General features: G+C 67.0%; 43 protein-coding genes. 26 read left to right on the plus strand and 17 right to left on the minus strand.

Going from position 1 to position 45,351, the window contains the following annotated elements; all coding sequences use genetic code 11:
• Positions 1 to 71, plus strand: a 71-nt coding sequence (locus DXK32_RS33725; protein ID WP_205215813.1) for a 4Fe-4S dicluster domain-containing protein, incomplete at its 5' end; no start/stop codon positions are given.
• A 33-nt stretch (positions 72 to 104) separates the two neighbouring features.
• Here DXK32_RS33725 and DXK32_RS23210 read toward each other — a convergent pair.
• Entirely contained in the window at positions 105 to 2,321 is a 2,217-nt protein-coding gene (locus tag DXK32_RS23210; RefSeq protein ID WP_114860670.1) for a helicase-related protein, read from the minus strand.
• A gap of 113 nt (positions 2,322 to 2,434) precedes the next feature.
• Here DXK32_RS23210 and DXK32_RS33215 point away from each other — a divergent pair, with 113 nt between their 5' ends.
• Positions 2,435 to 2,884 (plus strand): hypothetical protein, encoded by a 450-nt coding sequence (locus tag DXK32_RS33215; RefSeq protein WP_247877301.1) that lies wholly within the window; start codon positions 2,435 to 2,437, stop codon positions 2,882 to 2,884.
• Between the two features lie 13 nt (positions 2,885 to 2,897).
• Here DXK32_RS33215 and DXK32_RS33535 read toward each other — a convergent pair whose 3' ends face one another.
• A complete protein-coding gene (locus tag DXK32_RS33535; RefSeq protein WP_014197696.1) occupies positions 2,898 to 3,026 on the minus strand; it encodes a hypothetical protein in 129 nt (42 codons plus the stop codon).
• A gap of 149 nt (positions 3,027 to 3,175) precedes the next feature.
• Here DXK32_RS33535 and DXK32_RS23220 point away from each other — a divergent pair, with 149 nt between their 5' ends.
• Positions 3,176 to 3,676, plus strand: a complete 501-nt coding sequence (locus DXK32_RS23220; RefSeq protein WP_114860671.1) for a hypothetical protein — start codon at positions 3,176 to 3,178, stop codon at positions 3,674 to 3,676.
• 19 nt (positions 3,677 to 3,695) lie between these two features.
• On the opposite strand, the gene DXK32_RS23225 is transcribed toward DXK32_RS23220, so the two are convergent.
• From DXK32_RS23225 to DXK32_RS23240, 4 genes are all read right to left on the minus strand, one after another.
• Positions 3,696 to 4,457, minus strand: a complete 762-nt coding sequence (locus tag DXK32_RS23225) for a Crp/Fnr family transcriptional regulator (RefSeq protein ID WP_114860672.1) — start codon at positions 4,455 to 4,457, stop codon at positions 3,696 to 3,698.
• Positions 4,458 to 4,695: 238 nt separating this feature from the next.
• Positions 4,696 to 5,007, minus strand: coding sequence for a Gas vesicle protein V (locus DXK32_RS23230; protein WP_247877302.1), 312 nt, complete (start codon positions 5,005 to 5,007; stop codon positions 4,696 to 4,698).
• Between the two features lie 164 nt (positions 5,008 to 5,171).
• Complete coding sequence (locus DXK32_RS23235; RefSeq protein ID WP_205215811.1) at positions 5,172 to 5,669, minus strand: hypothetical protein; 498 nt, start codon at positions 5,667 to 5,669, stop codon at positions 5,172 to 5,174.
• A gap of 68 nt (positions 5,670 to 5,737) precedes the next feature.
• Complete coding sequence (locus tag DXK32_RS23240; protein ID WP_114860674.1) at positions 5,738 to 5,950, minus strand: hypothetical protein; 213 nt, start codon at positions 5,948 to 5,950, stop codon at positions 5,738 to 5,740.
• Between the two features lie 196 nt (positions 5,951 to 6,146).
• On the opposite strand from DXK32_RS23240, the gene DXK32_RS23245 reads away from it, so the two are divergent.
• From DXK32_RS23245 to DXK32_RS23265, 5 genes are all read left to right on the plus strand, one after another.
• Positions 6,147 to 6,662 (plus strand): OsmC family protein, encoded by a 516-nt coding sequence (locus DXK32_RS23245; protein ID WP_114860675.1) that lies wholly within the window; start codon positions 6,147 to 6,149, stop codon positions 6,660 to 6,662.
• Between the two features lie 106 nt (positions 6,663 to 6,768).
• Positions 6,769 to 8,712 (plus strand): M1 family metallopeptidase, encoded by a 1,944-nt coding sequence (locus tag DXK32_RS23250; RefSeq protein ID WP_114860676.1) that lies wholly within the window; start codon positions 6,769 to 6,771, stop codon positions 8,710 to 8,712.
• A 106-nt stretch (positions 8,713 to 8,818) separates the two neighbouring features.
• On the plus strand, positions 8,819 to 9,451 hold the full coding sequence (locus tag DXK32_RS23255; RefSeq protein WP_247877303.1) for an SH3 domain-containing protein: 633 nt from the start codon (positions 8,819 to 8,821) through the stop codon (positions 9,449 to 9,451).
• Positions 9,452 to 9,576: 125 nt separating this feature from the next.
• Complete coding sequence (gene hypD, locus DXK32_RS23260) at positions 9,577 to 10,716, plus strand: hydrogenase formation protein HypD (RefSeq protein WP_114860678.1); 1,140 nt, start codon at positions 9,577 to 9,579, stop codon at positions 10,714 to 10,716.
• Between the two features lie 144 nt (positions 10,717 to 10,860).
• Positions 10,861 to 11,949: a TRAP transporter substrate-binding protein gene (locus DXK32_RS23265; protein WP_114860679.1), complete on the plus strand. Its 1,089-nt coding sequence runs from the start codon at positions 10,861 to 10,863 to the stop codon at positions 11,947 to 11,949.
• 45 nt (positions 11,950 to 11,994) lie between these two features.
• Here DXK32_RS23265 and DXK32_RS23270 read toward each other — a convergent pair whose 3' ends face one another.
• Positions 11,995 to 12,207, minus strand: a complete 213-nt coding sequence (locus DXK32_RS23270; protein ID WP_114860680.1) for a hypothetical protein — start codon at positions 12,205 to 12,207, stop codon at positions 11,995 to 11,997.
• 238 nt (positions 12,208 to 12,445) lie between these two features.
• The gene (locus DXK32_RS23275; protein WP_114860681.1) at positions 12,446 to 14,065 is read right to left on the minus strand and encodes an ABC-F family ATP-binding cassette domain-containing protein; all 1,620 of its coding nucleotides are present in this window, start codon (positions 14,063 to 14,065) and stop codon (positions 12,446 to 12,448) included.
• Positions 14,066 to 14,205: 140 nt separating this feature from the next.
• On the opposite strand from DXK32_RS23275, the gene DXK32_RS23280 reads away from it, so the two are divergent.
• Positions 14,206 to 14,895, plus strand: a complete 690-nt coding sequence (locus tag DXK32_RS23280; RefSeq protein WP_247877304.1) for a helix-turn-helix domain-containing protein — start codon at positions 14,206 to 14,208, stop codon at positions 14,893 to 14,895.
• Positions 14,896 to 14,974: 79 nt separating this feature from the next.
• Positions 14,975 to 15,427 carry a DMT family transporter gene (locus DXK32_RS23285; protein WP_114860683.1) on the plus strand — a complete coding sequence of 151 codons (453 nt, stop codon included), beginning with the start codon at positions 14,975 to 14,977 and terminating at the stop codon, positions 15,425 to 15,427.
• A 6-nt stretch (positions 15,428 to 15,433) separates the two neighbouring features.
• On the opposite strand, the gene DXK32_RS23290 is transcribed toward DXK32_RS23285, so the two are convergent.
• Entirely contained in the window at positions 15,434 to 16,216 is a 783-nt protein-coding gene (locus DXK32_RS23290; RefSeq protein WP_114860684.1) for an NAD(P)H-dependent oxidoreductase, read from the minus strand.
• 96 nt (positions 16,217 to 16,312) lie between these two features.
• On the opposite strand from DXK32_RS23290, the gene DXK32_RS23295 reads away from it, so the two are divergent.
• On the plus strand, positions 16,313 to 17,242 hold the full coding sequence (locus DXK32_RS23295; RefSeq protein ID WP_114860685.1) for a LysR family transcriptional regulator: 930 nt from the start codon (positions 16,313 to 16,315) through the stop codon (positions 17,240 to 17,242).
• A gap of 22 nt (positions 17,243 to 17,264) precedes the next feature.
• Here DXK32_RS23295 and DXK32_RS23300 read toward each other — a convergent pair whose 3' ends face one another.
• Complete coding sequence (locus DXK32_RS23300; RefSeq protein WP_114860686.1) at positions 17,265 to 18,488, minus strand: benzoate/H(+) symporter BenE family transporter; 1,224 nt, start codon at positions 18,486 to 18,488, stop codon at positions 17,265 to 17,267.
• A 113-nt stretch (positions 18,489 to 18,601) separates the two neighbouring features.
• On the opposite strand from DXK32_RS23300, the gene DXK32_RS23305 reads away from it, so the two are divergent.
• The 4 genes from DXK32_RS23305 (at position 18,602) to DXK32_RS23320 (ending at position 22,793) form a co-directional block, all read left to right on the plus strand.
• Entirely contained in the window at positions 18,602 to 20,092 is a 1,491-nt protein-coding gene (locus tag DXK32_RS23305) for a PLP-dependent aminotransferase family protein (RefSeq protein WP_114860687.1), read from the plus strand.
• Positions 20,093 to 20,228: 136 nt separating this feature from the next.
• Positions 20,229 to 20,930 (plus strand): glutamine amidotransferase, encoded by a 702-nt coding sequence (locus DXK32_RS23310; RefSeq protein WP_114860688.1) that lies wholly within the window; start codon positions 20,229 to 20,231, stop codon positions 20,928 to 20,930.
• 101 nt (positions 20,931 to 21,031) lie between these two features.
• Positions 21,032 to 21,679 (plus strand): DedA family protein, encoded by a 648-nt coding sequence (locus DXK32_RS23315; protein WP_247877305.1) that lies wholly within the window; start codon positions 21,032 to 21,034, stop codon positions 21,677 to 21,679.
• A gap of 547 nt (positions 21,680 to 22,226) precedes the next feature.
• The gene (locus DXK32_RS23320) at positions 22,227 to 22,793 is read left to right on the plus strand and encodes a hypothetical protein (protein ID WP_114860690.1); all 567 of its coding nucleotides are present in this window, start codon (positions 22,227 to 22,229) and stop codon (positions 22,791 to 22,793) included.
• A gap of 596 nt (positions 22,794 to 23,389) precedes the next feature.
• On the opposite strand, the gene DXK32_RS23325 is transcribed toward DXK32_RS23320, so the two are convergent.
• Both DXK32_RS23325 and DXK32_RS23330 read right to left on the minus strand, forming a co-directional pair.
• Complete coding sequence (locus DXK32_RS23325; RefSeq protein ID WP_079285710.1) at positions 23,390 to 23,644, minus strand: hypothetical protein; 255 nt, start codon at positions 23,642 to 23,644, stop codon at positions 23,390 to 23,392.
• Positions 23,645 to 23,688: 44 nt separating this feature from the next.
• The gene (locus DXK32_RS23330) at positions 23,689 to 24,477 is read right to left on the minus strand and encodes a DNA/RNA non-specific endonuclease (RefSeq protein ID WP_114860691.1); all 789 of its coding nucleotides are present in this window, start codon (positions 24,475 to 24,477) and stop codon (positions 23,689 to 23,691) included.
• 671 nt (positions 24,478 to 25,148) lie between these two features.
• Here DXK32_RS23330 and DXK32_RS23335 point away from each other — a divergent pair.
• Positions 25,149 to 25,556, plus strand: a complete 408-nt coding sequence (locus DXK32_RS23335) for a ribbon-helix-helix domain-containing protein (RefSeq protein ID WP_107685985.1) — start codon at positions 25,149 to 25,151, stop codon at positions 25,554 to 25,556.
• 10 nt (positions 25,557 to 25,566) lie between these two features.
• Here the strand turns inward: DXK32_RS23335 and DXK32_RS23340 are convergent, their stop codons facing one another.
• Positions 25,567 to 25,995: an Lrp/AsnC family transcriptional regulator gene (locus DXK32_RS23340; RefSeq protein WP_051141069.1), complete on the minus strand. Its 429-nt coding sequence runs from the start codon at positions 25,993 to 25,995 to the stop codon at positions 25,567 to 25,569.
• Positions 25,996 to 26,150: 155 nt separating this feature from the next.
• On the opposite strand from DXK32_RS23340, the gene DXK32_RS23345 reads away from it, so the two are divergent.
• From DXK32_RS23345 to DXK32_RS23370, 6 genes are all read left to right on the plus strand, one after another.
• Positions 26,151 to 27,566, plus strand: a complete 1,416-nt coding sequence (locus DXK32_RS23345) for an iron-containing redox enzyme family protein (RefSeq protein WP_114860693.1) — start codon at positions 26,151 to 26,153, stop codon at positions 27,564 to 27,566.
• On the plus strand, positions 27,563 to 27,898 hold the full coding sequence (locus tag DXK32_RS23350) for a Rieske 2Fe-2S domain-containing protein (RefSeq protein WP_035683850.1): 336 nt from the start codon (positions 27,563 to 27,565) through the stop codon (positions 27,896 to 27,898). The genes DXK32_RS23345 and DXK32_RS23350 overlap by 4 nt, the downstream gene beginning before the upstream one ends.
• Positions 27,885 to 29,192 carry an APC family permease gene (locus DXK32_RS23355; RefSeq protein WP_162801319.1) on the plus strand — a complete coding sequence of 436 codons (1,308 nt, stop codon included), beginning with the start codon at positions 27,885 to 27,887 and terminating at the stop codon, positions 29,190 to 29,192. Before DXK32_RS23350 ends, DXK32_RS23355 begins: the two co-directional genes overlap by 14 nt.
• Positions 29,193 to 29,274: 82 nt before the next feature.
• On the plus strand, positions 29,275 to 29,724 hold the full coding sequence (locus DXK32_RS23360; protein WP_114860695.1) for a ribbon-helix-helix domain-containing protein: 450 nt from the start codon (positions 29,275 to 29,277) through the stop codon (positions 29,722 to 29,724).
• A gap of 181 nt (positions 29,725 to 29,905) precedes the next feature.
• Positions 29,906 to 30,331 carry a hypothetical protein gene (locus tag DXK32_RS23365; protein ID WP_114860696.1) on the plus strand — a complete coding sequence of 142 codons (426 nt, stop codon included), beginning with the start codon at positions 29,906 to 29,908 and terminating at the stop codon, positions 30,329 to 30,331.
• Positions 30,332 to 30,621: 290 nt separating this feature from the next.
• Complete coding sequence (locus DXK32_RS23370; protein WP_059398590.1) at positions 30,622 to 31,446, plus strand: 3'-5' exonuclease; 825 nt, start codon at positions 30,622 to 30,624, stop codon at positions 31,444 to 31,446.
• A gap of 69 nt (positions 31,447 to 31,515) precedes the next feature.
• Here the strand turns inward: DXK32_RS23370 and DXK32_RS23375 are convergent, their stop codons facing one another.
• Positions 31,516 to 32,166 (minus strand): protocatechuate 3,4-dioxygenase, encoded by a 651-nt coding sequence (locus DXK32_RS23375; RefSeq protein WP_114860697.1) that lies wholly within the window; start codon positions 32,164 to 32,166, stop codon positions 31,516 to 31,518.
• Between the two features lie 261 nt (positions 32,167 to 32,427).
• Between DXK32_RS23375 and DXK32_RS23380 the strand changes: the two genes are divergently transcribed.
• The 4 genes from DXK32_RS23380 to DXK32_RS23400 all read left to right on the plus strand — a co-directional run bounded on the left by DXK32_RS23380 (position 32,428) and on the right by DXK32_RS23400 (position 35,532).
• Positions 32,428 to 33,072, plus strand: a complete 645-nt coding sequence (locus tag DXK32_RS23380) for a hypothetical protein (protein WP_162801320.1) — start codon at positions 32,428 to 32,430, stop codon at positions 33,070 to 33,072.
• A 92-nt stretch (positions 33,073 to 33,164) separates the two neighbouring features.
• Positions 33,165 to 33,848, plus strand: coding sequence for a thiaminase II (gene tenA, locus DXK32_RS23385; protein WP_114860699.1), 684 nt, complete (start codon positions 33,165 to 33,167; stop codon positions 33,846 to 33,848).
• Positions 33,849 to 33,896: 48 nt separating this feature from the next.
• The gene (locus DXK32_RS23390; protein ID WP_205215812.1) at positions 33,897 to 34,265 is read left to right on the plus strand and encodes a DUF4186 domain-containing protein; all 369 of its coding nucleotides are present in this window, start codon (positions 33,897 to 33,899) and stop codon (positions 34,263 to 34,265) included.
• Between the two features lie 649 nt (positions 34,266 to 34,914).
• The gene (locus tag DXK32_RS23400; RefSeq protein ID WP_114860701.1) at positions 34,915 to 35,532 is read left to right on the plus strand and encodes a recombinase family protein; all 618 of its coding nucleotides are present in this window, start codon (positions 34,915 to 34,917) and stop codon (positions 35,530 to 35,532) included.
• 124 nt (positions 35,533 to 35,656) lie between these two features.
• On the opposite strand, the gene DXK32_RS23405 is transcribed toward DXK32_RS23400, so the two are convergent.
• From DXK32_RS23405 to DXK32_RS23415, 3 genes are all read right to left on the minus strand, one after another.
• Positions 35,657 to 40,078: a hypothetical protein gene (locus DXK32_RS23405; RefSeq protein ID WP_162801321.1), complete on the minus strand. Its 4,422-nt coding sequence runs from the start codon at positions 40,076 to 40,078 to the stop codon at positions 35,657 to 35,659.
• A gap of 368 nt (positions 40,079 to 40,446) precedes the next feature.
• Positions 40,447 to 44,028 carry a DEAD/DEAH box helicase gene (locus DXK32_RS23410; RefSeq protein WP_114860703.1) on the minus strand — a complete coding sequence of 1,194 codons (3,582 nt, stop codon included), beginning with the start codon at positions 44,026 to 44,028 and terminating at the stop codon, positions 40,447 to 40,449.
• On the minus strand, positions 44,028 to 44,945 hold the full coding sequence (locus DXK32_RS23415) for a hypothetical protein (protein WP_114860704.1): 918 nt from the start codon (positions 44,943 to 44,945) through the stop codon (positions 44,028 to 44,030). The genes DXK32_RS23410 and DXK32_RS23415 overlap by 1 nt, the downstream gene beginning before the upstream one ends.
• Between the last annotated feature and the right edge of the window lie 406 nt (positions 44,946 to 45,351).

Here is a 45,351-nt window from a genome sequence, read left to right on the forward strand (position 1 = left end):
ACCCCACCCAGAACATCAACTGGGTCGTCCCCGAGGGCGGCGGCGGCCCGAACTACCCGGGCGGGATGTAAGGCCCGCCGCTCCGCCGCCGCTTTACCGCCCCCCTACCGTCGTGGCCCGAAGCGCTTGCGCGGGGCGCCGCGGAAACCGGCCTTGGGCGGCGGCTCGCGCCGCTGCCCGGCGGACCGCGCCCCGCGTGTGGCGAGCAGGTCGGCCAGACGCCGGCTGATCTCGCTGCGGCGGCTGCGCACCGCCTCCCGTTCCGGGAACAGGGACGGAAACTTGCGCGCCGCCCAGTAATAGAGGTCGCAGGCCCGCGACAGCCCCTCCAGCGCCGCCCCGTCCAGCCCGTCGAGCCGCGCCGGGACGAAGCGCCCGAGCGGCGACGGCTCCCCAGACTCCACCGCGCCGAGGATGGCGGCGAGGATGCGCGCCTCCGCCTCGTCTTCCAGGTCGGCGGGGATCAGCAGCAGGTCGAGCTTGGCGGGCAGGGTCAGCCGCCGCTCGTCCAGCATCACCGCCAGCCGCCGCATCCCCGACAGGTCGCCCACCCGGTAGGGCGACCCCGCCGTGCGGGCGTCGGCGAAGCAGTCCAGAAGCAGGACCGTCTCCTCCGTCCCGATGTGATCGGCCAGACGGGCCAGCATGGCGCGGGTCGGCCGCACGCTCAGCGGGGCGTCGGCGCGCAGCCGCCCGTCCGTCTTCTCCAGCAGGCTGCGCAGGGCCTGCGGCGTGCCCCGGCCGACCACGCCGAACTCCCCCGACTCGAACTTGCCGAAGCGTCCGGCACGGCCGGCGATCTGCTTGACCTCCGTCGCGCTCAGCGAGCGGACGCTGGTCCCGTCGAACTTCTCCAGCGCGGTGAACAGCACGCGGCGGCAGGGCAGGTTCAGCCCCATGCCAATGGCGTCGGTCGCCACCACCACGTCGGCCTCGCCGGACAGGAAGCGCGCCGCCTCCCGCCGCCGCACCTCCGGGGCCAGCGCGCCGTAGACCGCGGCGACCGACAGGCCCTTGGCGCGCAGCGTGTCGCGCACCGTGTGGATCTCCCGCCGGGAGAAGGCGATCAGCGCGTCGCCCGGCTCCACCTCCTCCCAGTTCAGGCGGCGGTCGATCAGGGTCAGCGGCACCTTGCGCTCCAGCTCGATCACCTCCAGCCGCTCGCCGAGATGGGCCGCCACCCGCTCGACCAGCGGGCGGGCCTCCGGGGCGCCCAGGATGTAGACGGTCTCCGCCGGGGCGCCCATCAGCGCCGCCGTCCAGGCCCAGCCGCGGTCGGGATCGGCGAGCATCTGGATTTCGTCGATCACCGCCACCTCCACCGGGCGGTCGGGGTCCATCACCTCGATGGTCGAGGCGGTGTGGCGGGCGCCCGGTGTCGTGATCGCCTCCTCGCCGGTCAGCAGGGAGGCGGGCGTGCCCTCGGCGTTCAGCCGCTCCATCACCTCCAGAGCCAGCAGGCGCAGCGGTGCCAGATAGATGCCGTCCCAGGCGCCCTTCAGCGCCTCGATGGCGTGGTGGGTCTTGCCGGAGTTGGTCGGGCCAACCACCAGGACCAGCCGCCGCCCCAGCCCGCGGGCCACCGGGAACAGCTTCTCGAAGCGGGCGAGGTCGAAATGCCGGTCGACATAGGCGCGGCCGCGCGCCTCCGCCCGCTCGCGCCGCCACACGGCGAACTCGCGGTCCCAGCGCTCCAGAAGCTCGTCCACTCCGTGGCGGTTGCGGGCGGCGCGGGACAGCCGGTCGGCCAGCGACGCGAAGGTCCAGGCATCGTCCGCACCCTCCGCCTCCCCGGCGTAGCGGTGCAGCCGGACGGCGGTGCGCGACAGCGCGTCCTCCAGCGCGGCGGCCAGCGCCGGGTCGCCCTCCAGCCGCAGGGCCAGATCGTCGTCCGTCAGGTCGGCCAGTTCCATGGCGTCGAGCACGCGCGACACCTGGAGCCGCACGGGGGCGGGCAGGCCGGGCCAGGGCAAATCCTCGCCGCGCACCGCCCGGACCCGCGTGCGGTCGTCCGCCGGGTGCAGGCTGGTGGACCAGCCCTCCAGCGCGCGGCGTCCCTGGGCGAGCAGGGCGTTGCGCCGCCGCGCGCGGTCGAGCGTGCCCTGGATTTCCAGAAGCACCGCCTCCCGGCGTTCCGCCGGGACCAGCAGGTCGCGCTTGCCCTTGGGCAGCGGCAGACCGAGCGGCACCAGACCCAGCCCCTCGCCATGGGCAACCCGCGCCACGCCAGCGGCGGCGGCGGTCACCACGTCGGGGTGGGCGCTGGCCAGCTCGTGGACCAGATGCGGGTCGGCCGACTCATCAAGAGAGGTCATGTCCATAGGGCGTGGTCTCTGGAGAACTTTTCACAAATTCGCACTGGCGGTCCGCGGCCATCCATGTCATGAGCCACGTCCCGCAGGGGCAGTCCCGGCCCCGAGGCAGGCATCAAGCCATGACCAGACCGCTCCGCGCAAAGATTCTCCGACCCGACCTCGATCCGGCCCACCGCAAGGGCTCCAGCGGGGAGAACCGCTGCCGCTGCTGCGGGCGGCCCGGCGGCGCCGTCGTGCGCTGCCTGCCGGACGGGCGCTGGTACGACGCGGCCGACCAGACCTGGCGCGACGGGCGCGGGCGGCGGGCGGCATGGCCCGACGTGGTGGAGTATGCCGAGACCCGCGACGTGCAGGTCGTCGTTCGCCCGGTCCGCCCCTCCGGCAACCCGGAGGCCCGCCCGAAGAACCTCTGCCGCCGCTGCCACATGCAGGAGGAGGCGCTGCGCAACGCCATCCGCTCCCGCATCCGGGCGCGGATGCGCCGCGCGCTGGGCGACCTGTTTCTCGGCGATTATTCGTCGCCGGGCATCCTGGAGCGCGCCATGGCTCTCTACCGCCGCAAGCCCTGACCTCAAGGATTCGCTAGACGGGCTCCTGCGGCTCGCCGGGCATCGGCGGGGCCTCCACCGGCTCGTCCGGCGGGGCGTCGGGTGGCAGCGGCATGGGGATCGGCACGTCGGGTTCCTGCCGGGGCGGCGGGTAAGGGCTCATGTCCGGTTTCCGGTGATGGACGCTGTCCTGAGGAAACACCGCCTCCGCGCATTCGCTCCCTTGGTTCCTCCACCCGCGCGGCGCATGACCAAAATCAAAGCGGCGGACCGGGGCATCGCGGACAATGCCCGCGAAAGGATCGCCCGCCCATGCCCAGAAGCTTCATCCTCGCCCCGCTTGCCAAGACCCAGGCCGATCAGGCGCTGCCCGTCGTCCAGACCCTGCACCGTGACATGACCCTGGACGAGTGGCGGCAGGTGGCCGCCCTGTTCCTGCAGGACGGCGACGACGGCGGGGTGATGGCCTGCGAGATGAGCGACGGCCACATCCGCGGCCTGTTCTGCTACCGCGTCAGCGCGGAGGGGATGATCCGCGTGCTGACCGTGCCGATCTTCATCGCGGTTGGGCTGTTCGACGCGGCGGTGACCTCGGCGGCGCAGGCCGACGGCATCGACCTGCTGGCGCGCAAGCTGGGCTGTTCGACGGTGGTGGTGGACGAGCGCGGCTGCGTCGTCGCGGCGACCGCGCCGAAGCTCGACGCGGCGGGCCTGTTCGGCCGGCTGGGCTACCGCCGGGTCGGGCAGGCCTTCGTGAAGGATGTGGCGGCGGGGTTCGGCGGCGAAGGCTATCCGGTGGCGGGTCGGGCCTGAAACGGAGGGAAGCGGGCGATCAGGCGGCGGCTTCGAGCGCCGCCGGGTCCTCGATGCGGATGCGGTCGTTGGTCAGGCGGGTGATCGCCCCGGCGACTTCCAGCTTGCGCAGCACGCGCGACAGCGTTTCGGGGCGCAGGCCGAGATAGGCGCCGATGTCCACCTTCGGCATGGGAAGGAAGACGCTGGGCGTGCCGTCGGCCAGCGGCCGCGACCGCCGCGACAGGGCGAGGAGGAAGCTGGACACCCGCTCCACCGCCGTCTTGCAGCCGAGCAGAAGAATCTGGTCCTGCGCCGCCGACAGCTCGACCGAGGTCATGGCGAGCAGCCGGCCCTGGACCGCCGGGTGCCGCTCCATCAGGCGGCGCAGCGCCGTCCGCGACATGCGGCAGACGGTGGAGGCGGTGACCGTCTCGGCGGTGTAGGCGTAACCGCTGCCCACGGCCAGCCCGATCACGTCGCCCGCGGTGGCGAAGCCGGTGATCTGCTGCCGTCCGTCCGGGAGGGTCTTGTAGAGCTTCAGCATGCCCGACATGACGGTGAAGACGGCGTCGGCCTCCTCCCCCTCCATCACAACCGGGGTCGCCGACAAGAGGTCCAGCGGCCGCGACGCCGTCGACAGATCGGGCAGGTCCCCGGCGGTCAGGGCGCCGCACAGACCCTTGCTCCGCGCCGAGCAGCCGGCGCAGCGACCGGTCACCGTCTCCGCCGCCTGCGTCGGCGGGGCGGGCATCGGCGGCGGGGCGACGGCGGCGTCAATGGTGGCGACGGAGAAGGTCATGGCATGCACCCCTGGGCTGTCTCGCTTCGGCGTCGTGGGACGGCGCGCTCGCTCCGGACGTCCGGTCCGGACCAAAGCATCAGACTAAGGTCTTGGAACCGAGCCAAAGGTATGAGGTATGACCAGGGCCCGCCCTGATCTGGATCAACCGGACCCGGATCGGTTCGGCGGTGGGGCAACCGGACAGGGCAACGGCCCGGAGGGTGATCCGGGCCGCGAGGCATGATTTCGTTGCGGTTCAGAAGGTCCGGCCGGGCCGTCCGCGCGGCGGGAAGCGGCTGGAGGTGGCGCGCATGGTGCCGTCCGCCATCGGCATGTCGCCGGATTCCGCGTCCTCCTCGTCGCCGCGGGGGCGGCGGGAGTCGCCGTCCGTCACGCGTGCCGCCTCGGCGCGGGTAACCGAGGCTTCCAGTTCGCGGATGCGCGCCTGCAGGCTGCCGACGACCGCGGCCCCCGCCTGACGGGACTTGAACTGTTCGAGATCCTGCTTCAGGCGGAGCAGCTGACTCTTCTGTTCCTGGAGGCTCGGACCGTCCCGGCGCTTCGTCACGCGATAGACTTTTTCGTCAAATCGGTTCACTGCGTTTCTCCTGTCTGCTCTTAAGCAGATTGGGTCGACGCGCCGCTGCACCATCTCTCGAATGGGATAGGCCCTTCATTTCCACCGTTGGTGGCGGCGGAGGGAATGTCCTTTGCCGTGATTCTTTGGGACGATCAGGGCATCCGCTCGTTGACGCTCCGTTCCGCGGCGACCGCGGCGGCCAGCGCGTCGCGGTAACGGCGCAGCCGCGCATAGGTCGGCCATGCCATGCCGACCAGTGGGTCGCACCAGTGGACCAGAACCATCAGCCCCATTCCGGCGAAGCCGCCGATCAGCGTGCCGGTGAGCAGGCCGGGCAGGGCGCCCAGAATCCAGGGGTCGGACAGCCGACCGGCATCGTAAGCCTGCACCGCCGCCATCCCCACCGTCGCCGCCAGGGCCAGCGCGACCCCGACGCGCCCCGGCGCGTACCAGATCCGCAGATCCTCCCGGGTCAGCCCGTAATCCTCGGGGATCGGGCGCGCCGCGGCTTCCACGACCCCGTCCGGTGCGCCGTCCGGGCGCGGGTCGCCATCGCGCGGCGTGCCGGACACCGCGACGGGAGTCGCACCCCCGTCGATCACCCGCCAACGCCGCCGCGGATCGCCGCCATCGTCTTCCAGCCGTTCCATCGCGCGATATTGCGCGGGCGGACGGGTTTCGGCAACGACGCTCTTGCCCGCCGCCGCCGGCCGGAGGCTCAGCCCGGACGCCCCGCCGCCGTGCCGGCTCCGGCAGACGGCGGCGGGAAGCCGCCATCGGCGGGCATCGCCTCGCAGTCCGCCTCCAGGGCGTATTTCACGATGGTGCCGTCGATCAGCCTCAGATCGTAGGATGGATGCCCACCCAGGGTCCGCGCGATCACCATGGCGTCCCGTCCATGATGCCGGACCTTCGTGCTCAGCCGCAGCATGGTTCCAACCCCCGCATCCCGTGTTTCGTTAACGAAACCTTACGCCAGGGCGCCACCGCCGGACGAGCAACAAAAAGAGGCATGCGGATGGGGCGACGGGCCTTGCTTTGGGCATTGCCGGGATGGTGTTTGCGGTCCATCATCCGCGGGTCGCACAAATCAAGAAGCCGAACCCCACAGAGGAAACGCACGGGTCATGGATGCACAGGATCTGCGCGCGCGCCAGGCGCCGCTGAAGGACAAGTACAAGGACGCGCCGGAGTCGGCGGTGGTCACGCTGAAGGCCCGTGGCGCGCTGGACGATTCCGGCATCGCCTGCAAGGTGGATACGGGCCGCGCGCTGGTCGAGGCCGGCCTGCACCCGGCGACCGGCGGGCCGGGCACCCAGGCCTGCTCCGGCGACATGCTGCTGGAGGCGCTGGTGGCCTGCGCGGGCGTGACGCTGAAGGCGGTCGCCACGGCGCTGGAGTTCAAGCTGCGCGGTGGGACGGTGTCGGCCGAAGGCGACCTGGATTTCCGCGGCACGCTGGGCGTGGCGAAGGACGCGCCGGTCGGCTTCCGCGCCATCCGCCTGCGCTTCGAGCTGGACACCGACGAGCCGGCGGAGCGCATCGCCACCCTGACCAAGCTGACCGAGCGCTATTGCGTCGTCTATCAGACGCTGGCCAACCCGCTGCCGATGGCGCTGACCGTCGAGACGGGGCAGGGGTGACATGGTCGCGCGGGAGCCGGCGCAGCGTCGGTTGGGCCGGGGGCCGCATCGCCACCGCCACCGTCACCGCTGGCGTGGCGCCGTCCACGCCTTATAGTGCCGGGTTATGCGCACCCTTCTCCTCGCCCTTTGCGGCATCCTCGCCGCCGCGCCCGGCTGGGCCGCCGGCCTGCATCATGACCTGACCGTCACGCTGGACCCCGCCGCGCGGCGGCTGGAGGTGGAGGACCGGCTGCGCCTGCCCGCCGGGACGCACCGGCTGATGCTGGCGCCGGGGCTGGCGATCGGCGAGGCCCGGCTCGATGGCCAACCGGTCGCGGTGCGCGGCAATGCCCTGCCGGTCACCGTGCCGGAGGGCGGCGGCGAGCTTCGCCTGCGCTACGCCGGGAATCTGCCTCCCCTGACACCGGAGTCGCGGGGCGGGGGTGGCGGGGCGGAGGGCGCCTATCTCCCCGCCGGCACCGGCTGGATTCCGACGCCCGAGAGCGCGGAGTCCCCGCCCTCCTGGCGCCTGTCGGTCCGCGTGCCGGCGCCCTTCATCGCGGTGGCGACCGGCCGTCTGGTCGAGGAGGCGCGCGACGGCGCCGGCTACGCCGCGACCTTCGCGGAGGATCGCAGCGTCGAGGAGCCCTCGCTCTTCGCCGGGGCGTGGCAGGTGACGGAACGGATGCACAATGGTCTTCGTCTCCGCACCTACTTCCATCCGGAGCAGGCCCCGCTGGCCGAGGAGTATCTGGACCTCGGCGCCCGGACCATCGACGCGCAGGCGGCGCGAATCGGCGCCTATCCCTTCGCCGGTTTCGCCATCCTGTCGGCGCCGCTGCCGGTCGGTCTGGGCTTTCCGGGGCTGACCTACATCGGGCGTCAGGTGATGCCGCTGCCCTTCATCCGCGCCCAGTCGCTGCCCCACGAGATCCTGCACAACTGGTGGGGCAACGGGGTGCGCGTCGGTGACGGCGGCGTCTGGCCCGGCAACTGGTCGGAGGGGCTGACCACCGTCATGGCCGACTACGCGGCGGCGGAGGCGCGCGGGGAGGACGCGGCGCGGGCCATGCGGCTGGACTGGCTGCGCGACTACGCCGCCCTGCCGGCGGAACGCGATTCCGCCCTGACCGACTTCCGCGCCAAGGTCCACGACGCCGCCCAGATCGTCGGCTACGGCAAGGCGGCGATGCTGTTCCACATGCTGCGCGCCGAAATCGGGGGGGACGCCTTCGACGCGGGCATCCGCCGCTTCTGGGAGGACAAGCGCTTTCAGGACGCCGGGTGGGACGATCTGCGCCGTGCCTTCGCGGCGTCGTCGGGGCGTGACCTCGGCCCCTTCTTCGAGCAATGGCTGACCCGCGTGGGGGCGCCGACGCTGGAACTTGCGGAAGCCAAGGCGGAGGGCGACGGGGTGGCGCTGACCCTGCGCCAGGGCGAGCCGGCCTATGGCCTGACCGTGCCGGTGGAGGTGCGGACCGCGGCGGGGACGGAGCGCCACAGCCTCCGCCTCGACGGTCGCGAAACGACGGCGACGATTCGGACCGCCGCTGCGCCGCGGGCGCTCGCGGTCGATCCCGGCTTCGCCCTGTTCCGCCGTCTGGCGCCGGGGGAGGCGCCGCCAACCCTGCGCGACGTGACGCTGGACCACGCGGCCACCACCGTCATCGCCGCCGCCGGTCCCGCCGCCGAGGCCGCCCGCGCGCTGGCCGAGCGTCTGGCCGATGGCAAGCCGCGCATCGCCACGGCCGACCGCGCCGATCCCGCCGCCCCGCTCGCCGTGATCGGAACGGCGGGGGAGGTCGACCGGCTGCTGGCCCGGCTCGGCCTGCCGCCGGTTCCGGACGACCTCAAGGGGCGCGGCACGGCGCGGGTGTGGACCGCGCGAACCCCACAGGGCCGCCCGCTGCTGGCGGTGGCGGCGGAGGACGCGGCGGCGTTGCAGGCGCTGCTCCGCCCGCTGCCGCACTACGGCCGGCAGAGCTGGCTGGTCTTCGAGGGCGCCCGCGCCGTCGACCGCGGCGTCTGGCCCGCCGGCGACAGCCCCCTGCGTGTGTCTTTCGAGTAGTTCCGCCCGCCCGTCCTCTGTCCATGGAGCATACCCCGCCTTTGCCTGTTGTAGGGGGAAACGGCGCGCGACGCGCGCGTTCTGCGGGAGAATGCACATGTCTCGGATGACGACGAGTTTGCTTGGAACCCTGGCCGGCCTCGGCGTGGCGGCGGCGTTGGCCCTGCCTGCGGCGGCGGCCCCCGGCGACATCCACACGGTGACCGGCGAGAAGGTCAACCTGCGCGCCGCCCCGTCCGACAACGCCTCGGTCCGCTCCACGGTCACCCGTGGCGACGAGGTGATCGAGCTGAAGCAGGAAGGCAACTGGATCGGCGTGCGCTCCATGCGCACCGGCGAGGAGGGCTGGGTCTTCGGCGACCTCGTCAAGCGGCAGACCCCCAGCACGCTCGGCGGCGCGTCGTCGGCGGCGTCGGACGCCGGCTTCGGGCGGATCTCCTCGGGCTTCGACGGGCTGCTCGCCGGCATCAACAACCAGCTCGGCTACCGCTTCGCGGAGAAGGTGGAGCAGTCGGGCAACGGCGCGCTGCGCGTCACCCCGACCCAGGAATGGCTCTACAACACCAGCCGCGAGGCCAAGATCTACGCGGCGCTGGCGCTCTACGAGATGTGGAAGAACCACAACAACGGGCGTCCGGTGAGTGTGGCGCTGGGCTCCCCCGGCTCCTCGGCCATCGCCATCGAGGATTCGGGGCGGGGGCCGGAGCTGTCGCTGCCCATGATGGGCGCCTCCAAGTAAGAGTGTTTCGCGGTGGGGGCGTTGTGACGACGTCCCCCCGCGCGCCCCATTCTTGATCCGTATCAACGCCAGCCCTTCCCACCGCTGTCCAAATGCCGACACGGCAGGGCGAAGGGGCGGGTGCGATGAAGTATGTCGATGAATTCCGGGACGCGGCGCTGGCCCGCGGCATCGCTGCCGCCATCGCGCGGGAGGCGGCGACCGGGCGGACCTATCACCTGATGGAATTCTGCGGCGGCCACACCCACGCGGTGTCCCGCTATGGCATCCCCGACCTGCTGCCGGACAGCGTGCGGATGATCCACGGGCCGGGCTGCCCGGTCTGCGTCCTGCCGGTGGGGCGGATCGACGACGCCATCGCCATCGCGCGCCAGCCCGGCGTGATCCTGTGCACCTACGGCGACGTGCTGCGCGTGCCGGGATCGGGACGGGTCAGCCTTCTGAAGGCCAAGGCCGAGGGGGCGGATGTGCGGATGGTGCTGTCCACCATGGACGCCCTGCGCATCGCCGAGGAGAACCCGGACCGCGAGGTCGTCTTCCTCGCCATCGGCTTCGAGACGACCACGCCGCCGACCGCGGTGGCCGTCCACGCCGCCCACGCCAAGGGCTTGAGGAATTTCAGCGTCTTCTGCAACCATGTCCTGACCCCGGCGGCCATCCGGGGCATCCTGGACAGCCCGGAGGTGCGGGAGACGGGCACGTTGGCGCTCGACGGCGTCGTCGGGCCGGCGCACGTCTCCGTGGTCATCGGCAGCCGACCTTATGACTTCGTGGCGGACGCCTACGGCACGCCGGTGGTGATCGCCGGGTTCGAGCCGCTGGACGTGCTCCAGGCCATCCTGATGCTGATCCGGCAGGTGAACGACGGGCGGGTGGTGGTGGAAAACCAGTTCACCCGCGCGGTGACCCCGGAGGGCAACCAAAAGGCCCAGCGGCTCGTCGCCGACACCTTCGACGTGCGGCCCGGCTTCGAATGGCGGGGCCTCGGCTCGCTTCCCGACAGTGGCCTGCGGTTGAAGGAGGAATTCGCCACCTTCGACGCGGAGCGGCGATTCGCCGTGCCGGGCCGCGCGGTGCCCGACCACAAGGGCTGCGAGTGCGGCGACATCCTGCGCGGGGTGAAGAAGCCCAGCGATTGCAAGCTGTTCGGCACGGTCTGCACGCCGGAGAACCCGATGGGCTCCTGCATGGTGTCGGCGGAGGGGGGGTGTGCCGCCCATTACACGTATGGACGTTTCCGCGACCACCGGTTGGCGGTGCCGTAATCAACGGTTTCAACCGCAAACCATTTGTCACGACATATTTCGTCGGGGAAGCTATTCGCCCGTTGCACGGCTAACCTTTTGCGGGGGCTCGAAAGACGCTGATAGGTTCGTTCCTGAACAAAAGAACAGGAGGGGACTTCCCGTATGAAACGCCGTTCATTCCTTGCCAGCGCCGGTGTCGGCGTCGCGGCCAGCACCCTTGCCGCTCCGGCCATCGCGCAGAGCACGCCGGAAGTGCATTGGCGCCTCGCCTCCAGCTTTCCGAAGAGCCTGGACACCATCTACGGCGCCGCCGACGTGATTTCGCGCCGCGTCGCCGCCATCACCGACAACAAGTTTACGATCCGGCCCTTCGCCTCGGGTGAGATCGTCCCCGGCCTCCAGGTGCTCGACGCCGTGCAGAACGGCACGGTCGAGTGCGGCCACACCGCCAGCTACTACTATGTCGGCAAGGACCCGACCTTCACCTTCGACGCGACGGTGCCGTTCGGCCTGAACGCCCGCCAGCAGAACGCCTGGATTCTCCAGGGCGGCGGCATGGAACTGCTGCGCGAGTTCTTCAAGGGCTACAACGTCGTCAACTTCCCGGCGGGCAACACCGGCACCCAGATGGGCGGCTGGTTCCGCAAGGAAATCAAGACGGTCCAGGACCTCAGCGGTCTGAAGTTCCGCATCGGCGGCTTCGCCGGTCAGGTGCTGACCAAGCTGGGCGTCGTGCCGCAGCAGATCGCCGGCGGCGACATCTACCCGTCGCTGGAGAAGGGCACCATCGACGCCGCCGAGTGGATCGGCCCCTACGACGACGAGAAGCTCGGCTTCAACAAGGTCGCCAAGTACTACTACTACCCTGGCTGGTGGGAAGGCGGCCTGAACGTGTCGCTTCTGGTCAACCAGCAGAAGTGGGAAGAGCTGCCGAAGCCCTATCAGGCGGCCCTGGAAGCGGCCTGCTTCGAGGCGCTGGCGATCATGAACGCCAAGTACGACGCCGACAACCCCGCCGCCCTGAAGCGTCTGGTGGCCGGCGGCGCCCAGCTCCGTCCCTTCCCGCGCGAGGTGATGGAGGCCTGCTACAAGGCGGCTTACGAGCTGTACGACGAGACGGCCAAGAACAACCCGAAGTTCGCCAAGATCTACGAGCCGTGGAAGAAGTTCCGCGACGAGGAGTATCTGTGGTTCCGCGTCGCCGAGAACAGCTTCGACAACTTCACCTTCACCGCCGGACAGCGTCGGTAAAGGAGGATCGGTGCGGCGCTCCACGGCGCCGCACCGTTTCGGCCGCTATTGGGTGGCCAGTTTCTGGGACAGGCGTTGCAGATCCTGCGACGCGCGGTCGGCGATGCGCTGGGCGGCGACCAGCGTGTCCGTCAGCGAGCCGACGTCCGGCGCGATCTCGCCCGCCGCGTCGGACATCTCGTCCAGGGCCTTCACCGCGGTGTCGATCAGGCGGATGACCAGCCCCGCGGGGCCGTCGGCGTTGTCGTACCCAGCCATTCCAAAATCTCCATGGTTGCGCAACCCAGCCCGAACGACACGGGCACGAGTTTCCATGGAGGGGACGGCGCGCGCAAGCCGCTTGTTGCCATCGGATTCCCTTCTCCCCCCCGGGGAGAAGGTCAGGATGAGGGGGCGCCGAAGGCGCGCCAGCAAGCACATCAAGAGCTTTTTCCCGCCCTCCCGGGCGCAAACGCCCCCTCACCCAACCCTCTCCCCGGGGGGGAGAGGGCTATTATCAGTGGATGCCCGGCGCTTCCTGCCCGGTGCTCGCCACATATTCGGTGTAGCCGCCGCCGTACTGGTGGATGCCCTCCGGAGTCAGCTCCAGCACCCGGTTCGACAGGGCCGCCAGGAAATGCCGGTCGTGCGAGACGAACAGCATGGTGCCCTCGTAGGCGCCCAGCGCCGAAATCAGCATCTGCTTGGTGTCGAGGTCGAGGTGGTTGGTCGGCTCGTCCAGCACCAGGAAGTTGGGCGGGTTGAACAGCATGATCGCCATGACCAGCCGGGCCTTTTCGCCGCCGGACAGGACGCGGCACTTCTTCTCCACATCGTCGCCGGAGAAGCCGAAGCAGCCGGCGAGTGCACGCAATGCTCCCTGGCTCGCCTGCGGGAAGGAGGTCTCCAGCGATTCGAAGATGGTCTGGTCGCCGTCGAGCAGGTCCATGGCGTGCTGGGAGAAATAACCCATGCGCACGCTGCCGCCGACCGTGACGGTGCCGTTGTCCGGCTCGGTGGCGCCGGCCACCAGCTTGAGCAGCGTCGACTTGCCGGCGCCGTTGACGCCCATGACGCACCAGCGCTCCTTGCGGCGGATCGTCAGGTCCAGACCCTCGTAGATGGTCCGGCTGCCATAGCCCTTGTGCACGTTCTTCAGCACCGCGACGTCGTCGCCGGAGCGCGGGGCCGGCGGGAAGTCGAAGGTCACGATCTGGCGGCGCTTCGGCGGCTCGAACCGCTCGATCTTGTCGAGCTTCTTCACCCGGCTCTGAACCTGGCTGGCGTGGGAGGCGCGGGCCTTGAAGCGCTCGATGAACTTCAGCTCCTTGGCCAGCATGGCCTGCTGGCGCTCGAACTGCGCCTCCTGCTGCTTCTCGCGCAGCGCCCGCTGGCGCTCGTAGAAGCCGTAGTCGCCGGAGTAGCTGGTCAGCGACCCGCTGTCGATCTCGATGATCTTGTTGACGATGCGGTTCATGAACTCGCGGTCGTGCGAGGTCATCAGCAGAGCGCCCTCGAAGCCCTTGAGGAAGCCTTCCAGCCAGATCAGGCTTTCGATGTCCAGATGGTTGCTCGGTTCGTCGAGCAGCATGACCTCGGGCCGCATCAGCAGGATGCGGGCCAGCGCCACGCGCATCTTCCAGCCGCCGGACAGCATGCCGACGTCCATGTCCATCATCTCCTGGCTGAAGCTGAGGCCGGCCAGCACCTCGCGCGCCTTGCCTTCCAGCTCGTAGCCGCCCAGCTCGTCGAAGCGGGCCTGGACCTCGCCGTAGCGCTCGATGATGGCGTCCATCTCGTCGGCGCGGTCGGGGTCGGCCATGGCGGCTTCCAACTCGGCCAGCTCCGCAGCGACCGTGCTGACCGGGCCGGCGCCGTCCATCACCTCGGCGACGGCGGAGCGGCCGGACATCTCGCCGACGTCCTGGTTGAAGTAGCCGATGGTCGCCTGCTTCTCGATCGCCACCTGACCGGTGTCCGGCAAATCCTCGCCGGTGATCATGCGGAACAGCGTCGTCTTGCCCGCTCCGTTGGGACCGACCAGCCCGATCTTTTCGCCCCGGTTCAACGCCGCCGATGCTTCGAGGAAGAGGATTCGGTGACCATTCTGCTTGCTGATGTTGTCGAAGCGGATCATGTGCGGCTGCGTTCCTGCGGCGTTGTTCCCATGGCGTGGCGGGGGCTCTTATGCCACAGGATGCGCGGTGCGATGGAGTCCAGATCGGCGCCATGCGAAAATCGCAATCCGAAAACGATTCGATGGGAAGGATTGCCGTCATGGGGCGTCCGCAGGTTTGGGACTATTGGCGGCCCACCGGCAGCGGGATCGTCGAGCTGGGGACGGTGCGCGGGCTCGACGTGGCCTTGCCGGTGCATTTCCATCGCGAGGATCAGCTGACCTTCGTTCTCGCCGGGCGGCGGCGCTTCGTCATCGCGGGCGACCTGCGCGAGGCCGGTCCCGGCGAGGGGGTGCACATCCCGGCGGGAACGCCGCACCGCTCGCTGTGCGGGGCGGACGAGGTCGTCTGCGTCAACCTCTACACGCCGCCCGGCCTGTACGCCGCGCCGGAGGCAATCGCCAGGCTGGCCCGGCACTGGCGGCGGACGGGCGGGCTGGGTTGGCCCGACCTGACGCGGATCGCCGAGGAGCATCGCCATTCCTTCGGGACCGGGCTGGGGCCAGCATCCGCGTTCACGGGGGGCGAGGCGTGGGACAGCGTCGGCGACGCGGCCCGCCGCGCCGGGATGAGCCGCGAGGGGTATTCCCGGCGCTTCCGCAAGCGTCACGGCGTGCCGCCGCACGCCTTCGCGCTTCAGGAGCGGCTGAACGAGGCGCGGCTCCTGCTCCGCGCCGGGGAGCCCATCGCCGCGGTGGCGGCGGACACCGGCTTCACCGACCAGAGCCATCTCGGCCGTTGCTTCCGCCGTGCCTTCGGCGTGACTCCGGGCCGTTACCGCGCCGGGTAGGTCACATCCGTACCAGACCGCCGCCGCGCCGCCTGCTACCCATCCGGCATTCACCCACAGCCAATCTTGGGAGCATGGCATGTCCATCGCAGTGTCCGCCGTCTCGTACCTCCTGGTCGTCGGCGCCGGGGTCAGCGTCGCGTTGCAACAGGTCCTCAACGCCAACCTCAGGGCCGATCTCGGCTCGCCCTGGTGGGCGGGCTTCGTCAGCTACGTCGTCGGCATGCTGGCGATGCTGGCGGTGGCGCTCCTCGCCCCCGGACCCCGCCTCGCCGAAGCGGTGAGCGGGGCGGGGTCGTGGGTCACCTGGACCGGCGGTCTGTTCGGCGCGCTGTTCATCGGGACGGCCATCCTGATGGTGCCCCGCCTGGGGGCGGCGACGGTGCTGGCGCTGATCGTGGTCGGCCAGATGCTCGGCTCGCTCGCCTTCGACCATGTCGGCCTGCTTGGGCTGCCGCAGCAGCCGATCAGCCCGACCCGGCTGGCCGGCGCCGCCTCCTTGATCCTCGGCGTCGTCCTGATCCGGCTGTAAGTGCTCTCAGGCGGTGCGGTGCAGGGCGAAGCCCGACGCGCCGGGGGCTTCCAACTCCGGGCGGAGTTCGAGGCTGGGGATCGCGTAGTCGCCGCCGTTCTGGCGGCGGAAGGGGATCGGCGCCGTCGTCCCCAGCGTCCGCATCCGCTCCCGCAACTGCTCCGCCGCCCGCGCGAAGCCGGTCTCGTCGAAGCGGTCCACCCGGTAGGCGACGAAGGGCGGCAGCACGTCGTAGCCGGGGTAATGCAGGATGCCATGGTTGATCGGGAACAGCAGGTCGTCGATCGGGCCGTTGATGCCGCGCGGCGCGTAATGCTCGGCCCAGCCGCCCGTCGTCACCACCAGCATGGCGCGCTTGCCGGCGAAGCGGCCCTCGCCGTAGCGGTCGCCCCAGCGGCGGTCGCTGTGCTCGCCGACGCCATAGGCGAGGCCGTAGGCGTAGACGCGGTCGACCCAGCCCTTGAGGATCGCCGGCATGGTGAACCACCAGAGCGGGAATTGCAGGATCAGCGCGTCGGCCCACAGCAGCTTCTCCTGCTCAGCCTTCACGTCGTCGGTCAGCGCATCGGCGGCGAAGGCGGCGCCGGAGGCGGCGGCCACCTTCAGCCGCTCCCCCTCGCCGAGGCTGGGGAAGTCGGCGTGGTCCACCGTGGTCTTCCAGGTCATGGCGTAGAGGTCGGAAACCCGCACCGTGTGGCCCTGCGCCTCCAGTTCCGCGACGGCGGCATCGCGCAGGGCGGCGTTGAGGGAGCGGGGGTCGGGGTGGGCGAAGACGATCAGCACGTTCATCACAGGCACCTGTTCGCTTGAAACGCTTGCGCCTCACGCTATGCGGGTGGAGGTTGATCCGGTAGACGGGATGAACGGATAGAACTCTGCCGGAAAATGGATCAATCGAGCATCACGCTGGACCGCATGCGGACCTTCGTCCGCGTCGCCGAACGGGGAAGCCTGTCGGCGGTGGCGCGCGAGATGGCCATCGGGCAATCCAGCGTCACCCGGCACATCCGCGAACTGGAGGAGGCGCTGGGCGTCGCCCTGTTCAGCCGCACCACGCGGCGCGTCGTCCTGACCGCGGAGGGCGAGCGCTACCACGCCAACGCCGTCCAGATCCTGCGCCTCGTCGAACAGGCGGGCGACGAGGCACGCGACACCGGCCGCGCCTCGGCCGGGACGGTGCGCGTGTCCTGCACGGCGGCGCTCGGCGTCCGGCACATCAGCCGGCTGATCTTCGCCTTCCAGGACCGGCATCCGGATATCGCCGTCGATCTCGGACTGACCGACGAGCGCATCGACCTCGTGCGCGACGGCGTGGACATCGCCATCCGCCTCGGCCCGCTCACCGACAGCTCCCTGAAACGGCGGTCGCTCGGGCAGAGCCGGCGCGTGCTCGTCGGGGCGCCGGCCTGTTTGGAGCGGCACGGCCGGCCAACGACGCCGGACGACCTCGCGGGGTTCGAGGGCGTGCGCATGTCGAACATCGCGGGGAGCGACCGGCTGACGCTCGAAGGGCCGGACGGGGCCCTTCACGCCGTGTCCCTGGGGGGACGGCTGCGGGTCGATCACGGGCTGGCCGCGCGCGAGGCCTACCTCGCCGGCCGGGGCATCGGCCCGGCCCATGTCTGGCTGGTCGACGACCTGCTCTCCGACGGCCGCCTGGAGATTCTCCTGCCGGACCACGCGCCGCCCGCCGTGCCGCTCAACCTGCTGATCGTGCCGGAGCGGGCCGGCATCGCGCGGGTCCGGCTGCTGGTGGAATTCCTGGCGGAGGCGGTCGCGACCATCCCCGGGATCGAGCGGTCCTCCCGGGGATAGCCGATCACAAGGCCTTGGTCGGTTACGGGGTCGCCCCCTCGGTCACCGCCAGGCTGCGGCGGGGCAGGCGCAGGCGCCCGTTGAGGACGAAATGGGCGACGAGGCCGATCATCAGACCCCAGAACGCCCCGCCGATGCCGAGCAGCTTGATGTTCGCGGCGGACGCCAGGAAGGTGATCAGCGCCGCCTCGCGGGACGCCGGGTCGGCCATCGCCCCGGCCAAGCTGCCGCCGATGGTGCCGAGCAGCGCCAGACCGGCGAGCGCGGTGATGAAGGTCGCGGGAAAGGCCATGAAGACGGCAGCCAGCGTCACCCCGAACACCCCGACGAGCACGTAGAAGACGCCCGCGGCGATCCCGGCGATCCAGCGCTTGGACGGGTCCTCGTGCGCCTCCTTGCCGGTCGCGATGGCGGCGGTGATGGCGGCGATGTTGAAGGCGTGGGAGCCGAACGGGGCCATGAGCAGCGAGCCGAGGCCGGTCACGGTCACGATGGGGTTGGCGCTCGTCTTGAAGCCGTCGTTGCGCAGGACCAGCATCCCCGGCATGTACTGGCCGGACAACGTGATCAGGAACAGCGGCAGAGCGACCGACAGCAGCGCGTTCAGCGAGAATTCCGGCGCGGTGAAGACCGGGGCGGCGAACTCCAGCGACAGCCCCGACAGATCGACGCGGCCCTGCGTCAGCAGGAAAGCGAGCCCGAGGACGAGGATGCCGACCACGGCGTAGCGGGCGGAGAAGCGCTTCAGCGCGACGTAGGCGACGATCAGCAGCCCGACCAGCAGCGGATCGACGCTGGCCCCGCCGAAGGCCCCGATGCCGAAGGGGAGCAGGATGCCGGCGAGCAGGCCGGAGGCGATGCCGGGCGGGATCAACCGGATGACCTTCTCGAAGCAGCCCGACAGGCCGAGCGCGACGAAGGCCGCCGCCGAGATCATGTAGGCGCCGACCGCCTCGGCGTAGGGCGTCGTCGCCAGCGCGGTGACGAGGAACGCGGCGGCCGGGGTGGACCAGGCGGTGATGATCGGCTCGCGATGGCGCCAGCTCAGGAACAGCCCGGTCAACCCGACGCCGATGGAGACCGACCAGACCCAGGAGGCGGTGAGGTCGGGGCTGAGGCCCGCGACCTTCGCCGCCTGGAAGACCAGGATGAAGGTGCCGCCGTAATTGACGATGACGGAGATCAGGCCCGCCACGACGGGGTGGGTGAGGTCGTTGAGGCGGATGGGGGACGAATTGGGTGGCATGGTTGCGTGGGACCTCCGGACGGTTCGAGCCGCAAGGGCGATGAGCGGCCTTGACAACTACCCGAGCAATGGCCTGATGTGCCCATCCGCTTTATCGAAGAAGGCCAGACCATTTGTTCCGGCATTCCCAGCTTGAGTCCGTGAAGGCGTGGATCGCCAACCCCGCCCACGCGGCCATGCCGCTCCACGCGCGGATCCAGCGGGCCGTCCGGCAGCTCATCGTCGACGGCGCGCTCGGGCCGGGCAAGCCGCTGCCCGCCTCGCGCGCGCTCGCCGCCTCGCTGGGGGTGTCGCGCGACACGGTCGAGGCGGCCTATGCCCAGCTTCACGCCGAAGGCTTCATCGACCGGCGCGTCGGCAGCGGCAGCTTCGTCGCGGAGATCAGCGAGTTCACCCCCGGCCGCCGCCGGTCCCGGCGCGACGCGCTCCCGAGCGACCCGGCGCCGGCGCTCAGCCGGCGCGGCGCCGCCGTGTTCGAGGGCGGTGGTGTGCGCGAGATGCCGGCGCCGCGGCCCTTCGCCCACGGCGTTCCGGAAACCCGGACCTTCCCGCTCGCGCTCTGGGAACGGCTGGAACGGCAGGTGCGCAAGGAGGTCGGCGCGCAAAGCCTGTTCCACGGCGATCCGCAGGGGACCGAGCCGCTGCGCCGGGCCATCGCCGACTATGTGAACCTCGAACGCGGCGCGCGCGCCACCGCCGACCGCGTCCTGGTGCTGACCAGCTCGCAACAGGCGTTGGCGCTCTGCGCGAGCATGCTGTTCGACCCCGGCGACGGGATTTTCCTGGAGGACCCGGCCTATTACGGGGCGCGCAAGGCGTTCGAGGCGGCGGGGCTGGACTGCGTTCCGATCCGCGTCGACCGGCAGGGCATCGTCGTCGATCACATCCTGGCCGAGCCGCAGCGGGCAAAGGCAGTTTTTCTGACGCCGTCACACCAGTTCCCGACCGGCGCGACCCTGGCGCTGGACCGCCGTCTGGCCCTGATCGAGTGGGCGGCCCGGCATCAGGCCTGGATCATCGAGGACGACTATGACAGCGAGTTCCGCTACGCGGGCAAGCCGACGGCCTGCGTGCAGGGGCTCGATCCGCACGGCCGCACCATCTACATCGGCACCTTCACCAAATCGCTCTTTCCCGGACTGCGGATCGGCTACGTCGTGCTGCCGCCCCAACTCGTGAAGCCGATGACCGTCGCGCGCACCCTGCTGGACGGCCACACGGCGCCGATGGCCCAGCTCACGCTGGCCCGCTTCATGGAGGGCGGGCATTTCGGGGCGCATGTCCGGACCATGCGCGGAGTCTACGCCGAGCGCCTCGACGCGCTCGCGGGCCTCGTCCGCAAACACCTGTCGGACTTCGTCGAGCCGCAGGTTCCCATCGGCGGGTTGCAGATGCCTTGTCTGCTGACCGGCGGCCTGACGGAGCGCGCCGCCGTCGACGCGGCGCGGCGGGCCGGGATCGAACTGCTCGGCCTGTCGGCGCTGCACGCCGCCGGTGATGGCAAGCCCGGTTTCCTGATGGGCTTCGCGGCTTACACGCCGTTCGAAATCGAGACCGCGGTTAGAAAGCTGGAGACGGCGCTGCGCGCGGTGGCGACGCCGTAAAGTTGGCAGGCCTCCGGAACAAGGGGAATTGGTCTGGACCGTTGCCGGAAAATGGCTGGGCACAGCGAGCCATTCGTCTGGTATCCGAGAGCCGACCAATCCACGACGCTCCCGGGGCGGGGGCGGGAGGCGACCCATGCACAAAACGGCACTGGCGATCCGGCACGTCCATTTTGAGGACCTTGGCATCTTCGGCGCGGTGCTGTCGGATGCCGGTTATGCGGTCCGCTATCATGATCTCGACGCGGCGCCGTTCACGACGCTCGATCCGCTGGAGCCGGATTTGCTGATCGTCCTCGGCGGTCCCGTCGGGGTCTATGACAGCGACGCCTATCCGTATCTCGCCGAGGAATCCGCGCTCCTGGCGGCACGGCTGGCGGCGGGGCGCCCGACGCTCGGCATTTGCCTGGGCGCGCAGCAGATCGCCAAGGCCCTCGGCGCTGCGGTGCATCCCATGGGCCACAAGGAAATCGGCTTCGGCCCGCTCACTCTGACCGATGCCGGACGGGCCGGGCCGCTTCGCCATCTGGAGGGCGTTCCGGTGCTCCACTGGCATGGGGACGCCTTCCAGATCCCCGACGGGGCGGAGAGCCTGGCGTCGACGCCGCTCTGCGCAACCCAGGGGTTTTCGGTTGGCCGCCACACGCTGGCCCTGCAGTTCCATCCGGAGGTCGATGCGACCGCCGGCATCGAGCGATGGCTGACCGGCCATGCCGCCGAACTGGCCGGGGCCGGCATCGACCCGCGCGTGCTGCGCGGTCAGGCGGCGAGGATTGGTCCGGAATTGCGCGAGGCCGGGCAACGGATGCTGGCGGAATGGCTCCGGGCCGTGCCCTGATTCCTGCACGGCGAGGCGGGATGGGGGGGGCCATTGGTCTGCACGATGCTGCCGATCTGTGGCACAGTCCGCTCCAACGAGCCGCCTCACAGGGAAGTTGAATGAACGACGCAGCAAGGAACATGCTGATCGACGGCATGCAGCGTTGGAGCGCCTTCATCGAAGCGAACGCCTCATGGGCGGAGGTGATCTTCTTCCTGTGCGCCTTCGCGGAGTCCCTGGCCTTCGTCGGGTTCGTGGTGCCGGGCGTGGTGCTGATCGCCGCGGGAGGCGCGCTGGTCGCCTCCGGCGCCCTCGGCTTCTGGCAGGTCTACGTCGCCCTCGCGCTGGGCGTGGTGCTGGGCGACGCCGTGTCCTACTGGCTCGGCCGGGTGTTCGGCGATCGGGTCCCGGCGGTCTGGCCGTTCCGCCAGCGGCCGGAGCTGCTGGAGCGGGGCAGCCGCTTCTTCCTGCGCCACGGCGGCAAGAGCGTGTTCTTCGCGCGCTTCCTCGGCCCGCTGCGGCCGGTGGTGCCGATCACCGCCGGGATGATGGCGATGCCCCACCACAGCTTCCAGACCGCCAATCTGCTGTCTGCGGTGATCTGGGTGCCCCTGATGATGGCGCCCGGCATCGCCATCGCGAAGGGGGTCGGCATCGACGAACTCCTCTCCGGCGCCACGACGACGCCGGCGGTCACCCGGAACGGGGGCGACGCGCCCTGCGTGCCGGCGCCGCCGATCGACGGTGTGGGTTTGCGCATAAACTGAGATATCCGAGTGAGGCACGGTAGGCATTTCAAGGACGGCCTGACAACATAAGTCGCGACTGAAAGCCCCTATAAAGTGAGAATTTCCGCACAGATTTGCGCAAATCCTGAGATCTTCCGCTCCAGCCCGCCCATTCGAATGGTCTTCTGGCATATTGCAGGATCGTTCAACAGTAATGTGAGTGCCGCGCCTCCAACGTAATAGAAAGTGCAAGCCTTCAATTTGCGGCGACACGTGCACAATCGCCCTTAAACGCCCCTAGCCCGGATCATTCATCAGTGTATTGGAACGGCAGCCCGAAGGCGTGTCGATGGGTGGCGCCAACGGCGCGGGATGACGGGACTGGACGAGCAGACCGGAGTTCAACGGTGCCACACTTTTCCGACGGGCTTCCCCAGCGCATCCCCAGTGTCTTCCAGAAACCGAGCAAGCGCCGATGAGGCAGGAAGCGGGCGGCGACAGGGAACCCGTCGTTGCCGGCGTCCGTTTCAAGAATAGCCCGAGCTTCGATCCTTCGAGCCGGTGCGAACCGCCACGGGGACGCCCGATGCCGTTGCTGAGCGACTACATCTCCGAGGCGAACCTGCCCCTGCAGGATGGAGGGACGCTGCTGGTCCGGCACGCGGATGAAGACCGTGTCGGCGATCGCGTAATGTTCGACGCCTGGCGTTACTCAGACCCCCGGTTCGAGAGCTACTACCGCACCCAAAATCCCGAGGCTGGGCCACGGTATGAGGCGGCGCGCTACCTACTGAAGTTTATCAAGACGCCCGTGGCCTGCCTGACCGAGCGTGTGCCGGGCCTGCCTAGAGAAGAGCAGAACGTTACGCTGTTCATCGGCGTGTGGGAGGTGGTTGGGCTGCCCCGCCCGTGTGGGCTAGGCGACCGCGACGAACTTCTGGACATCGACGCGCATGCCGCGGGGTACATCCGTTACGACCCGGCGATGCTGCATCCCAGCGAGGCGTTGGCTGATCTCATCGGGCGCTTAGTGATCGACTGGCCCAAGAATAAGCGCCGCGCGTGGCGACATTGGGCGCACCGACAGGATAAAGAGGTGCTGACAGTACTGACGGAACCTCAGGGGCCGTATGCACCTCGGCGCAGGCAGTAAGAGCGCCTAACAGAGCCATTTCTGGACGGGACCCAGCTGGTCGGCCTCGGCGTCCTCCAGGTCCTGCGCCGAATGCGTGCTGTCGGCGCCGCCCAGGTCGATCCGCTCGCTGGCGGAACGGCGCCGATCAACGAGACGTCCAGTGCCAGCCCGGCAGGCTCCTCAATTGCCACCGCGACAACCAGTTCGTCCACGTCGGGGCCTGCGCCCGGACGCCGTCGGCACCGATCCAGATCACGCTGGTCAGCATCGGCCCGGCCGGCACGCTGTTCCTTCAGCCCGGCATGCCAGCGCCTCCTCCTGGTCGCAGCAGTCAAATGGTCGAGCGCGCCTTCGGCGTCGATCAGCAGCAAGATGATCTTTCCCCGTCCGAACCGGGGCAAGATCAGATACGGCCTCACGCCTGGTCAGGGCACGGCTCAGCAGGTACGGGCCTCGCAGGTCGTCCGCAAGCGCGTCAATGCGGGCGAGGGCTCGGTTGGTCGCCTCGCTGCGTGCGAGAACCGGCCCCAGCGGGACCCCGGAAGCCGTTGGGACCGCGGGTCGGCCTTCGGACGAAACGCGGTGACGTCGGTCCTCAACCAGCCGTACGGCGCTCAGCCGAACGGGTTCGGCACTTGGTCCGGCGGCTTCGTCGCGACCGCCTCGGGCAGGTTCTCCTCGTCTTCCAAGGCGGCAACCACCGCGTCCAGGATGGCCTTCAGCGCGCGGGCGTGCTCCAGGCCTGCGCGGTCCTTGGTGAGCGCGACACTGCCGTAGAGGGACACGCGGTCAGTGCGGTTCTCGACCGTCAGATCGTCGATTTGCAGCGAGTCGGCCTCATCGGCGAAGGGCGTTATCGGCGACGGCATCGGAGCCTCGTTAGGTGAGCGGTGTATGGGGGCGCCAGTCATGGTCACGACCGCCGGCGCGGTTTGGGGTCGGACAACGGCATCGCGATCGCTCTGACCGCCTTCGGGAGTCCAGGAAACACCGCAACCCCGGTCAGCTGTTCCAACTCGGCGATCGACATCACCCGATGGGCCTTCGTGGTGACGTTCTCCACGAGGTAGGCGGCCGCCTGGCGCCGCTGCGGATCGTAGACCGCCTTGAAGGCGTGGCTGGGCACGAGGACGCGGCCGTTAATCCGCTGCAGGCTCTGCCCCTGGAAGACCGGCCCGGTTACGACGTACAGCTCGCCCTGCCGTTCCGCGAGGTCACGGATGCCGCTCTCGATCCATTCCCAGATGAGCTGGTTCATCTTGGGGCTCTGCGGGATCATGTTGGCGAGGCTGAAGCTCTCCTCCTGCGCCGACGATGTCGGCATGTCACCGGAGGGAGCCATGTGCCCACGATCGAACCCCGACCCCTTGTAGTCGTCGAGTTCAGCCCGCTCGTCCGCCGGCAGGTTGGGATCGGCATGGAACCGGTTCCTGCGCTTCAGCCCCCGCGCCGCGGCGAGTCGTTCCGTGGTCAGGTGCTCGGCCGTCCACAGCGGCGTGCGGCTGATCCCGGAATGCAGCAGGGCGTAGCCATCGTAGCAAAGCGGGCGCGTCTTGGCGGCCAGACTTTGCCGTGTCAGATCCGGCGCCTGCCCGGCGACGAAGTGCTGTGGGCACGCGGTGGGGGCCGCGGCGGCCGGCGGAACAACGCCGGCAAAGGCAAGAACGCCGAGAACCAGGACGGCTGCGGTGCGGGGGGACATCGGGCGACTTTCCGGCGAGGCGTGAACGGAGCGGCAGTATGTCGCGTCGCCGCGGTCGGCTGCAAACACCCCGTCGAGACCAATACCGCGGAATGCCGGGGCTTTCGTCGGCGAACCGAGGTGACGAATACGGCCGATCCTCTTTCCATGGCTGTGGCTTCTGCCGATCGTCGGAGCGGCCTCCGCCTTGGCGCGCGTCGCCGCGCCGACGGACTTCGGAGTCCGGGAGCGCCTCGTTCAGGAGGCGATCGACGCCTGCATCCCGCTTCGTGCCCATGCTCCTGCGGCACCATGCGGAACGGCCGCCGCCGTCATCCGACCTGAAGCGGGTGGGACGTCCAAAGAAACCCAGAAGCTGCGGCGTCCGTATGGTGTAAGTGTCTGTCGACCAAAGAAATTGTTTTACGCGTGTCGGCGGTCGTTCAATTCATCGGGATGCGACATGGCTGGCCGCTTGCAGGCTTGGACCATTCAATGAAAGCGGCCCGGAGCGACCGCAGACGCCCGTGCGGGGTAATCCTGCAGCGGTCGGCGTTGCTGAAATGGACAGCAAAGAGGACGTTACGTGGGCAAAATCCACAACACATTCAACCTCAAGAACTTTCGTTTTTTATGAAATCAACCGAATTACGTGATATTGCCATTTCATCGCGGTATGGTAGATTGCCCATATGCTGTCGCGCTATGGTGCGGGCGCAGTTTCCAAGGGGAAGCGATCCTATATGGCAGTGAAACCCACTCAAGATTCAGAGTTGGATTTAACGGACGAAGCTTCTTGGCTGGTGGGTCGTGAAATTCGCCCGATCCGTATCGGTAAAACCGTTCGAAAAGTGGTGTTGAACCGTACGGTATGGGTGATCTTGGAGGAAATCTGCCGATTGGAGGGCCTAAGCCTGCACGAGACGTTCGAGATGCTTGCGGATCGCTGCCGCTCCACCCGCGCCAGGACCCTGGGCAGGGCCGCCGAAGTGTTCGTCGTCGCCTACAACCGGCAGGCCGTCGCGCCGCTCCAACGTGAGAATAACGATCGAGAGCAGATTAGGCCGAAGTTCGTAATCACCATATCGCGTGTAAACTGACGGGCCGGGGTCAACGTCGGAGCCGGTTGAAGCGTTCCTTCAGAATGACGCACGTGTTCACCCGCACCACGCCCTTGATCGCCTCGATCCGGCCCCGCACGTCGTTGAGATCCTCGAGGCTGCCGGTTTCCACGGTGAGGATCATGTCGATCTCTCCGCCGATGGACTGGCTGAGCTTGACCTGCGGGATTTTCTCGATCTCCTTCGCGACCTTCTCGCAGATGGGGCCCGTCAGATACAGGATCATGTAGGCCGATACGACCGGCTTGGGCACGGGGACCCCGCGCCGGATCGTAAAGCCGGCGATCACGCCGGCTTTGACCAAGCGCTGGATGCGGGCGTAGACGGCGCTGCGCGAGAGGTTGACCTTGCGCGCCAGTTCCTGAACGGATTGGCGGCCGTCCGCTTCCAGGTGGCACAGAATCAGCTCGTCCACCATATCCACATCTCCAGGCTGTTGCCCCACCATCAACTCCGCACTACTGGACATATTCCGGCAAATTGACGTTACCGCCGGACGTATTGATGGGTCAAACTGGACATTACGATTTGTAGCCTCCTCGTCATCGCGACCATGACGAAGGGTAGTCCGCAATGTCTGGTAATGCTGTCGCCTGCCGGCGCCACGAGGTTTCGCGCGCTGATCTGAACGGTCTCGCCACGCTGTTTTCGTCCCATCCCCTCTTCGGCCAGCCGATGTCCTTCCTGAACGAGGACAACCCGTTTCTCCGTCCACTCCGCCGGCAGGACGCCGCGACCATCGACCTGACCGTCAAGCTCGCCCCGTCGCAGATCGCCACCAACGCCGCGCTGTTCGGGCAGCGCCTGCTCACCACGATCTACGAGGCCGAGCTTCTGTTCCTGCCGGAAACCATGGACCGGCCTCGCCGCGAGGCGTTCGCCGCCTTCTATGACGACGATCTGAAGTGCCTTGGCGAACGGCTTCGGCCCGGGCTGGAACACCAGCTGTTCGGCTTTCTGGACGACGAGATCGAAACCTCCGGCCATTGGACCATGCCGTCGTTCCGCGCCTACGCGGAGCATGCTCTGGCGCAGGCCAACACCGGCGAAAGCGCGGTCGTGCGCGCCATCCTCGAGGCGCGCAACCCGGCCACGGCCGCCGACGAGTTCCTGGTTCAGCTCTCGTCCGACTTCATCACCGAGGCCTCGGCCATGGCCCGCAATGTCTTGGGGAATTACGGGCCGGCGCAGTCGGGGCTCTTCACGATCCTGATCGACGAGTACGGCTACGGGGTGCCGGCGTCGAAGCACTCCACCATCTTCGAGACCACGCTGAAGAGCCGCGGGCTGGATCACCGTCCCCACGCCTACTGGCAATTCTTCCTGCCGTCGTCGCTGGCGCTGGTGAACTACTTCCACCTCGTGTCGCGCAACCACAAGCATTTCGGCCGCTATGTCGGTGCTCTTCTCTACACGGAGGCGACGCTTGCCGAAGCGAACCGGCAGCAGTCCGAGATGCTGCGCCGGATCTTCGGCGCCGAGGTGGACACCCGCTATTTCGACGAACACCACGAGATCGACGCCCACCACGGCCGTATGGCGATGGAACGGGTGATCGTGCCGTTGGTCGAGCGGGTCGGCGACTGGATCCTGGCGGACGTCGTGCGGGGCTTCGAGGAGTTCAAGCTGCTCCAGACGCTCGCGGACAAGGATCTGATGGACCAGCTCGCGTTCGGCGATCGGCTGTTCAAGGCGCCCATGGCCGGCGACTTCTGCTCCTCGCATCCCGACATGTGGTCCGGCCCCGACGTGCTGACGTTCACCGAGCCGAAGGGCGAGGTTTCGGTGCTGCACATCCACGACCAGGCCGAGCTTTTCCAGGTCACCGAAGGTGCGGTCGAGTTCACCGTCGGCCCGCTGCACTCGATCGAACTGGCGGCGGGGCAGTCCATCGTCATTCCCGGCGGCCGCCTGCACGGCACCAGGGTGCTTTCCGATACCTGCTCCTACCGCATCCGCAAGGCCGCCGGCCTGGGGCTGGCCGCATGAGAGTCGTCGAATTCGACCGCACGCAACACAACGGCGTGCTCGTGGACGAGACCCACTACTTCCTGCTCGCTCACGAAGGGCACAAGCCGTTGCTGTGCAGCGGCAAGTGCCCCCACCGCGGCGGCCCGCTGTTCCTGGGCACCGGCAACCATAAGACCGGCTCGATCAAGTGCCCCTGGCACGAGACGACCTTTCCCCGCGCGATCCTGGAACGGCAGAGCGTCCCGACCGTGATCGTGGGCAACCGGGTGACCGCCGTCTTCGACGTTCCCGAGGATGCCGGTCTGGCCCCCTTCCACCACGAGAGGATCATCGCCAATGAGCGCTCCTGACGCCAACACCCTGCGGCCGACCATCAGCCTCTTCGGTGCGGTGACGCTGGCGATCGGCATCGTGGTGGGTGCCGGCATGCTGGCGCTCCCCGGTCTGGTCTATCAGCAGGCCGGAGGCTGGGCCCTCTGGTCGTGGTGCCTGGACGCGGTGGTGGTCGCTCCGCTCCTGGTGGTCTTCGCCAGCCTGGGCCGACGCTTCCCCTCGGCCGGCGGCGTGTCGGGCTTCGTCGCGGAGGCCTTTCCCTGGGCGGCCATCGGCACGTCCTACCTGCTGCTGGGCACCTTCGCGCTGGGCATCCCGGCCATCGCGCTGACCGGCGCCACCTACATCGTCCAGGGCCTCGGGACCGACTCCGCCACCGCGCCGGCGCTGACCGCCGCGGTGGGAGCGGTCCTGCTCGGCACCGGTCTCCTCGCCACCTGGGCCGGCGCGAAGTTCGCCGGCCGCCTTCAGGACATCGTGGTCATGGTGCTGGCCGGCTGCCTGATCGCGGTGGCCTTGGGCGCGGTCCCGCACTGGGACGCCATCGACTTCCGCGCGGGCTCGCCGTCGCTGTCCGGCCTGTGGGGCGGGGCGGCCCTGGCCTTCTTCGCCTTCACAGGCTGGGAGATGCTCGCCTTCACCGCGGAGGAGTTCAAGAACCCCAAGCGCGACTTCCCCATCGCCGTGGTGCTCAGCTTCGTGGTGGTGACCGGGCTCTACCTCGGCATCTCGGCGGCGGTGCAGGCCCTCGTGCCGCTCGACAGCCCACAACTCGCCGGCGCGCCGTTCCTCGCGGTGGTGGAGAACCTGGCGGGCGGGCGAGTGCCGGGCGTGGCGGTCGCGGTTCTGGTGACCGGCATCATCGTGGTGAACCTGAACGGAGCCTGCTGGGCGGCGTCGCGCCTGCTGTTCGACATCGGCCGCCGCGGATGGGCGCCGGCCTCGCTCCGCCTGGGCACGGTGAATGGGAGCGGGACGCCGCGGGCCGCCGTCGGCGGAATGGCGCTGATCTTCGGGTCGGTACTGGTCGCGCAGGCCGTGGGGATCGTCTCGCTCGAAACGCTGCTGATGACGGCGGGGCAGAACTTCTTTCTGCTGTATCTCGCCAGCGGTGCGGTCTACGTGGCCCTCGGGCGCACCGCGGCAAGCCGGATTTTCGGTGGCTTGGCGGTCATGGGATGCCTGCTGTTCGCCAAGGCCTACGGGTGGGGGCTCGTCTACGCGGTGATCGTGTTCAGCGTCCCCTATCTCGCGAAAAGGATCTTCCGTCCATCCCGGACGGCCGGCGCCGACGCGTCGACCGGTCCCTGACTCCACACGGGGCAGGCACCGCAGCGGCCGCAAGCCGCCATGGTGCCGACCTGTCGCGTCTTCGCCTACCAAGGGCCGAGCCATGAACGATGAGATGTTGACCGCACCCGGCAACGACGACCGGGACGGGACCGGGAAGAAAGCGAACCGCCGGAGGAGCGAGCCGTCCCAGCGGGTCGGCAAGACGCAGTCGCCGATGATGAAGGCAGCGCTGGGGCAGGTGAACCGGGGCGTCGCCCTTACGCCGGGCCGCAGCATCAGGATCGACGGTCGGCGAACCACCATCCGCCTTCAGGATGCGCTCTGGGATGCGCTGCGTGAAATCTCCAAACGGGAGCGCCAAGGTGTCGACAGCCTGTGCACCGAGGCCGCCCGGAAGCGTCCGGCGGGTTTGTCGGTCAGCGCCGCGATTCGGCTGTTCATCGCGCAGTATTTCCGTGAGGCTGCCAACGAGGATCCCCTCGACTCCGAAGCGCCGGCGACGGACGTCCCGTTCGACAGGACGAGGGCGGGCAAGGATTGGAACGGGTGATGGACCGATGGGGTGCCCGGTAAAGACGCTCCAGTCGCAGGCTGGTTGCCACACCGCGCGCCCATAGGTGGATTCGGCGGGGACGCTTTTCCCCGTATGGCATACATTGGGAAGAAGGGGATGCATCCAGCCCCACCGTGCGGATGCCGCTCCGCATCGTTGATGGTGATTGGTGCCGCTGATGAACCGCCGCCTTTTGTGCCTTGCCGTTCTGGGGCTCACGACCGCCGCTCCCGCGGCGGGCCGGGAGGTCGTCACGTGCCAGTCCTGGCGGCACCAGCCCATCGACGTCACGAGCGACAGCCGGATCCCCGCCTTCGTTCCGGACCGGGGCTGGGTGAGCGTTCACCCGCGCGGTGTTGAGGGACCCCAGCCCGACGGCCCCTGTTCCACCGAGCGGTTCCTCGCCCGCCTGGCTCAGACCACGATCGTGCTCACCCTGCGGAACGCCCGGCTGGTGGCCTTCTGCGCCCCACGAGATGTCGGCCCCGACGACGTGGAGGCCGCCGTGCTCGTCGATGGCGTCGACCTGCAACGCATTCTGGTCGATGCGGCGTTGACCCAGCCCATGGACGGCACGCCGCGCCGCGATTGGTGTTCCCGTTGACACGGCAGCGTTTTGCATCCGGAGCCGGCAGGCGCGGCTCCGTCCAGAAGCGTTCGATGAGTCCCAAGCCCTTCATTCCGCAATGGCCGCACCGCGGACCCGGCCCCAACCGACGCAGCGCCGCATCGGGGTCTTCGGCGGCGGCACAATCGGGCGGTCCGCTCCGCTGGTGAACGTCGCGGTGTACCGTCCATGCAGCACCATACCCGCGGTGCCAGGGAGCGGTCATTTGTCCGTTGTGCTTCTCCGATCGTTTGAGGAGCATGGCGCCGCCGCACCCCGGAGGCCCCATGCACCACGATACGCTGCTCTGCCTCGACATCGAGACGATGCCGGACCGCCAGATCCTTCCGGCGGACTGGCCGGCGGAGAAGTTCCCGCCGCCGCACTGCCACCAGATCGTGGCGATCAGCTTCGTCGAGGCGGCCATCGACCGGTCCTCCGGCGTCGAGCGCTACCGTGTGACCGAGTGCCGCTCCGGCGGTGACCTCGACTACGACGAGGAGCGGCTGATCCGTGGCTTCTGGAAGCACTTCGCCCGGACGCTGCCGCGTGTGGTCACCTGGAACGGGCGCGGCTTCGACCTGCCGGTGCTGCGCCTGCGCGCGATGGTCTACGGCGTGCCGGTGCCGGCGTGGTTCCAAACCGGCGACAAATGGAACGGCTACACCCAGCGCTACCAGCCCGACTTCAACTGCGACCTCATGGAGCAGGTCGCCGACTACGGCGCCTCACAGCGCATCGGCCTGCAGGACATCGCCGACCTGATCGGCCTGCCCGGCAAGATCGGCGGCCACGGCAGCGAGGTGGCCGACATGATGGCGCGCGGCGAGCTGGAGAAGGTTCGGGCCTACTGCGAGTCGGACGTGCTGACCCTCTACGCCGCCTATGTCCGCTGGGCGCTGCTGACCGGGCGCACCGACCCGGCCGGGCACAACGCCAGCGTCGACAGCTTGGTTGAATGCCTCGTGCGCGAGCGCGCCGACCGACCACACCTCGGGACATTCCTCGACCTGTGGCAGGCCTCGACACGGCCCGCCCCAATGCATGTGCCCATACCGCGTCCTGCGCTGGTTGCCGAACCGCCGCATCTGCCGAGCGAACACGTCCTCTGAGGCGGTGCCGGCTTGGTGGATCGGACCGCTCGCCGGTGTGGAGAGCGGAGACCGATCCTCCACGGAGGATCAGAGGTCGAGGACGATGTCGAAGGTGCCTTGGACGGCGCCCGCCTCGAGGCCGTCCGCCGCGGTCAATGGAATGATCACGCTGCGGCGCGCCTGCGGGTCGCGGATGGCGTTCAGCAGCCCGTCGCGGGCGTTCAGCGGTTCTCCCTCGATGTACATCTGCGTCACGAACCGCCCGGTGCCGGGCACGATCACCGCGTAATGGATGTGCGGCGTGCGGCCGGGATAGGGCACCGGCCTGATCGTCCGGAACCGGTAGACTCCGTCCAGGGCGACCGCCGCCCGCCCGTAGCCCTGGAAGTTCCCGTCGAACCGGTCGTGGCCGGGTGCCCGCGGATGCCGGTAGATCCCCTGGGCGTCGCACTGCCAGATTTCGACCACCGCGCCTGAGACCGGCCGCCCGGCGCGGTCGAGGATCCTCCCTCCGATGTGGGCGATGGTGCCCAGTGCCTGGGCGGAGGCCCCATGAACCCGGACGAGGTCGTGGTCGACGTCCGCGGGCAGGCTGGTCGGGTAGAACGGGCCTTCCGTCTGGCCGGGCGTCGGGACGAGGGGCGTGGCGCGGGCCGGTCTGGAGAGCAGGACTGTGGTGCTCAGCGTGGCCATGCCCGCCATCAGGGTGCGGCGGCTGACGCTGCGGTGTTCCGGCATGGCCGCCTCCCATCCTGTGCTCCGGATGCACGCCGGCGGCGGGCGATCCTGTCCACGTCATATGGGACGCGGACGCGTTGCCGGTGAGAGGGGATCCAAGGCGAATTCCATCGGCGATGGGCGGGAATGCGAACGCATTGAGAACATTCGGCAAGTGCCGTATCGTTGCTTTTCTGGTGCGCTGCCTCCTCCAGGCTCTCGAAGGGGGCAGCCGACAGCTGGAGAATGGGAACCGCGGGCGCATGCGGAGTGGGGAGAAACATGGCGATGAGGGTGTTCGTATGGTCGCGCGCCGAAATCGAGGACGGGGCCGCGGAAGGTGCCGATGCCGTGATCTCGGTGCGGCTGCATGCCGATCGCGGATCGTTCGAAACCCTCGACACCGCGATGGCGCAGGCTGTCCTGGGCGACGTGGACGCCATGCTGGTCCTGCGCTGCGACGACATCGGCGTGCCGCGGCTGGGGGCGCAGCGCGGGCCAACGGACGAGCAGATCGCCACCGTGATCGATTTCGCGCGGGCGATCCGTGCCGGCCGGCCCGACGCCACGCTGGCCATCCACTGTGAGCACGGGCGAAGCCTGTCCCCGGCATTGGCCCTGGCGGTTCTCGCCGACGAGCTCGGCCCCGGCCGCGAAGCCGAGGCGGCGCAGCGGCTGCTCCGATTGGACCGCGATGGGATCATGGCTCCCAACCCCCTAGCGGTGCGGCAGGCCGACGATCGGCTGTGGCGTTACGGTGCCTTGGAGGCGGCGTTGGCGGCCGCGGCGCCGCGCTTTGCGGCTGTCCGGGACACTTGGAGCCGGGTAGCCAGTCCGGCTGGCGTCCGGGCCGCGCCCCGTCTTCAGAGCAATCGAAAGCGGCGGATCCGTGCGCTCGATCAAGACGAGCAAGAGATCCGGGAGTAGCGCGTTTCGTTGCCCCTGCTGACGTGGTGCTCCACAATGCGCCACTGGCGGCATTGCCAAGTCCACACATCAGAACCCGGAGGACCCGATCGATGACGGTAAGCAGCGCCGTGGACCTGTTCGACCGTTTGGCCACGGAGGCCGCCGACGAATGGGCGGCTTACGTCGACCACACGTTCGTCCAGCAGATGGGACGGGGGACGCTGCCGGTGGCCTCTTTTCGCCACTACTTGGTGCAGGACTACCTGTTCCTCATCCACTTTGCCCGCGCCTATGCCCTGGCCGTCTACAAGGGCCAGTCGCTCGACGACATGCACGCCGCCTTCGGCGGGCTGAAGGCTATTCTCGACGTGGAGATGGACCTGCACGTTCGGCTCTGTGCCGGCTGGGGCCTGTCCGCCGCGGAGCTGGAATGGGCGCCGGAGGCCAAGGCGACGCTGGCCTACACGCGGTATGTGCTCGAGACGGGGCTGCGCGGTGACCTGCTCGATCTGCACGTTGCCCTTGCTCCCTGCGTCGTGGGCTATGCCGAGATCGGCACGCGCCTCGCCGCCAGCCCATCGGGTTTAGCAGCCGGCAATCCTTATCGTTCCTGGATCGCCGAGTACTCGGGCGACACCTACCAGGAGGTGGCGGCCGGCGCGCGTGCCACGTTGGACCGCTTGGCCGCACGCGGCATGACCGAGCAGCGGTTCCCGCAGCTACTGACGACCTTCCGGCAGGCCTGCCGCCTGGAAGCGGATTTCTGGCAGATGGGGTTGACGTGTGCAGACTGAGGTCCCGGCCGGAGGGTGGTTACTAGATGGCATTTCCACGGAGTGGCGATGGGCGCGATCAGGGATTTGGATCAGGTGTTTTCGGGACTGGCCCGCTCTTCTTTCCGTCAACGCTTCCAGCTGGGGGTCTGCGAGCAGGCCTACCTGCGGGACAAGGGGTTTCCGACGGTGCTGGATCACGCACGGGACTTCATCGACAAGCGGCTTGTGCCAGCGGAACCCGTCAACGACGGAAAACAGACGCCGTTCCGTGGGCATCCGGTGTTCATCGCGCAGCACGCCACGGCAACATGCTGCCGGAACTGCCTGGAGAAGTGGCACGGCATTCGCCGCGGACAGGCCCTGAACGCGGAAGAACGCTCCCATGTGGCTGCGGCGATTGAGCGTTGGCTGCGGGAGAATGCCGCGGAGACGTGACGCCGGCGCCGTCGATTGGACGGTGCTGCCGCCACGGCAGAAAGGCCCGTTTCCGCTCTCGATGCGGGGTCGCTACCGGCATACGGTGACAAGAGCGGCTCCACCGTGGTCTGCCGATCCTTTGGCATCGGCACGTCGGCGCACCCGGTAGCAATCGCCTTCACCCCTGTTTAGCAATGTGTTTGGCTCAGCGCCAGCACGCGGCATGAGTGCAATTTGGCCATCGGATATTCAACCGTCCTTGCGCCAAGTGTGGTGATCAGCTAGGCTGCGTTTCTAATATTGATCATTTTTGTGGTGCTATATGGCGAAAAATACTGGAGACGGATATCGGCGCGGTTCAGTGAATGATCGGACACAGGTCCAGAACCCGGTTAACGGGAACTGGACGAAGCGTGATACGGACACTGGCCGCTTCATCGATCAGAAGAAGGGCGGCGAGCCGTTCAAGGGGGTTGCGCGGGAGGAGGATAAGCGGCGGAGCTGAGTGTGCGCCCTGACGCTCTCGGTCCTACCGGATCGAACTTGTCTACAGCTGGCGCCATCGGTGCGCGGCAGAAAGGTGGCCTTTTACCACACCCGCGACCCGGAACCCGGCCCCCAGGCGGAGTGTTGCAAAAGTCGTGGCAAAATTCTGTGGTGAAAGGGCATGGGGAAAGCCGCTACCACACCTACCACTCCGCGTCTAATCGGGTATGCCCGAGTGTCTACCGACGACCAGCGGTTGGATCTGCAGATAGATGCATTGACCCAAGCGGGGGTGGAACCCGAGGCCATCTGGACCGATACTGCGTCGGGCTTGACTGTCGCACGCCCCGGCTTGGCCGGGGTGCTGAAGGCGGTGCAGCCCGGCAACGTTCTGGTGGTGTGGAAGTTTGACCGCTTGGCTCGATCGACCTTGGAGTTGCTGAAGATCGCCGACCAGCTCAAGCGCAAGGACGTTGGCTTGCGCAGCCTGACGCAGGGGATCGACACCAGCGGCCCGGCGGGAGCTTTAGTTTTTGCGGTGCTCGCGGCCGTCGCGGAAATTGAAGCGACCATGATCTCCGAGCGGACCATCGCTGGGATGGAGGCGGCACGGAGCCGCGGCGTTCACCTCGGGCGGCCCCGGAAGCTGACCGACAAGCAATGTGTGATGATCGAAACATTGCTCAAGAACCGCCACGGCGGCCAAACGGCCAGCCAGGTTGCTGAACAGTTCGGGGTGGAGCGTACGACCATGTACCGTGCTCTGCGAGAACATCGCGCTCGAATGGGCAAGAGGTAAAAGGTGATGTTCGGTGGTGGACTGAGGGATGACGGTAATCGTTTAGTTGCTCCTTGATGCCGTGATGTCTGGCAGGTTGATATTATTGGATGTTGTCTGCACTAAGGACCGCATCCCGGTCTGTCTACAAGAAACGGCGGACGACGCGGCGTAACTCTCCGGGTCGATGATCTTCCGCCCAGACGTCGTGATAGATCTGTCCTAATTCTTGCCAGAGAATTCCGTTCCACCGTCGGTTCGGACCTGCATTCTCGGCTGGATTAGGCCAAGCGCCGCGCTCGCCGACCCCGACCCAGAGCGGTTTCACCCCGCGTTTGGAGAGGATGAATTCAATCGCGTCCCTGCGCGCTATGCAGAACGAGTTCCGATCGTCGGTGCTCGACACGATGGTTGGGCGGCCGCTCGCGTCGACGTAGACGCCAGGTGACCTTGAGTCGGCCGTGAGTCCGAGTTCGCGGAGGAGCCAAGTGCTGGGCACCTGGAGCGAAATGCCGCTTGGGAGCGCCCCGTCGAGATGGCTTTCCCATCGGTATCCACGGCTAAAGCGGAGATAGCGCAACTCGGCCGAGCGAAAACTATCCGACGTGACCCATTCGGTTTCCGGCCATGTTCCACGGACACCGGCCTCATAAAGGTAGGGGCCATCGGTCACGTCGCCCCAGATCATCCAGTTGTGGAAGTCGGTTCCGGTCCTTCGCGCTTTAATGACGAAGTCCCTGAGATCACGTGGTTCAACGCCAACCATTAGCACGAAATGGAAATCGTTAAGGCGCAAAGGCGCCCCGATGTGGTCATGTCCCGGCGCGTGATCGGTTTTCCGGGAGCCGTATCGGTATAGGGTGAGCCACAGTCCGGCCTGAGCGCCGAGATCGGGGCACAGACCCAGGCCCAGCCGCTCGGCGGCGACGCCATCCTCGAACACCCAGTCGAACATGGCCGCCGTCGCGACCTCTCTGATCGCGAGGCGAGGCACTGACGGCACTTCGGCATGGTGGATGGCACGATCGTCCCCGTTGCGGGGCCGCACCGTGGGCTCGAGATCGCGGATGAAGGGAAGATCGAGCGGCGTGTCGAAAGCCTTCACCGGCTCCGATTCCCACTCGGACACAAGCCAGTAGTTATCGGCGAGCCGCGCCATCAGTTCGTTGTACGCGATCCGTTGGTACTTCTTACCGATGCGCTCGATCCACTTTGAGCGGGTGGTCTCGTCGCCTGCACCATAGTCCCGTGGGAACAGCTTCTTGCTCCACCCGAGGCGCACCGCCCGGCGCGCTATCCATAGCCGCGCCTGTTCCTGGTCTATCAAGATGAGCTCGTCATCGTCGCCTCCGGACCATCCCCTTCTGCCCCCCAGGAATGGTCGGGCATCGGCGTCAAATTGCCTTTGGCCGCGGGTACCGAGCAGTCGTAAGAGCTCGGCCTCCGCTTGGCGTCCCACTTCGGTCAAATAGTTGCTCTCCCCCCGACTGTCCGAGTCGCGTGAGTCTCTCCTGGCCGTCAGTTCGATGATCGACAGAAGGGTGGTGCGCAATTCATCGCCGTCGATGAAGTTCGACCTGAATTGCGCGTAAGCCTCTTCATGCCGCAGCGGACGCGGCTTGGAGAGCCGGATCGACGTGAACGAACTAACGCGACTCTTAACCACGTAGGTCCCGAAGTCGCCGCCCCAGCCGACGGTCGAGTGGAAAATGCTGTGGTCTCCCACCGCCTCGCATTCCGCCCTCACCTTCGCCTCGTCGAGTCCGAACCGCGGCGCAGTGCTTCGATAGGGGGGGCGGCACCGTGATAGGTCGCAGTCCTCGGGAAGCGAACCTCGCTCGGCTGCCGCCTCAATGATCAGGCGCGCGTAGTCGCGAAGCAGCACGTGCTTCGGAAGATCTTCCTTCCTGAAGATATGTTGCCAGACGCTCGCTGCGGATGTAGTCAACCGCTGCGGATTCGGATCGCGAAGGCAGGCTCCCGCTATGGCGGCAAGGACCCGCTCCAGGACGTAGATGTCGTCTACGTCTGCGAATCGCGCGAGGAATCCCTCTTGCGCGGCGGGGCGACGTAACAGGATCTCGGTCGCCGCCTTGGTCGCGCGGTCGCGCAGCGCCCCATTCGTCGAGGTAAAGAGCCAGCCGAGGGTCGTGAGGGCAAGCCGGATCACCTCGTTGCTCGCCGATCCCGGCCCTGGCCCGAGCCCCCATTCCGTAAGGCGCATCGCCGTGCCTCGGACATCTGGCTCACCATTGATCGCGACGGTCCAAAACGCGTCGCGTTCAGGCATGTTGCGCTTGGCGAGGTTCCGGTGCAGCAGTTCGGCATTCCAGGGATGCCCCTCTACGACGGACAACTCGATGAGGAGGTCGGTCGGGGTCCGAGGCCACTCCATCGCGTTCAAGAACTCGACAGCCCGTCGCCCGAACGATCCGTGCTGGCGCCAGCGGATGCTCTCGACGAAGGCATCCTGCACTGTCTCGTCGTTCCACCATCGACGCCAGCCGCCGGGCATATGGTCAACGATCTCGGCCTTCCACTCGTCCGCGAACTCTATTGCGAGTGCGACAAACACGCCCCGCCAGTCGTACTCGACGCCCCAAGGCCCGATCAGGAATGCGAGAGGTCCGTCTTTGTCGAACGGATTCTCCGGACCGGAACAACTCTGCCTTAGGCTTCTGGCGATCAGTTGGTCCTGGATGCGCTGGAAGGCGAATCGCAGTACGTCCTCGCGTGCGTCGAGCGGGTCGTCGAGCGCAGCGGGATCGTACTCGGGAGGATCTGAACGCAGTAGCCCGCGCAGCCGCAGCAGATCCACCCAGGATTGACCGGGTGGAGCCTGGTGGCCCCTGAAGGCTGCGTCCAGTATACGCGCTGCCACATGGCGCTCGATGTAGTCCACCCGTGTGCGAGCCATCTCGGCGGCGATATCGAGCACGCCTCGAATGAGCGGCGCCTCGAACTCGTAGGTCCCGTCGTACTCTGTATGGAGCGTTGCCGCGGCGGCGTTCAGGTAGAACCGCATCATCTCACGCGCGCCACGCAGCCCAAGCGGAAACTGGCATTGTCCCTTCCGCTCAAGTGCCACGCAGGTGGTTCGCAGGAACAGCGGGTTGATGAACTCTGGCGGAAGCCATGGCGAGGGGGGACGCGCTATCCCGCGCCGATCCATGTAAACCGCCGCTGCCTTCTCCTGCTCCCCCGGAGTTTGGAACCCCTCGATTTCGATCTGCGCCGCGTCGACGCGGGCAGCCTGTGCGAACACGCGGTCTGAGTAGACGTCGCGGCACGAGACGCAGAGCGCCAAGCGCGGGCGTCGCCGCACCTCGGCGGCGAAGGCGGCCAGCCGCTCGCGCCAGTAGCGCGCGCCTCCGCCCTCGTTAAGGGCATCGATGGCGATCAGGGCACGCGTTCCTCGCGACGCCGCGGCGGCCTCGAGCGCGCCCAGCAGCGTGTCCGTTGTCATCCCGACCAATTCCAGCCGCCGCGCGATCTGAATGCCCGGCTCTTCGCCATAGGTGAAATCCGTGCCGAGAAGCATTATGGCCGGTTCACCAGCTTCGAGCGCCGCCTCCACCTCCGCAGCCATCAAATGAGATTTGCCGCTCCCGGCCGCGCCCTCGATGATTGCGTACCGAGCTTGGTCTGCGCGCTGGTACTCGGATTTGAGCCGCGCCCCCAGAACCGAGAGGACATTCTCGACTTCGACAATCTCCTCGTGCATGTGCCGGATATGGTAGCCGGCGGTGCCCGTTGTATCAATTTCATCTAGGCTGGAGATGATCTGGCGTGTGGCCGATACCGCTGCCTTGATCACCCCGAGCCAAGCTTCCGTCGGGAAAGTTTTCTCAGCTCTGAGATCGCGGTCTAGCGCAAGAGCAGAGAGCTGGCCAATCGCAACGAACAAGGCAGCGTACTTGCTGGCGACTTCCGATTCGGGGTCGGGCGGGCCGGGCATGGCCCTCACAGCGTCATCCGCAAGGCGCGCGAAGTCGTTCCGCCAGTCCCGACTACCCCTCAGCGCCCGGAAGAGGCGGCTCGCCTGGAGGTCGACGTGGTCTTCGGGATGATAGCGCTCGTCAAGGGCCGCGACGGTTCGTGCGAACTTTTCCCGGAACCACCAGTCTGACAACTCCCTGTCGGCGAACCAGTATTCGCGAAGCCCAGCCGCCGTGGGAATAGCTAGCAGGCGCTCGATCTGGCTTCCGCCGAGGAACTCGAACACGACTTCGCGAGGTTTAGCGGCGGCCTTCCAGCGCTCGCGGTGGTCATTCCACTTCTCTCGCGCGGACGTGCCGCGTCCCTTCTTAACGTCGGTGAGGTCGCACGGCATTGCGATGATGATGCGGACGAGTGCAGGATGCGTGTCGAGCGCGGTCCTCACGGACCCGTCTAGAGCGGACCAGTCGATTTCCCCCGCACGCAGGTAGAACTTCGCTTGGTAGCCAACCTCGCTCCCGTCGACGCACACCCAATAAGCTTCGATGCCGCCGTCGCCACCGGCTCCCTCTATGGGACGGAACTCAGCGGCTCCCAGTGGCGGATCGATCTCGGCGAGATGGCGCACAAGGTCCTCGAACGAGCCGCGCCAGCCGTCTGGACCTCCCCTAAGCCTATTGAAGTCAAGCATGGCCACTAAGGAATATCGCTTCTCTCAGCCGTCTTCCGCTCATGCGTGTCTGTTGGGGCGAAAAGGAGCGGCCGGCGAGCCCGCCTCTGTTGTGAAAGGGAGAGCCGACTCCGAACCCCCTGATGGTCCGCTTTGCGCCATGAGCAGCCATACCTGAAAGGCAGGTCATGACCCGAAGCGGACATAGAGGCAATGAAAATGTAAGCATCCGCCTCTTGCCCATGATGGCCATGAGGTAGCTTTCTGATAGACTAGAAAGCTGACGTTTGAATACGGGCAGCCCTGCCTTCGAGACGAGCAAATAATTATGCATGGCGGTGTCGAAGGTAAGCGGAGCCAAATATTGTTGCAGTCCTAACCTGCAAATCGAAGTCATAATGCTCTGGATCGTCGATCCATTCTTCAGGTCTGTCGGATTTAGCTACCACGTTCCCAGCGGGATCGAGCCATGTCAGCCCCTCAATTGAAGAAAGCGGCGAGACCGAGACATTCTCCATTAGGAAGGTATCGGCTGGACGTATAAGCTTGGCCGGGAGTGCGATTTCCGTTCTTGTACTCGCTATTTCCGACACGCCGCAACGGCTGTGTACCCAATCCCGAATTTCCCGTGGATCGAGAAGGTTGTTTGCATCAGTTTCGGTCGATCTTTCCTCGTAGTACAACTTCGCATCGGCTTCTGCCTGCCGACGGTTCACGGCATTGCCTCTCGCCAGCAAGAAGGCCGCGACGGGATCCAGCGTGCCCCAGTTCACTAGCTCCTTCAGCCAGAACGTAATCCATGGGAGTCCGCTCCTAGGCCAGTCGTCGATCTCGAGCGCACGTACCGGACCGACCCCGTCGACGTTGTCCATCAGGAGGCTGACCAAGCCGCCTAGGCCCCAGTTCCCACGATAGATAAAGTTGTCATTGGCGAACTTGAACCATTTTGTGCATTCATCGGGACGCGGCTTTTGTTTGTGCTGGAGCGTTCCACACGCGAGCCACCAGCGGAGGACGAGCTTCCAGCTCACATTTTTCTTCAGTACCGGTTTGATTTCAAATGCAGGTACCACAGCGAGCGATTCCAGCACCTTTGCGATGAAATCTAGCTGGTCCTCTTGGCTGCGGTGGGCGTAGTCGTAGCCGGACAGCAAGATTTCACGGAGTTGGTCCACGATTTCCATTAGCACCGTCGCCGATCGGGGCGCAAGGCTGGTTCTGTATATTCTTCTTCGTTGCGTGGGGTCGGGATACAATTGGTTGATCACAAGTCCTCGCGTGAGCCAAGCCTGCTTAAGCTCTTCTTCGTTTTTGGCAGCAGCTGCCGCGTATGTATAACTCCATATGCGGGAGAGCTCGCTCTCGATTTCAGCTGGCTCAAGATCCGCCATCTTTAGCTGTTCGATTTCCTGCAATGCAGCGATCAAGATGGCGTCCAGCGGATCGAGCAGGTTAAGGATGTCATTAGCAGTGTTCCTGGCATGCTCTCCTATTACCGCTACGCGGGACAGCCACTCATCAAAACCTCCAACCTCGTCTAGTTCCGCCCACGCATCGCGCAGTGCATCTAATAGATTCTGAAGCGGGCTGTTGGCGTTCACCATCCCGGCACCGGCGTTAGCGGGTGCCTTGCTGGCCTCCAACATTTCCTTGATGAGTGCGTCATATGCTTGCCGCTGCCGGTTCCAGACCATCCTACCGGACGGGTCCTGTTCGATTTCTGGCAGTATCGCCAGTGAGGCTCCCTCCGACGAAACACCTGGACGCCCGGCACGTCCGAGGAGGTTCGTAAACTCCTGGAGCGACATGCGGCTGGTGCCACGAAAAAGGCTTGGGATCAGCACGGCGTTCACAGGGATGTTAACGCCCTCCGACAATGTGGACGTGGCGATGATGACACGGACCAAACCACGATCAATGACCACTTTGAGCCTGCGCGCCAGCAGCGGTGGGAGTTGACCGTGATGCACCGCAATCCCACGCTTCAGGAGTCGGTACTCGGCCGATTGGTCGGTAAAGTAGTCCGCTGCGCTGGCGAGGCACCTCGTCCAAGCCCTGTCATTCTCGTCGATTGCACTGTAAGCAGGCAATTTCTCGTCCTGCCACAGGTCCATAAGGTCGGCGCAGGTTTTGGCGAATCCCCCGACTTGCTGGGTGATCGAGATAAGCACCGCCGGGCGTAGCCCGTCGCTGCGCTCCTTGGCGAGGTTGAGCGCCGCCCACAATGTCGGGCTCCGCATACGAATGTCGGGACCACCAGTGGCCATGCCCCCTGGAACCGGACCAAAGGGAGCTGGGACGTATGGCGTCTCCTCGCTCGTCCCGTTATTGAAGAGAAGGCTCTGCCCGTCCATCAGGTCGTAACGAATTGAGAAGGCGCCTCGCGAGGAGACTTCAAGCTTACCGACCATCTGACGAGTACTTCGATGGTTCGATGTCACGGGAAGGGCGTCTGGGCCGCCGAGCCAGCGGGCTATCGCGGGTGCGGCCTGTGCGGCGACCGCCGAGAGCGCGATGATCCTAAAGTTGTGCGTGTCTTGCGCGCGGAGCAGGCGCATCCCCAGTTGCTCCAGACGGAGCGCTCGCGATGTACCGGCCGCCAGATCGGCCGCCTTTGCTGGATCTAGTTCAACCATGTGGGCCTCGTCGATCACGACGAGTCGCACGCGGTGTAGGAATAGGGCCCCTAAATAGCGGATTAGGGCGTCCGCCTTTTCGAACGTGCAGATCACGATGGCAGGATCGTCAGATTGTGTCCAGGCGTCGGTCGGTCCCCAGTCCACCCCGCCGTACAGACCGGTCACCACCACCGGGCGTGCATCGATGCCTCGGAGATCCTCCGACAACCTCTGCTCGACTTCCGCCGCGAGGGCGCGAGAGGGTACGAGGTACAGGATTAGGTTCCCCGGACTAATGCCTGCGAGTGAGAACGGATCGCTCTGTTCCGCGAAAAGGCCCTGCACGACGCCGAGGGTCGCGATCGTTGTCTTGCCCGAGCCGGTTGGCGTGCAGAGCACGAACGACCCTTCCTCCTGGAGTCGCCTGATCCCATCTACCTGTGCGGGCCACACCAGTGCGCGCCTGTTCATGAAGGCGGCGCGAGCGAATTGCACGAGTGCTTGGCCTGCCCTCTCCGACGAGCCCGCACGCAGCCGCTCGACATGGGGCCACAGGCAGGACTCCGCGAATCGGCGTGCACTGGCTGCGATTAAGCGTGCCAACAAGAAGGAATATGGGTCTCGGCTGTGAAGGAAAGTAAGCGCCAGGCGGTCTAGCTTTGCAAGGGCGCGCTCAACAGGTACTGAACCTCCTGTTCGGAGGTACGCGCAAATTGTACCAATGCATTTCACGACATGCTGTTCGGTTAAACGGCTAAGTTCCAGTTCCTCTTCTTCCGGAGAACCATCAGAGTAAAACGAATTGAGCTCGTGCTCGTCTCGCCAGTAGCGACCGACTGCATCGAGAGCACCGGGGAAGTCGCCACGAAGAAAGTCCCTCAGGATCACGGAGCCGTGCTCGTCTACGGGCATGCGGCGCAGGTGTCCAAGTGCCATCGCTGGTAGTTCAGCCACTTGGTAGATCGCTGCAGCGATCAAGTGCAGCGGCGACCCCGTGGGTCTTATATCATCCTGAGACAGCCATTCGACGATCTGAGCCGCGCGCTGCAGAGATGCCCGCCAGTTCGAACTCGGCGCCTCCTCACGCTCGATCAGGCCGCACTCGACCAGTAGCATCGCCTCGTCAAGGAGCGAAGCTGTATCAGCCTGCGTGTAGCTCGGCAGGCCCGGTCGGGACATATCGCGGCGTAGCTGCTGGCTGTAGAGCTTAGCATGTGCGGCCAAAAGGGCTGGACGGGCCCTCTCCGCACGAACCGACTGGGCAATACGGAGAATTACCTTGTCCACCATCACTTGCCCCTGTAGATGATGTCCACCATGCCCTCGAGGTCAGGAATCTGAAACTCGAGCCCGATCAGCGAATTCTGAAGCTTGTATTCGGGATGGCGTTTGGTCGGATCCATCCAACTCTCCCGGGTAACCGGCTTCTTCGGTTGCGCACCGACGGCGTACGAGACGCAGTCGTACCGACCTACACTCGTATGGCCACTGCGCCAGAGCTCGAGGAGCGCGGCACGCCACCTTTGAGCCTCGTCCGTATTGTACTTTTTTAGGATGTTGATAAGCTCTCGAATACCGCAGTTCCGAAGTAACGTTGTCGAGAGCTTCGCATGCGCTTCGGCGATCGTAGTATTGCTATTCATCCCAACGCACTTCGCCTCGATGACGAGCACGTCGGTTATCACGCCCGCGTCGTTCATGCGAAAGGCAAGAGCGTCATCGCCGGTACGGCCCGGACGCTTCCCGGCTTCCTCGTCCTGATTGAAGGGGAGCCCTCTCACGATACGCTCGTTGATTGACGCCAAGTGCTGGAGTTCGACGGTGTGGAACCGGAAAAGCATGGCTGGCACCTGCCAGTCGGTGTAGCCTTCTGCTCCCCAGTGCTCTACAGCGAGCGCACCGAGCGCCTCACCAAGATATCCCTGCTGCGTGACCCGGTGGAGGAGGCGCGGGAAATTGGCAGCTGGATCCGAAGCAGGATCATCAAACGAGCAAAGTTCGTCCTCGAACCCCTCCCTGAGGCTGCTCCTCGCATCTTCAAAGGCTTCGTCGAAATAGGCGACCACCTCGTCTTTGAATGGCGCCACCAGAGGCTCGCGTTCCTCCCGCCAAAGCCTAAGTGTGTATTTGGAAATGGAATCGGGAAGCGGAACGCTTAAAAGCCACGAGTCCAGCTGAGTCAGGTGCAGTCGTTTCGAACGAATCAATTTCTTGCATCCGGGTCGCTTGGAAAATGGTAGATCATATAAGGTTTCGACCAAAAGGTATATATACCGAGAATCAGGTGCATTGATTCTGCTATGATGCCGCAGCCCATAAAGCCGGAGGTGTCGGTACCGAAGCAATGGCTCAGCGCGGCGAGCCAATCCCGGCAGCTGCACGGACCGATAGGGAGGTCCGCTCCTGTCGCAAAGCGGACGATCCCGCCGCCCAGGAAGGAGCGACATCCGCCAATAGGAGTGTGGTGAAAGGGGAACCTGCTCCGAAAAGCCACTCCCTTGCCAACACGCATGTTCAGGGTCATCATCTTGCGTGCTGAGGCTGTGCGGGTAGAGGGGCTTGCCCCGTCCCGGTCGAAATCCCGACAGCGCTGTAACGGGGCACGCCGCGGCG

It is taken from the genome of Azospirillum brasilense, assembly GCF_003349955.1.
GTDB classification, from domain to species: Bacteria; Pseudomonadota; Alphaproteobacteria; order Azospirillales; family Azospirillaceae; genus Azospirillum; species Azospirillum brasilense_B.

Coding starts and splice junctions, on each gene's coding strand:
- DXK32_RS23210 (WP_114860670.1), bottom strand. CDS start 2,321: ATGGACATGACCTCTCTTGATGAGTCGGCCGACCCGCATCTGGTCCAC.
- DXK32_RS33215 (WP_247877301.1), top strand. CDS start 2,435: ATGACCAGACCGCTCCGCGCAAAGATTCTCCGACCCGACCTCGATCCG.
- DXK32_RS33535 (WP_014197696.1), bottom strand. CDS start 3,026: ATGAGCCCTTACCCGCCGCCCCGGCAGGAACCCGACGTGCCGATCCCC.
- DXK32_RS23220 (WP_114860671.1), top strand. CDS start 3,176: ATGCCCAGAAGCTTCATCCTCGCCCCGCTTGCCAAGACCCAGGCCGAT.
- DXK32_RS23225 (WP_114860672.1), bottom strand. CDS start 4,457: ATGACCTTCTCCGTCGCCACCATTGACGCCGCCGTCGCCCCGCCGCCG.
- DXK32_RS23235 (WP_205215811.1), bottom strand. CDS start 5,669: ATGGAACGGCTGGAAGACGATGGCGGCGATCCGCGGCGGCGTTGGCGG.
- DXK32_RS23240 (WP_114860674.1), bottom strand. CDS start 5,950: ATGCTGCGGCTGAGCACGAAGGTCCGGCATCATGGACGGGACGCCATG.
- DXK32_RS23245 (WP_114860675.1), top strand. CDS start 6,147: ATGGATGCACAGGATCTGCGCGCGCGCCAGGCGCCGCTGAAGGACAAG.
- DXK32_RS23250 (WP_114860676.1), top strand. CDS start 6,769: ATGCGCACCCTTCTCCTCGCCCTTTGCGGCATCCTCGCCGCCGCGCCC.
- DXK32_RS23255 (WP_247877303.1), top strand. CDS start 8,819: ATGACGACGAGTTTGCTTGGAACCCTGGCCGGCCTCGGCGTGGCGGCG.
- hypD (WP_114860678.1), top strand. CDS start 9,577: ATGAAGTATGTCGATGAATTCCGGGACGCGGCGCTGGCCCGCGGCATC.
- DXK32_RS23265 (WP_114860679.1), top strand. CDS start 10,861: ATGAAACGCCGTTCATTCCTTGCCAGCGCCGGTGTCGGCGTCGCGGCC.
- DXK32_RS23270 (WP_114860680.1), bottom strand. CDS start 12,207: ATGGCTGGGTACGACAACGCCGACGGCCCCGCGGGGCTGGTCATCCGC.
- DXK32_RS23275 (WP_114860681.1), bottom strand. CDS start 14,065: ATGATCCGCTTCGACAACATCAGCAAGCAGAATGGTCACCGAATCCTC.
- DXK32_RS23280 (WP_247877304.1), top strand. CDS start 14,206: ATGGGGCGTCCGCAGGTTTGGGACTATTGGCGGCCCACCGGCAGCGGG.
- DXK32_RS23285 (WP_114860683.1), top strand. CDS start 14,975: ATGTCCATCGCAGTGTCCGCCGTCTCGTACCTCCTGGTCGTCGGCGCC.
- DXK32_RS23290 (WP_114860684.1), bottom strand. CDS start 16,216: ATGAACGTGCTGATCGTCTTCGCCCACCCCGACCCCCGCTCCCTCAAC.
- DXK32_RS23295 (WP_114860685.1), top strand. CDS start 16,313: ATGGATCAATCGAGCATCACGCTGGACCGCATGCGGACCTTCGTCCGC.
- DXK32_RS23300 (WP_114860686.1), bottom strand. CDS start 18,488: ATGCCACCCAATTCGTCCCCCATCCGCCTCAACGACCTCACCCACCCC.
- DXK32_RS23310 (WP_114860688.1), top strand. CDS start 20,229: ATGCACAAAACGGCACTGGCGATCCGGCACGTCCATTTTGAGGACCTT.
- DXK32_RS23315 (WP_247877305.1), top strand. CDS start 21,032: ATGAACGACGCAGCAAGGAACATGCTGATCGACGGCATGCAGCGTTGG.
- DXK32_RS23320 (WP_114860690.1), top strand. CDS start 22,227: ATGCCGTTGCTGAGCGACTACATCTCCGAGGCGAACCTGCCCCTGCAG.
- DXK32_RS23325 (WP_079285710.1), bottom strand. CDS start 23,644: ATGCCGTCGCCGATAACGCCCTTCGCCGATGAGGCCGACTCGCTGCAA.
- DXK32_RS23330 (WP_114860691.1), bottom strand. CDS start 24,477: ATGTCCCCCCGCACCGCAGCCGTCCTGGTTCTCGGCGTTCTTGCCTTT.
- DXK32_RS23335 (WP_107685985.1), top strand. CDS start 25,149: ATGCTGTCGCGCTATGGTGCGGGCGCAGTTTCCAAGGGGAAGCGATCC.
- DXK32_RS23340 (WP_051141069.1), bottom strand. CDS start 25,995: ATGGTGGACGAGCTGATTCTGTGCCACCTGGAAGCGGACGGCCGCCAA.
- DXK32_RS23345 (WP_114860693.1), top strand. CDS start 26,151: ATGTCTGGTAATGCTGTCGCCTGCCGGCGCCACGAGGTTTCGCGCGCT.
- DXK32_RS23350 (WP_035683850.1), top strand. CDS start 27,563: ATGAGAGTCGTCGAATTCGACCGCACGCAACACAACGGCGTGCTCGTG.
- DXK32_RS23355 (WP_162801319.1), top strand. CDS start 27,885: ATGAGCGCTCCTGACGCCAACACCCTGCGGCCGACCATCAGCCTCTTC.
- DXK32_RS23360 (WP_114860695.1), top strand. CDS start 29,275: ATGAACGATGAGATGTTGACCGCACCCGGCAACGACGACCGGGACGGG.
- DXK32_RS23365 (WP_114860696.1), top strand. CDS start 29,906: ATGAACCGCCGCCTTTTGTGCCTTGCCGTTCTGGGGCTCACGACCGCC.
- DXK32_RS23370 (WP_059398590.1), top strand. CDS start 30,622: ATGCACCACGATACGCTGCTCTGCCTCGACATCGAGACGATGCCGGAC.
- DXK32_RS23375 (WP_114860697.1), bottom strand. CDS start 32,166: ATGCCGGAACACCGCAGCGTCAGCCGCCGCACCCTGATGGCGGGCATG.
- DXK32_RS23380 (WP_162801320.1), top strand. CDS start 32,428: ATGGCGATGAGGGTGTTCGTATGGTCGCGCGCCGAAATCGAGGACGGG.
- tenA (WP_114860699.1), top strand. CDS start 33,165: ATGACGGTAAGCAGCGCCGTGGACCTGTTCGACCGTTTGGCCACGGAG.
- DXK32_RS23390 (WP_205215812.1), top strand. CDS start 33,897: ATGGGCGCGATCAGGGATTTGGATCAGGTGTTTTCGGGACTGGCCCGC.
- DXK32_RS23400 (WP_114860701.1), top strand. CDS start 34,915: ATGGGGAAAGCCGCTACCACACCTACCACTCCGCGTCTAATCGGGTAT.
- DXK32_RS23410 (WP_114860703.1), bottom strand. CDS start 44,028: ATGGTGGACAAGGTAATTCTCCGTATTGCCCAGTCGGTTCGTGCGGAG.